This is a genomic window from Shewanella sp. 3_MG-2023, assembly GCF_030548765.1.
In the GTDB taxonomy this organism is placed as follows: Bacteria; Pseudomonadota; Gammaproteobacteria; order Enterobacterales; family Shewanellaceae; genus Shewanella.
In genome coordinates this window covers 115,343-173,013 of record NZ_JAUOSH010000005.1, presented here as the reverse complement: position 1 = coordinate 173,013, position 57,671 = coordinate 115,343, and the positions used below count along the sequence as shown (strand labels likewise).

Below are 57,671 nucleotides of genomic sequence, written 5' to 3'. Positions count from 1 at the left end.
TTCGTGGCAGATTTTAACCGCTAAATAATAACAGTCAAATTATTGCGGTTATTCTATAACGAATGGAAATAGATTTCTTTATGTTTAGACGTCTAAACGGCTGATTTGTATTGACGATGTGACTTAGCTTAGGTACATTTAGCCATCTAGACATCTCTTTAGTGTGTATTCTTTAGGAGTTTACAATGAGCAAACATCGCGCAGCTACGCTAGCAGTACGCCAAGGTATCGAGTCAGATACCCAATACGGCGCTGTAGTCCCGCCGATTTATCTATCAACAAACTATTCTTTTGATGGCCATAAAAACCCTAGAGAGTTTGATTATAGTCGTTCAGGAAACCCGACGCGCTGCGTGTTAGGTGAAGCCATTGCCAAACTTGAACATGGCGCTACTGGGGTGGTTACTTGTACCGGTATGGCTGCGATTACCTTGGTCACTAGTTTATTAGGCCCCGATGATTTACTGATTGTGCCTCACGATTGTTATGGCGGTAGTTACCGTTTGTTCACAAATCTTGCCAACAAAGGCCAATTTAAATTACTGGTGATTGATCAAACAGATGAGCAAGCACTCAGTGATGCGATTGCTCAGAAACCTAAAATGGTGTGGTTAGAAACGCCGTCAAACCCATTATTACGTGTTGTTGATATCAAAGCTATTGCTGAGCAAAGCCATAAAGTCGATGCCTTAGTTGTGGTTGATAACACCTTTTTATCGCCAATTTTGCAACAGCCATTAGAGCTAGGCGCTGATATCGTCATGCATTCCACCACCAAATATATCAATGGTCATAGTGACGTTGTAGGTGGCGCTGTGGTGGCAAAAGACCCTGAACTGGGTGAGTTACTACACTGGTGGTCAAACACCTTAGGGCTAACAGGCTCGGCTTTTGATAGTTACCTAACCTTACGTGGCATTCGTACTTTAGCTGTACGTATTCGCGAGCATCAAAAAAATGCTGAGCAAGTTATTGACGTACTTCAGGCCAGCAATCTTGTCGAAAAAGTGTATTATCCAGGCTTAAAAGACCACCCAGGTCACGATATTGCAGCTAAGCAACAACAAGGCTTCGGCGCTATGTTAAGTTTCGAACTTAAAGGTGGTGAAGCAGAAGTGGTCGCCTTTTTAAATGCACTGTCTATTTTCAGTGTTGCTGAAAGCTTAGGCGGAGTGGAAAGCTTAGTTGCCGTACCTGCAACCATGACCCATAGAGCAATGGCGCCTGCAGCACGGTATGAAGCTGGCATTAAAGATACTTTACTGCGACTATCTGTCGGGATTGAAGATGCTGAAGACTTGGTTGCCGATATTGAAGTAGGCTTAGCTGCTGTCGCTGCGCTTTAAGTTAATCTCCCTTGGCTATATTCATGTAGTCAGGCTGGTATATGTTGTTTAAGGAGTGAAAAATGGCCCGCAGTCATTTACATAAATTTGGTGGTTCAAGTCTTGCTGATGCAGATTGCTATCGCCGCGTTGCCCATATTTTACTGACTCATGGCAACAGTGATGATTTAGTCGTTGTTTCAGCTGCGGGTAAAAGTACTAACTTTTTATATAAATTACTCTCCTTAAGAGAAAACGGTGACTTGTGGCAAGAAGAGCTACAAGTACTGGTGAGCTATCAGCAAAACCTGATTGAGCAACTTCTCTCAAACGAACAAGCGCGCGATTTACGTGAGCGCCTATCAACCGATAAATCGCAATTAGTCAGTTTATTGTCCCTTGAAGAGCGCAATGAATTTCAGCTCAATCATGTATTAAGCTTTGGTGAGCGTTGGTCAGCACGATTAATGGCAGCCTTATTAAGAGAGTCTGGCGTTGCTGCCGCGAATATTGATGCCTGCTCACTGCTGGTGGCTGATGAAGGGCCTGTGCCGAATATTCGTCTTGATGAGTCCCGCGAAAAAGTCCAAAAGCTGCTGGATGCTAATCCAAATACACGCTTAGTGATCACCGGCTTTATCTGCGCCAACAGTAAAGGGGATACATTATTACTTGGCCGCAATGGCTCAGATTACAGCGCCACCTTAATTGCCAGCTTAGCGGACATTGAACGAGTGACTATTTGGACCGATGTTGAAGGGGTATTTAACGCTGATCCGAATAAAATTAATGATGCCAAATTACTTGAAAGCATGTCACTTGCTGAAGCCGATCGTTTAGCTAAACTCGGCTCGCCAGTACTGCACAGCCGAACTTTACAGCCCTTATTTGATACTAATGTTAGTCTCGCGGTGCGCTCAAGTTACGCATCACATACTGACTTTACCCTTATTGCGCCCCAAAGTTCGTCAGCTAGCGCTCCAGTGGTTACCAGTTTAAATGAAGTGGTGCTGTTTCGCTTTAAGCAGCAAGCGCTAATTCAAACCACACTCAAATTACTTGAGCAAGCCGGTATTGCGCCGCTAGCATATTGGTGCTCTGCCCATCATAAAGTTGAACTGGCATTCACTGCTGAAAACCAAAAGCAGGTACAAGCGTTACTGGAGCTACATAGTCATGAGCTATTAATTAGCGATATCCATGCTCATACTGATTTAGGTTTAGTCGCTTTGGTTAGTGCTGATGCAGAGCACTACCGCCGCAGCTTTGCCCGATTATTAAGTCGCGATGCCAAACCCCTGTATCAAGATGGTTTGAGTTTAGTGACCTTAGTGCCTAAATCTCAGGTTAATTTACTCACCCAAAAAGTACACCGACGCTGCGCAGGCCCGCGATTGCGTATTGGGGTATTATTGCTTGGGGTCGGTAATATTGGTGAAGCCTGGATTGATTTATTTCAGCGCTCATCCACCATGCTTAACCGTGAACTAGAAGCCAATGTGCAACTTGTGGGTTTAGTGAGTTCAAAAGAGGCGCTCATTTGCCAGCAAGGAATAGATGCCAATAACTGGCAAGATGACTTTGATACCACAGCAACAACATGGGACTACCCTAGTTTATTTGAGCAGCTTGAGCTGCTCGACTGCGATGAGCTGGTGGCCTTGGATATCAGTGCTAGCGCCAGCTTAACCTTACAATACCCAGAGTTTTTCGCTCGAGGGATTCATATGGTGAGCGCCAATAAACTTGCAGGCTCAGGGCCGTTACCTTTTTACCGTGAGCTTAAGCAGCAGCTAAGTAACCGGCGTTTATTTTGGCGTTACAATGCCAGTTGCGGCGCTGGCTTACCAGTACAGCATGCCCTAAACGATTTACGCAATAGTGGCGACAATATCGAAGCTGTTGGCGGTATTTTTTCAGGTACTTTATGTTGGCTGTTTGAGCATTACGATGGGCAAAAATCTTTTTCTGAACTCGTGGTTGAAGCCCGCGGATTAGGCATTACAGAGCCAGATCCTCGAGATGATTTATCTGGCCGAGATATGCAGCGAAAGTTACTTATTCTGGCCCGTGAAATTGGCTTTGAGATTGAGCTTGATGCCATTGAATTAAATTCATTAGTGCCAGCTGAATTAGCCGACTTGTCGTTAGATGACTTTTTAGCGCGCATTGGCGAGTTAGATGAGTTTATGTTGCAGCAATACAGTGCAGCCTTTGAGCAAAATAAAGTCTTAAGGTATGTGGCATCTTTAGATAAAGTCGATGGCAAAATGCATGCTGAAGTAGGCATTCAATGGGTCGACTCGAACCATCCCTATGCCAGTTTAACCCCTGGAGATAATGTGTTTGTCATCCGCAGCACTTTTTATCAGGGCAATCCGTTAATTATTCGCGGCCCAGGTGCTGGCCGAGAAGTTACCGCAGCAGCTGTGCAGTCTGACTTAGTACAAATCTGTAAGGATTTACTGCAGGAGTGATCCTTAAGCGCGAGTTAAACGACGATTAACTTGGTTGAAAGATTAACTTTAAAGGCCTATTCCCTAACGGAATAGGCCTTTTTTATTGTCATAAAATAGCGCTAAAAGCATAAGCTCAGAGTTAACTTCACTCCCAGTCGATTTGCTGATGATTAATCGACAACGACCTTTTCATTATCAGTCTTTAGCCTGCAAATGTTCGCTGTCTGTTCTTTGGTAAGCGTATTTGGGTTACTTTTTCTTTGGTGGAGAGTATTCAATTAAGTCACATAAAGTGGATCTGATGGACTACATTTATTATTCCAGTAGCTAAACATCATCCAAGGAGAGGGCGGTATATGAAATTCCTTTTACAAGTCATCACGATAATAGCAATAGGGGCAAGTCGTAACTTGGCTATTGCCGATATTCCTGCTCAATCTCCCAAAGAGTTATTGCAAACCGTACCCACACAGGCGCAAGTTTGTTTAACTTGCCATGGTGTTAATGGTGAGGGTTTAGGTGTTATAGGGCCTAGGTTGGCGGGTTTATCCAGTGAGTATATCGCCTCGCAGCTGGTTAATTTTCAAATGGGTAATCGACAAAGTCCCACAATGTCGGCGATGGCTGCGACAGTACAAGGTGATGCTATCCAAGTCGTTGCTGATTTCTTTGCCGCTAAAACAGTAGCTGAGATCCCATTGCAATACCGCGGTGACAAGGTTGTGATAACTGATACGGCGGAAAAATTGGCTTATCAGGGAGATTGGGGCCGCGATATACCTGCCTGTACTAGCTGTCATGGACCTTCAGGCATTGGCGCAGCCAACTTCCCTCGACTTGCAGGCCAAGAACCTAGCTATTTAAAAAACCAACTATTGGCTTGGCAAAATGGTACTAGAAAAGGTGATGTCGATAATATGATGGCTAATATTGCCGCTAAGCTGACTGCTGATGAAATTGACGCATTGTCAGCGTACTTTTCAGCTTTAAAACCTCTGGTTCAAAATGCTGCTGCTCAACAGCCTTTGGCACAAAAATAAGGACATACCATGAAACTGTTTAATTATTTAGTCGCAGGTGTGTTTATCAGTTCAGTTAGCGCTGCAGAATTACCCGATAGGCAAGCTCAGATCCCCGCTATAGCAAAAGATCCCGCAGCGCAGTATCTGCAACCTAGCGATTTATCAGCTATTCCAGAGGGTGAGTTTGGCGACAAAGTACGTTTGGGCTATCAGATATTTGTTAATACTCAGCAATTAAGAGATAAATATGTCGGCAATGAGCTTAATTGCGTTAATTGTCATATGAACGCAGGTAATAAAGCCAATGCTTCACCGCTATGGGCTGCCTATATGGCTTATCCCGCTTATCGAAAGAAAAATGACAAAGTGAATAGCTACCAGGAACGGATTCAAGGTTGCTTTACTTATTCAATGAATGGTACAGCCCCCGCATCAGGCAGTAAGGAACTTGTGGCTATCTCAGCTTATTCTTATTGGCTAGCCATGAGCGGTTTACTGAATCAATTTAATCTCGATAGCAAAGTAGCAGAGTTGAGTGATGTAGAACTGGTAAAAGGTGGCAATAGAGAAGAGTTCCCAATTCCAGCTGCAGTGAAAGCTAAATGGGATCAAAAAGCCTTAACTTCACTTGCTGGCCGAGGTTTTCCCAAGTTAGAAGCGCCAGAACAAGCTTATTCAACTGAGCGAGGCGAAATAGTTTATCAAACCCATTGTCAGGCTTGTCATGGCGTTGATGGTCAAGGCATTAAAATGGCTAATGTGAGCGCTTTACCGCCATTATGGGGGCCGCAAAGCTACAACTGGGGCGCAGGGATGCATAGAGTGAACACTGCAGCTAATTTTATCTATGAGAATATGCCGCTGGGTAAAAGTATTCAGCTAACAGTGCAGCAGGCTTGGGATGTGGCAGCTTTTGTTAATGCCCATGAAAGGCCGCAAGATCCGCGTTTTAAAGGAGACCTGCCACAAACCCAAAAAAGTTATCATCAACATGATGGCTTTTATGGCAAGCAGCAGCTTGGTAATGTTTTAGGCGCCGAAGCTTATCCAAATTTTCCTGTTAATAAGTAGGACTTTAACCAGTTTCAAGCTTATGCTTTTAAGCTACAATCGTTAAGGCATAGCCTTATCTCATAAAGCATTTTATGGAAATTAAACCAGTTAACGAAACAAAGTGAACCAGATGAAAGATGTAGAAATATACTCACCAAACCAAGCAAATGAACCATTAGTATCTGAGGCACAAGACGCGATTTTTGAGCCATTAGCGTGCCCCGTTTGCCAGCAGGTTAATCAATGCGCGGTTAGTGCGGGTAAACCGATTGAAGACTGCTGGTGTTTAAGCGCTTCAGCTAAAGCTGTGATCAGTGACAAGCTGCGCACAGAGTTAAAGGGCAAAGCCTGCGTCTGTCAAAGCTGCTATCAAAAACTGTCCCAGTGAAGGCCTTAATGACTGCTTATTCAGGGTGTTTAGGCTAGGTTGTAATGGTTCAATAAGATTTAAGCGCTAATTTAGTTAGCGCTTTTTTTATAATTAAATTAATTTAATTGGCTGATAAAAAACTGTTATTTGCTGATTTGTTCGGTTTGAATCGTACCGATGTTTCCAATTTAGTGCCAATGAAGGTAATCTGAAATTCATGCACTGATGTATTAGTAGTGTGAACGCAGTAACCGTAAAAATAACGTTTAGTGATAACGATTAATAATAACTATAAATATTTAACTCATTATGAGGTTTTCAATGGAAGGATTAACGGCATTTATTAATGCAGTAAACAGCATCGTTTGGGGCGTACCCATGTTGGTGATGATTTTAGGAGTGGGATTATTTTTATCTATCGGATTAAAATTAATGCCAATCCTAAAATTAGGCACTGGTTTTAAACTGCTGTGGTCGGGTCGAGCAACCGACAGTGATAGCACTGATAAAGGTGAAATTAGTCCTTTTAATGCGCTAATGACATCGCTCTCAGCCACCATAGGAACAGGTAATATTGCTGGTGTGGCTACCGCTATTTTTATTGGTGGGCCAGGGGCATTATTTTGGATGTGGTGCACCGCATTAGTGGGTATGGCGACCAAATTTGCCGAAGCGGTATTGGCAGTTAAGTATCGTGAAAAAGACAGTAATGGCAATCACGTCGGTGGACCGATGTATTACATTAAAAATGGCTTAGGCAGCAAATGGGCCTGGTTAGGGACAGCGTTTGCGATACTGGGCTCTATTGCCGGTTTTGGGATCGGTAATACCGTGCAAACTAACTCAGTGGCAGATGCCATGAGTGCTAACTTTGGCGTGCCGAGCTGGGTTACTGGTTTAGTCTTAATGGTACTCGTCGGTGCAGTACTCATGGGCGGTATTAAACGTATTGCAGAAGTTGCTGGTAAACTCGTGCCGTTAATGACCCTGTTTTATATTGCCGCGGGTTTAGCTGTTTTAGTGGTATATGCAGACCAAATTCCTGCAGCATTTGAATTAATTATTCACAGTGCGTTTAACCCAGTTGCTGCTCAAGGCGGTTTTGCTGGCGCAGCTGTTTGGGCTGCGATTCGTTTTGGTGTCGCCCGTGGTGTGTTCTCCAATGAAGCGGGCTTAGGTAGTGCGCCCATTGCTCACGCTGCAGCGCAAACCAATGATCCGGTAAAGCAAGGCTTAGTGGCCATGCTAGGTACATTCATTGATACCATCATTGTGTGCTCTATTACTGGTTTAGCGATTATTGTTTCCGGTGCTTGGACATCAGGTGAGAACGGCGCAGCACTAACTTCATATGCATTTTCACATGCACTGCCCATGGGTAATTATATTGTGGCGGTAGCACTTGCTGTGTTTGCCTTCACGACTATTCTAGGGTGGAGTTTTTATAGTGAGAAGTGTGTTCAATACTTGCTTGGCGATAAAGCGGTAAAACCATTTCGTTTAATATGGACCCTTGTGGTACCCATAGGCGCCGTGAGTTCATTAGAGTTTATTTGGCTGTTGGCTGACACGCTTAATGCAATGATGGCCATTCCTAACTTAATTGCGCTAGTCCTATTAAGTCCTGTGGTCTTTGGTTTAACCCGAGAGTATTTTGCCAAGCAAAAAGCTAAGGCATTAGAGAGCTAATAACGCTGTTGATGAATGATGAAGGCATACACGGGGAGTGTATGCCTTTACTGAGAAGGAATATTATCGATGAAACTTTCAAACCAAATATTTCCATTGAGTTTTTTGCTTATGGCTCGTCGGTGGCTGTAATGGTATCTCTATAAGAACCAATGCTGATAAATATATTACTAATCAAGCGATTGCCTCAACGGTTGAAATCTATCAGCCTAGTGAATTGTATAACCATGACAATGAACCGCTAGGTGAGGTGGTGACGACGTATTGCGCTAACAAACCTGAAGTAATAGAGGTTGGTGTCCCCAGTATCAGCATGCTGAAAAAAGAATTAAAAGTGCAAACCCAACAAAGGGGCGGTAATGCACTCATTATCACAGACTGCGGCAAAATGATTTACCCAGCCTGTTCAATTTATTTAGAGTGCAATGGTCTTGCATACTTATTAAAGTCTTAATCTTAAAGTGAAGCTTTAAGCTTATAAAAACTATTGGCCTGATGAGCCCGGACAAGGAACTGGGTTAAAAGAAGTCATCTTCCCCTAAGCTTTTTCGCAATTCAGCTTGTTCTAGATAATCATCTAAGCGGCGTTTAACCTGCCTTTTACGTTCAATAATTTCAGCGGAGCGTTGATTTTTTGGTGAAACCATTGCCTCGATTTCAGTATCATTTGGGATAGTCTCAGTAATATTAGCCATCACTTTATCCTCACATGGGTGGTACTCGTAAAGCATAATTAATGGCTTTACATAAACGGTAATCACAGCCTGAACGGCTTGAAACCGTGAGCACAATATTGCTACTTTATTGCTGAGCAATAATTTGCTAGGCAGCAGAAAAATAACCTCATAATTTGAATGTAGCAGCTAATAAAAAAAATGCGCACTTCTGTGGTGAGGATTTTGAGGCTCAGAGCAATAAAAAACGCCACCCTAAGGTGACGTTTTTTGATTTTTTAATAATTTAGATTAAATAGCTAACATCATTTAATACTTTTGATGGTTATAGATCGAAGCTATATGAGTAACCAAGAACAATTTTAGCATCATCATCTTCTAAATCAGTATCTGTTGCCATGAACGAGATAGTACCGAAATCAGTATCAGTGCTTAGTGATACGTTGTACTCAGAATAGCTATCAGTGCCGTACCAGCTGGTGATTACATCACCGTTTGAGTAACCATAATGGAAACCCAGTGACACTTTTTCAGTTAATGGGAAAGTCAGGTTAGCTTGAGCATACATCATATCTTTTGAATCTAATGGGCTTTCAGCAATATCATCACCGCCATTGACTGTGTAAGAGTATGCGACATCTAACCATTTCCACGCGAGACCAACTGTTACTTCACCAAAATCAACACTGCCCGGTGAATCTGGGTAAGCGTAATAAAGGTAGTTAATGTCGTAGCTTAAGTCTTCTGTAATGTCACCACCGAAACCGGCATACACATCAAGCTCATAAGAGGTGCCGTCACCAAAATCTACATTTGATGCCCAACCACCGACATAGAAACCTGACTCATGGCCATAATCAATGCCCCCCTGAACCGCAGCACCACTAGTTTGTGACACACCACGCCAAATATAGTCTGACGTCGCGCCAATATTACCCGTGACTTCAGCTAAAGCTGTAGTGCTTAAAAGTAAACCTGTTGATAGCGCAATAGCTTGATACAGAGATTTTTTCATTTTCATTCCCTCAAAGTTTTATTATTCAATTAGCATCTTGCATAAAGTCGGGTCGACGCTAAATGTTGTTTTATCTGAGGTACGTGTTGCTAATGATGTGCCATGTTTATAAAGTTAAATTAATCAATAGCTTAAAAACTACTGCACATTTATGTTGCATTTATGTTGCCACTTGATGATGCGTAGTTGCACTTTAATTGTGCAGTTTAAGTGTTGTTTTTATTTATTTATGCAAAAAAAAGACATAAAAAAACCTCCAAAAAAGGAGGTTTTATCGTTTTAGCGGTTTTTAGTTAACACTATTTTTTAGCGTTTTACCTGCTTTAAACTTAGGTACTGTTGCTTCAGCAATTTGGATCTCTTGGCCGGTTTGTGGGTTACGACCTGTACGTGCAGCACGAACTGATGTTTCGAAAGAACCAAAACCTACGATAGAAATCTTGTCGCCGTTTTTCATGGCTTCAGTTACCGCTTCTTCAAAAGACTTTAGTGCACGACCCGCTTCAGCTTTTGTTAACTCAGCATTTTCTGCAATTTTTGCAATTAATTCACTTTTGTTCATGTTGTATTCTCTGCTTTCCATAGATGTATTTATTTAGAACTAGATTAACATGCCATAAGCCATAAGGCTTTGAAAGCATTTTATCTGATAAATGTGCTGCTATATTGCAAATAAGTAACTTTTTAGTGATCTAGTTAGCTTAAACTCGGCTGAGTGAATTAACTGCTTCTGCCGTTTTTATCAAGTTTATTGATTTGTTGCTGCTCATTTTGAACTTTGGCCTACAAAAATTTGTTAGCTATCAATCTTCTAACAGTTGATACAGGAGTTGCTTCACTAACTTAGGTTCAAAGGGTTTATCACATAGCGCATTAACACCTGCGCTTGATACGTTGCTTAGGTGGGTATCGTTAGCTTCTGATGATACCATCAAAATCGGCACATGAGACTGCTGGCTTTGGTGGCGTATATATTGGGTCAATGCCAGTCCATCAACACTTGGCATATTGTAATCGGTGATTACTAAATCAAACATTTGCTGTTGCATTAATTCGATAGCTTCAGCGCCATCAGTTGCCTCGCTTATCATCCGAATACCTAAATTAGTAATAGTTCGTTTGATAATGTTTCGCGCCATGCGGCTATCATCAACCACTAAAGTGCGAATATCCTGAACATCAAAATGGCTTAGGTCCAGTTCGTCATTACTGATTAAATCAATAGTGGAATTCAGTGCTGTGGCCAAATGATCGGCATCGAAAGGCTTAGGTAAAATCGCGACGGCTCCAGATTGCCTAAATATTTCCAGTTGCTCACGGCGACATTCACTGGATACCAACATAAATTGAATATCTTGATAGTCAGAGTTTTGTTTAATAAAACTGAGTAGTTCAGTCGCTTCACCGTCAGTAAAGTGTAAAGCGCTGACAATGAGATCTGGCGTGTGTCGAACAATAATCTCTTTAGCTTGAGCAAGATTAGCGGCGGTTTGTATGCTATGTACGCCTTCTTGTTGCAGGCGTGAAATAATTATTTTTCTCTGAACATCAGATGGTTCAACTAGCAAAATGGATAATTCACTGGGCGATAAATGGCTCATTATATAGCTTCTTATTATTCGATCTGAGTTTTATGGGCGCATGTTAACTTATGCTAAGGGATGAATATAGTCAGCAGGGCGCCTTTGTTAACTTTTGGGCTTCAAATAAATCGCTGTTTCTTTACAAAATGCCACCCAGTATTGAAACACCAGCAGTGAAAATAGTACCGCAGCAATGGCAGGAATAGGGATATTAAAGCCATTGAACACCACTTTTACATCTTCAGGAGTGATTTGATAGGCGATAATAGCAGTGGTAGACAGTGCTAATATCGCTAAGGTTTGAATGGCTAAATATACCTTTAAGGCAATGCTGGCCCAGTGTGTTCGCATTAATAAGCCAACCAACACAGGGATAACGCCGATACTGAATAAATCTATACTTTGAATGCTATAAGAGCGCCAAAGGGCCACAATAGACAGTAACACGTACAATGCAATTAATAGGGTTAATCTTAACGGTGGTTTATTCATAGTATTATTATCATTATTGGAACTATGTGAGTGGTCATGTGGTGTAGAATAGCGTGAGTAGAGATAGTTTGTGAAAACGTTTTTTAAGAAATTAGGATAAGTAATGACTGAGGCGGAATTTTGGTCTTTGGTGACCCGTAGCCATCCTGAGCAATCAGAGCAAGCGTGCCATGATCAATTAGTGGAAAAATTGTCGGCGCTCGATGATGCTGACTTAGCGGCTTTTGATAAGATATTTGGCCAACAAATGCGCCGCAGTTACCGCTGGGATATTTGGGGCGCAGCTTACATTGTTACTGGCTGTGATTCAGATTATGGCTTTGTGGAGTTTCGAGGGTTTATTTTATCCTTAGGTGAGACCTGGTATAACAAGATTATTGCTAACCCCGACTGTTTGGGCGAGCTTGAGTTATGGCCAACAAAAGATGACTATGCTTATCCCTTTATTGAAGATTATGATTTGATTGCCGGAAAAATCTATGAAGACCGCTGCGGTGAAGAGCTGCCTTTTGTACCCTCTGGTCAGCATACTCCTCAAGGTAAAAAGTTCAGTACCAAGAAAAAAGATCTCCGTAAAAACTATCCTTTATTAAGCCAGCGTTTTCCATTTTAAATATCGCTGAAAGTTAATTAAGCATCCACAAAAAATGCAGCTTTATAGCTGCATTTTTAGTGTAATTGAGATGTAAGCCTGTCAATCGGCAGACTTAGCTACTGCAAGTTTCTGATTGAGTATCAAACTCTAAACCGTATTTAGCGCAGGCTTGAGTCATAAACTTGTGTGCAGCGGTTTGTAACTGCTGATCAAGGTTTTTCTCTAATTCAGCATTAAACTCTTGCTCAGCGACTTGTATATGCTGGTTCATTAATTGCTGGTGTTGTTTTATCGCTTCGGCGCCTTTTGAATCGATATCAAATTGATGGGCAAAGCTTGAAGATGACACCAGCATGGCGATAAAAACTGTCGCTGCGAGAGCGATAGGCTTAATCATCTTATTGCTGGTAGTTGTGCCGATTGCTGTATTGGTTTCGATGTTATTCATATTAACTCCAGTATTGATACGTTAATTGCTATTAGCGCTGAATCCTTGAGCGATATATATGTCCAAATTTTATTCGTTGGTCAGTCTTTCGCGATATTCACCTTGATATTGTTAAGGGAAATAAGGCGCTAGTACTTGTTGAGAGACACATTAACCTATTTTTACTGAATGATTACTGAACAGTTAGTTTGTTATTTGAGCAGATTTTGGGTTGGTCGGTATTAATCTCTATCAAATGTTGTTTCAGCAAGTATTGCTAGAGTAGGTTAAGCTTATATTCAGGTAACTGCTTGTATAATCCGACAAGTATAGAATTGTTGATTTTTTAAACACTAGGTTCATAGCTAGGGGAAAATGATGAAAATGAAATATTTACTATTAGCAGGTGCATTGGTATGTAATGTTGCTGCAGCTAAGGACGAAGTCGTGGTCAACCCAGTGACTGAAGACGGTGTGGTTAAAATTCAATGGCAAGAACCTAAAAAGTACCGAGATTTAAAAACGGCCAATGAAGTGAAATCTCGTTTTCAGCAGCGCTTTTTCGACACTATGACTAAAAATATCAACAAAGAAGCTGAAAAGATTTTAAAACCAGAGCAGAAACTTGAGATGGTGGTTTCTGATGTGGATTTAGCCGGTGATCTGCGGCCAACATTTGGCGCGACCTCCGCTAGTGAACTGCGGATTGTAAAAGACTTATACCCACCACGTATGACCTTTAGCTACAGCATCACTGAAGGTGAGCAAGTGATTATGGCCGGTGATGAAAAGTTAGTTGATATGAACTTTATGTATGGCACCCATTCAACCCGTAATCAAAAGCCGTTTGAGTATGAGACTAAAATGCTTGAAGATTGGTTAAAGAAAACCGTAGCACCTAAGTTATAAATATCTATAATTCAGTAGTTTATGTTATATTTAAAATCTAAAGCGGCTTATTGATAAGCCGCTTTTTTGTGCCTAAACATCACTAAGTGCTGGTGTCAGCTATTTGGTGTTCTGTTTGAATAAGTGCAAGGTTTGCAGCAAAGCACCGAGCTTTTTCACATAAGCCTCTAAGGTTTCAGGCGGAATATGTCTGAGTTCTTGGATCTCATCTAACTCGTCAGCTAATTCTTGTACATAAGGCAAGAAGCGGTTACTACTTTGGCTAAAGCCTTGTTCTTCGGTAAAAATTGCTACAAACTTACCGTGGCCGACTTGGTGTAATTCATCGAGTCTTTTATCGGCATCAATGGCTTGACGGTATCCTGTTTGCAGGCTTTCTTTTATTTGCTGGATAACTTTGGTATACGGCATGATAGCCTCATTCAACATCTTCAAATTAAGCTAAATTATAAGGGTCTGCTATGGGACTAACAAGTCTAATGGATTTTAAATTAACGTTTGCTGCAACAAAGCGTTGCTCTGCTTATTTGAGTTTGTTAATCGTCGCTATTTTAAGCTGTGGTTTAGCGACTGCAGCTGAAACCGACACGCCGCCTTTTTATAAAGTCACTTATCAAGGTAAACAGGCATTCATATTAGGCTCAATTCATGTGGGCAAAGCTGATTTTTACCCGATGGCACCGGTTATTGAGCAGGCTTTTTCTCAGGCTGATGCATTGGTAATTGAAGCGGATGTGACTAAAGCCGATACTCAACAACTATTAGGTCAATATGGCCTAGCAACTCCAGCAAGCAGCGTCGATTTAGGGCAGGCTTATCCAGCTTTTTGTAAACTCAATTTAGCGGTTTGTCAGGGATTATCGCCTTTAGCGCCATGGCTTCAGGCTGCGCAAGTAGCATTAGTGCGTTTCAGTCAGTTAGGGTTTAGCGCTGAAGAAGGGGTGGATGTGACTTTTGTAGCTAAAAATCAAGGGCGCACTTTGTTAGAGCTTGAAAGTGTGGCCTACCAGTTTGAGTTGATTTCATCTTTTAGTCAGCAAACGCAACGGCAAATGTTAGATGAAGCGGTTGAGACAAGTGATGAAGAAATGCTGGAAATGGTGGCCGCTTGGCGCGGTGGAGATAAACAAAAACTTGCCGATATCATGGAGCATCAAAGCGATGATGTAGCCAAAGAATTAGTTGAAAAACTGCTGTGGCAGCGGAATCAGCAAATGAGTCAGCGCACCATAGCGCTATTAAACGAAGGCAATTATCAGCAGCTGTTTATCATTGTCGGTGCAGGCCACTTGGTGGGCCGCCAATCGATGCCGATGATATTAAAGCAAACAGGGGCTGAGGTAACAGATTGTTGGCATGCCCAGTGTTTATAAACGCCAGTGAGTAAACTTTGGGGCTGTGCGGTATTTTTACACTGTAGTATAATGCGCGCATTAAAGCATTTGTGAGTAGTGTGAAACGGAGAAATACCGTTATTTTGCACAGTAATTTCACCGTATAAAAAGGTAAGCCACTTGAGTAACGATTACTCTATAGCATTAACGTCAATGCCGTCGTTGTTGTCTTTATACCGCAAAATATTATTATCGCGTAAGCCTGGTTGGGATCAGCAACCTTTACCAAAGATCCATGTACAGACGGATGGCATTAGATTATCAGATAAGAAAATTCGTCAATATGCTGAGGTATGTCAGTTTGATTATGATGGCAAAGTGTTACCGCCAACATTTTTGTACGTGCTTGCATTTAGATTACATGCCACCATTTTTACCCATAAAGCGATTACCTTTCCTTTATTGGGGATGATCCATCTTAAAAATAGCATTAGCTTGTATCGGCCTATTAACGCTGATGAGGTTTTTAAGGTTGAGTGCAACCTTATTACTAGCCAAACCACGGATGCAGGACTTGAATTTGAACTAGAATCTAAAGTCTATGTTGGTGATGAACTCGTGTGGCAAGCCTTATCAACTTACCTATACCGTATTGAGTCTAAAGGCCGCAGAGCAAGACCACCGCGAGCTTCTGATATGGTGTGGGAAGACGTCAATACCTGGTCATTAGCTGAAAATTTAGGCCGTCAGTATGCCAAAGCCTCAGGTGATTATAACCTGATCCACCTGCACCCAATGGTGTCTAAGCGTTTTGGTTTTGATCGTGTTTTAGCCCATGGAATGTGGTCTAAAGCCCGTTCACTTGCTGGGTTGATGCAATTTATTGGTGATAGACCATTTAAGGTGGACGTAGAGTTTAAGTTGCCAGTATTTATGCCTTCGGATGTCACCTTTGCTTTTGAAAGCATAGAAAATGGTAAGCGTTTTGAAATGCGTGATATTAAAGGCCGCAGACCACATCTAATGGGTACCATGTCGTACTTAGATTGATACCCTAGCGTTATCGGTAAATGCATAACAAAAAAGCCCGCAGCAAGAAATTGCAGCGGGCTTTTTAGTATTTTAAGGCTATTAGATTAACTTGTCACAGCTTAGTCTGCCGCCTTTTCATGATAAATATGCACATCTCGTTGTGGGAATGGAATACTGACGCCTTGGGCATCAAACTGCATTTTCACTTCACGAGTAATATCCCAATAGACTTCCCAGTAATCCACTGGATTTGCCCAAGGGCGAACCACAAAGTCTACTGACGATTCACCGAGTGTATGTAACTTAATCGTCGGCTCTGGAAACTTTTTCACTTTTGGGTGAGCCATAACAATATCGGTTAAGATTTTTTCCGCTTTAGGAATATCATCGCCATAGCCAATGCCAAAGGTCATATCCACACGACGTTCTTGCTCGGCGGTGATGTTATTGATGGTATCGCCCCAAATCTTATTATTAGGAATAATCAAGCGTTGGTTATCTAAGGTTTTCACTGTGGTAGAGACTAAGCTCATATGGCTAACACGCCCCGTAACACCTGCAGCATTGATTAAGTCACCGACATCGTAAGGGCGGTAGATTAAAATCATCATTCCTGAGGCAAAGTTAGATAAGGTATCTTGCAAGGCAAAACCGATAATCACACCAGCGATACCAAAACCTGCCAGCAGTGGTGCTAATTCAAAGCCAAGTTGTGATAGTGCGATAAGCAAACCTAACGCGAAGATGACGTTACCAGAAATAGAGGTGAAGAAATCTTGCAATAGCATGCTGAAATTAAGCTGGGAAGAATTAACTGCTTTGCGAACCACTTTTTTAACTAATTTAGACACTAAGCTGGTTAAAAATAAAATGATGATGAAGATAACCACTTTAAAGGTAAGCCCTGTGCCATTTTCCAGCGCTTGATTTTTAGCTATATCCATCCAGTCATTCAGTAAACTTGACGCTACATCAAAGTTTAAAACATCTTGAGTAATATCCCCTGAAACACTAAATAGCGTTTGCTTAATTTGCGCAGTGTCTTGGCCTAAGTCATCAAGCATATCGGCGGCAATACTTAAACTGCTGCTGTGCTGTGATAATCGCTCTTTGAGTTCAATAACTTTGGATTTTTGCTCGGCAGTGATATCAGCGCCAGCAGTTGATGCGTCACTAATCGCTTGTTTAAGTTGGTTTTGGGTATAGTTGACGATACTTTCAAGATAGTCAGCCCGCAGGGTTAGCTCATTGGTTAATGCTGTTTTGGCACTGTCGACATTAATATTTAAGGTGTTGGCCCAATTGATTGTTTGTAGTTCAGCCTGTAAGTAAAGATCCCTGTCGGCTTCACGATCAATAACCGCTTTCATTGTTTGAGTCTGATTTTCGTCATCTAATGCCAGTTTCAGGGCTGTGATGTCATCATCTAAATATTTACCGACATTATCTAAAAAGCCCAATTGTTGCTGTATTTGCGGGGTGAGATAGGCTAAATCCGGGTTTTCTTGATTAACTAATGAATCTAATTTTTCTCGTAGTTGATTGTTTTTATTCAGAATGCGGAATTCACTGATTGCTTTTAATTCACCTTTTGCGGTTTTAAGGTAGCTTACATCGGCATCAATGCGTTGTTGTAGTTGGGCTATTTTATTAATGGTTGCAGGGTCAGCTGGCGCTGCAACACTGCTTTGTGAAAAGCTCATTAAGCTGACGAAACAACATAAGATAAGCAAGATTCTAGGCATGATAAACGTCCTGTATATTGATAATGACTTTATCATAAGTTATTGAAGGAAGTTTGACGATAATTTGCTAGACTAACGCACTTTTTATTTTCAGCTACAGGTTGCTCATCATGGCACTGCAATGCGCACATTGTCACAAGCCTATGTCGATTAGTAAGATCAGTGGAACTCGAGGTAAGGGGTTCTCATCGCATATTCAGTGCTATCACTGCCAGGCTTGGCTTGGTCGCCATCGTTATCTTACGATGTTAAAAATACTTGGCTTTTATACTGCGGTAGGTGCGGGGCTGACAGGCTATTTTGTGGCAGGATTAGCCAATATCATTACCCCCGTAATCATGCTGTCGCTGATCCTTACAGGGGTAACGCATTTAATGGATCATTTATTGGTTATTGAAGCGCCTGAAGAGGGCTCTCAAACAAATTAATCTACTACTTGAACTTGATTTTCTAGTGATGTTTCAACGTAGTAAATACCGCCAAGAACTACAACACCGATGATCACCATTGTTAAAATAATGCCCACATTGTCTTTTAATAAATTCATCATAGATAATTCCTCTGTCATTGGCAGATTAAATTGGTATTTATAGTAAATATATTAGCCTTTTCAGCTTAAGCTAATCTTAAAATAGCATAATGTTGAGAGGGTTAAAGCGCCCTTGTTGATCACAAATTTTCAGTAGAAGTGATTTGTAACAAACTTGTAGTTGATTTTTTAGTTTTAATTTATAAGAATAGCAGCCATTGTTACTGGGTATTCGCTGATATGATTTAATGGATGAGACTAGTTAAGTGAGATTTGCTTTGCACATAAGACGAAATATTGCGATGTGGCTTTGCGCCATGCTCGTATTATTGTCTTTTGCCGCATCCGCTCACGAATCTGTTCATAAACATGAAAGCATTAACACTCACTGCAGCTTATGTTTTCATAAGCATCAGGTTCACAAAACCCTTCCAAGTATTGAATTTAGCATTCCGGTTGTACCTCAAGAGTATGAACTCACACCGTTAGCCAATTCAGAATCTCTTAGTTCACATCAGGCTTATTACCATAGCCGCGCACCGCCAATCTTTATTTAATTCAACAGTTTAATTAATAATTATAAATTATATTTCCCGACTATTAAGTAAAATAGCCGGGTGTTTGTTGTATTTTGGAGATTTTATGTTTAGTTCAAATAAACGACTGTCAGCAGTCGCAATCGCGTGTGCCTTTTCTTCAAGCTCTGTTTTTGCAGAAGATTCAAGCTTAACCAATCCTAATATCAGTGCGGTGTTAGATGGTTTTTATCAATCAGGTGATCGTGGTTTAGGTGGCAGAAGTGAAGGCTTTGGTTTGGGTGAAACTGAATTTGCTATCAGCGCTAATATCGATGATATGTTCTACGGTAAAGTCACTGCGATATTAGAAGTGCATGACGGCGAAACTGAACTTGAGCTTGAAGAAGCCTTTATTCAAACCATGGGTATGCCTGGCGGTTTTGGTATTCGCGCTGGTCGTTTCTTGTCTGATGTGGGTTATTTAAATAATCAGCACATTCATACCGACGCTTTTGCTGATCGTCCTGGGGTTTATCGCGCCTTTATGGGCGGGCATTACTTTGATGATGGTGTCAGATTAACTTATGTAGCGCCGACAGATTTGTATTGGACTATGGGTGTTGAAGCCTTTAGTGGTAAAAAAATGCGCGCTGAAGATGAGCATGACGAACGTGACTTTAGTTCAGTAGGGGTGTATTCGGCATTCACCAAGTTTGGCGGTGATATTGGTATCTCGAGTTCTTGGCAAGTGGGTTTAAGTTACTTACGTAATGAAAACGGTAAAACTTATCTAGAAGATGAGCATGAGCCCCATGTTGATGACGATCACGACCATGAAGGTCATAGCCATAGCGCAGCCTATACTGGTGAAAATACCTATATTGCAGACTTTGTCTACAAGTGGGCACCAAATGGTAATTACAAATACCAACACTTAACTGTTAGCGGCGAGTACTTCCGGGTAACTGATATTTTCTCATTTGAAGAAGATCATGAAGAAGATCATGAAGATGAACATGAGATACTCAGTGCTGAAGGCCATGACGATTACCATCAAGGTTGGTACTTAAGTGGCGTGTATCAGTTCTCGCCAAATTGGTCTGCTGGTTTACGTTATGGTGAAGTGGATAGCTTTGAAGCCCACGGCGATCACTTAGACCCACAAAAGCTAAAAGAAACCGAATTAAGTTTGGCGTGGCATCAGAGCCATTTCTCCACCGTACGTCTACAATATACTAACCAGAAAGGCACCAACTTTGATGGTTTTGAAGACGATAATATCATTACTCTACAATATGTTATGTCATTAGGAGCTCACGGTGCGCATCAATTCTAAAAAACTAATATTAGCAGCTGGCATATTTGCCAGCTTGTTAACGAGTTCTGCAAATGCAGCGCTTAATGTATTTGCTTGTGAGCCTGAGTATGGCGCATTAGCAAAGGCATTAGCTCCTGATGCTAAAGTCTATTCAGCCACGAGTGCGCAGCAAGATCCACATCAAGTGCAAGCGCGTCCAAGCTTAATTGCTAAAATGCGTCAAGCTGACTTAGTGGTGTGTGCTGGCGCCGATCTCGAAATTGGTTGGTTGCCAATGTTGCAGATGAAAGCCTCAAACAACAAAGTGCTTTCAACTGATACTGGGCTTTTTTATGCCGCGGATCATATCGAGACCTTAGATCAACTTGAGCAAGTGGATCGCTCTATGGGTGATGTCCATGCCAAAGGTAATCCGCATTTACATTTTGACCCTAGAAAGTTCCTTAAAGTGGCGCAGGCGTTATCAGCGAAAATGATTGAGTTAGATCCTAACTCAAGTGCTGAGTATCAAGTTGCATTAACTGAGTTTACTGAGCAGTGGCAGCAAGCTATTCCGCGCTGGGAAGCGCAAGCGCAATCGCTGAAGGGCAAAAAGGTCATTGCTTACCACTCAAGCTTTCGATATTTGTTTAACTGGCTCGGCATGGAGCAAGTGGCAGATCTTGAGCCGAAGCCGGGCATCCCACCCAGTAGTAGCCATTTAGCTAAACTTGTAAGTCGCAGCCAACAAGGTGATGTGATGGCGGTGATAGTGGCCTCATATCAGGATGAGCGTGGCGCACATTGGTTAGGTGAGCGCACTGATTTGCCTGTGGTGATTTTGCCAATGTCAGTAGGTGGCAACAGTCAAAGTCAGGATTTGATTAGCTTATATGACAGCGTACTGACGTTATTAACTGAGGCGCAATAAGCCTATGCTAGATATCGAGCTGCTATTGATTTTGTTTCCGGCATTTATTGCCGGAATCATCATTTTGTCTACCCATGTGGTGTTAGGTCGACAAGTACTTAAACGCGGTATTATTTTCATCGACTTAGCGATTGCCCAAGTGGCTGCGCTGGGGGCTATTGTGGCTCATATGGATCATAGAATTGAAGATATTCCTTATTCTCATGTGTGGATGCCTGCCATATTTGCCTTGGGCGGCGCTGGGCTTATTGCTTGGTTATCCAAGCGTTTTGCCGATGAATTAGAAGCCTTTATTGGTTGTTTTTATGTGCTTAGCGCGGTTGGGGCAATGTTGTTATTGTCTAATGATCCCCATGGCGCAGAGCTGTTAAAGCAGCTAATGTCGGGGCAGATATTGTGGGTAAATTGGTCGCAGCTTGTGCTGCCGGCTTTGGTGTCAGTAGCGATCCTCGCTTTAATTGCATTGAAGCCTCAGATCCTCGAAGGCGCAGGTTTTTACTTTCTATTTGCCATAGTGATTACACTATCGGTTGAATTAGTGGGTGTTTATCTTGTTTTCAGCACCTTAATTTTGCCAGCGTTAGCGTTAAATCAGTATGTGGGTAAATATACCTTGCTGCTGGCTTATGTGGTGGGATTTGTTGGTTACCTAGCAGGGCTTATACTTTCGGCTAGTTATGACTTACCTAGTGGCGCAGCCATTGTTGCGGCATTAGCGGTCAGTGCTGTGTTAATGCGTTTACTGCTCAGTAATCGTTCTAATAAGGCTGAAATGTAACGCTGCAGAATTAATGATGCGTTAATGTTTAAGGCATCATTAATTCACTTTTAGCAGTGTATAATGCCAAGCATATTAATTATCTGAGCTATTCAGAGCATTAATCCGCTTGGTATAACTACTTTAAGCTTACATTTGTACACCGAAATTAACTTAAGCTATTGAGTCCAGCAGATGTGCTGGCTATACTGTCGCCACTTTATTTGTAGGAGTCTGCTGTGCTGTTAATTGCTCGTTCAATTATTCTAGCAGTGTTACTAACACTGGCGTTTTTTTTCGCAATCATCCTTTGTATTGTTAGACCTATGCATCGTGATAATGTCCATGTGATTGCTAAACTATTTTCATCTGTTGCTCCTATTTTAGGGATTAAAGTGATTACCCGTAACGCGGTGATTAACCCTCAAGTAGACACTGGCGCTGAGGCTAACGCTGGTACTGACACTGAAACCGAAGCAAGCCTTAAGCAACCTAAGATCTATTTAGCGAATCATCAAAATAATTTTGATTTATTTACCCATACCTCTGCAGTGCCGGAAGCCACGGTGAGTTTAGGTAAAAAAAGCTTAGCTTGGATGCCATTATTTGGGCAGATTTATTGGCTATCAGGCAATATTTTGATTGACCGTAAAAACCGTCATAGTGCCTTTGATACTATGGCCAAGACTGTTAAGAGAATGAAAGAAAAACTGTTATCTGTATGGATTTTCCCTGAGGGGACACGCTCTAGAGGGCGCGGTCTACTGCCGTTTAAAGTCGGCGCATTCCATACTGCTATCGCCGCCAAAGCGTCAATTGTGCCAGTATTAGCATCTTGCCAAAATCATATTAAACTTAACAAGTGGAATAATGGTGTGGTCATTGTCGAAATGATGGCACCTATGTCGACCGCAAACGTGGATAAAGCCGATGCGAAAAAGCTTTGTGCTAAGGTGCATCAAGTGATGTCACAGCGTTTAGCTGAATTAAATCAAGAAGCATCGCTATTAATGGCTAAACCTCAGTAGCTTTATCACGTATAATTAGCCCTATAGCGTATTTAAATTTGTTAACGGAGAGAATCCATGTCTATTGAAGCTCAACTTAAAGAGCAATTTGCCGAGAACCGTGAAATTATTCAGGCGCTGCTTGATGATGGTTCACAAGCTGATGCTGAATATACTATCGAGCATCATTTCTCTTCGACTAACTTTGAACGTTTAGAAAAAGCCGCAGTTGATGCTTTCAAATTAGGTTTTGAAGTTAACGACGCTGAAGAGATGGAGCTTGAAGATGGCTCAACCATTATTTGCTTTGATGCTATCGCCAATCATGCTCTTGAAGCATCGTTACTTGATAAAGCATGCGAGCAGTTAATGCTGCTTGCTGCCAAGCAAAAAGTTGATTATGACGGCTGGGGCACCTTCTTTATTGGTGACGAAGAAGAGCTTGATGAAGATGAAGACCAAGATGACGACGGTTTCTAAATCATTAACGACTATCGCTTAACTAGCGTCACTCGTTTAATAAATAAGCCCACTTAATTGTGGGCTTTTTAATGGCTTATCGCGGTGGGGATAAAATGAACCTCTGCAGGTTATTTTTCAAATACCGTGGTTTGATTACGGCCATTTTCTTTCGATTGATATAAAGCTTTATCGGCGCCAGATAACCAACTTACACTGCTAGTGGTGGCAGAGGATAAATCATTAACGCCAATACTGATGGTCATTTTAATGATTTGATTGTTATAAACCACTTGCGAGGCTTCGACTTTTTTACGCAGTCGCTCAGTGAAGTATTTTGATTCAGCAGCGGTGGTATAAGTCAATACTACCGCAAACTCCTCACCGCCATAGCGGCCGGCAAAATCAGTTTCACGTAATGATTGCTTTAATATGTTGGCGAGGCTTTGAATGACTTTGTCACCTGCAGGGTGGCCGTATTTATCATTGATGGCTTTAAAATGATCGATATCAATCATTATCATACTGGCTTTTTCACCATAACGGGCAAAGCGCTCGTATTCTTTTTCAAAGCAAACTTGCCAATGACGGCGATTATACAACTGGGTTAAGCTGTCGGTTTGGCTGAGTGTTTCTAGTTGCTCATTGACTGATTTTAGCTGTAATTTATTGATGGCGATATCAGTCACATCATAAACGATAATACTAATATGGGTGATTTCACCCGTTAGCGACGCCAGTGGCAGCAAAGTAATGTTTTGGTACATGTAATCAGCGCGGCCAGTGATCGGGCGATAATTTTTAAACTGGAAGACATAAGGGCGCTGCTCCCAGCTGATGAAAGATCGGTTTTTGAGTAGAAATACCGACTCCATTTTTTGCTTAAGCCATTCAGAGGGTAAATCGTTAAACGCTTCAAAAAGATTGCGACCTTTAATACTGTTAGGTGACACACCGCTATGGTTTTCCATGAAACCATTCCAAAGCTGGATATTGTAGTCACGATCTAACACCACCAAGCCAACTTCAATGGTTTGTACCATATCAATAAGCCAGTGTAGCTCGTTCATTGCGCTTTGATCAGTAGCCATGCTCTAACATCCGTATTGTATTATTCTTTTTATATGCAATGTTAAGTCATTGCAATTAACTAACTGTTTATATGATTATTATCTTAATCTATTCAAATATATAGTGAAGCTTTGCATTCAATGTAGGGATTGAGTCTTCCGTAAATAACAGTAATAAGTCACACTGAATATTGTGGTCTTCAATCTGATAATTGATTTCCATGGCAAGGGTGCGTTGCCATTTTTCTGAGTTGTCATGGATAAGCTCATTTACCGTGCAGTGGCGACCAAGTACAACGGGGTGACCTTGACTAAATTTCATATCAAGCTGCTCTGAAATGCCATTCAAGAATGCCCCAATAAGCACATTACCAGTATCAATGAGCACTTCAATTTCATTGTTAGCATCTTCAGGATCACTGTGGCCCATGAGTTTAGCCATGTCAGCAAAGCTTGAGTCATGGAACAGTAATAACGCCTCACCAGCAACCCCAGCGCCAATAAAACCTTGGCATAATGCAGAAATCTTCGAGCTTTCTTCGGTGGCTTTAAGTGCCATGGTCAGTTCGCTGACTTCTAAAACATTGACGTTGGGGATTGGCAGTTTTACAAAAACATCGAGTAGTTTCGCTAATAAGTCGGCAGCGCGGCCCATGGCGACATTGGCAATTTCTTGGCAAGCGTCACGTAAATCAACTTTAAACATCGGCGTGTCATTGGTTGATTGTTTAAGGGCTAAAGTTAAAATGCCGTATTCTTCTAAGATATTGCTGATGGACTCAGCACTAACCGGCTTTTGAATAAAATCTAATGCGCCAAGGGCTTTTACTCGCTCATGGGCTTTTAATTGAATATCACCAGAGACCACAATGACTAAGGCGGGCAAGTCTTCTCGCTGAATGGCTTCTAGTACTTCATAGCCATCCATGACGGGCATATTAAGGTCGAGAAAGACAATTTCCCCTTTTCCTTGACGGATCACCTCCAAGCCTTCTTCACCATTGGTGGCGTAACTGATTTCAACATCCCAATGTTTGGGAAGTGTTCGCGCCATTTGTTTTCTGGCTAATCCTGAGTCATCACAGATTAAAATAGGAATAGTCATGGCTACAGCAGATCCTTTTACAGGGTATTATTATTTTGAATGCATTAGCTATTACTCGATCGAGCACTTAAACGAACTCCGATTAAACAAGAAAAATGAGTCGATGAGTAATGTTACTTTTTATGGGCAAACATACTACAACTTATTGCTGACTTTTCGCACCAAAAATCGACAATTTTTTGGCGTTTAACGAAAAAATGCTCTTAAATTCAGTAAATCTGAATTTTGACGGCACTTTTGTTCCTGCGGGAACATATATATTGTTGTAGTTTTAGCAGCTTATGAAGAATATCAAATTAGCTTAACTATTCGCCAGTAAGCCAATTTATGCTAACGTAACTTCTGGACTGACCAGTTATTATTTATATTAAGGATGAACAATGAATAAGAAGTTAGTGGCGTTAAAAAAACAAAACGGTATTGCTTTTGTGACGCTAAACCGACCAGATAAATATAACGCGCTCAATTATGAAATGTTTAAAGCCATTGATAAAACCATTAAAAATATTAGAAAAGATAGCGAAATTAATGCGGTCATATTATCCGGCGCCGATGGTAATTTCTCTTCGGGCTTAGATGTTAAAGCGATTGCTAAATCCCCCTCCATGATTGCCAAATTGCTGTTCAAATGGCTACCAGGTAATGCCAACTTAGCCCAGCGGGTGTCTATTGGCTGGCAGCGTTTACCCATCCCTGTGATTGCAGTATTAGATGGCTGCTGTTTTGGTGGCGGTATGCAAATTGCGCTAGGGGCAGATATTCGTATTGCAAGTGATGATGCTAAGCTGTCTATTATGGAATCAAAATGGGGCTTAGTGCCTGATATGGCAGGACTGGCAGCGCTTAGACAGGTGATGCCCAAAGATAAGGCCTTAAAAATTACCTATAGCGCAGAAGTGCTATCAGCCGCACAGGCGCTAGATTTTGGTTTAGTGACCGAGAAAAGTTCACAGCCATTGCAGCGTGCTATTGAGCTTGCCGAGCAGTTTATGACCCGCTCTCCTGATGTGAATGCGGCCATTAAAATGAGCATTAATCATAGTTGGTCAGCCTCAACAAGGCGGTTATTAAGTCGTGAGTCTTTAAGCCAAGTTCGCCTGTTAGCGGGTAAAAACCGTATCATTGCCGCTAATCGTGAAATAAAGCAAACCGAGCAAGCTTATCAGTCTCGTCAGCCTTGGTGGTGATAATGAGCGAGTCAGTTGTGAGTTAATCAGCTTTTAGACTAGTGCGGCCAATACTGCATTGCACAAATTTAGTGAATAGCTGAAAGGCCATTGGAGATTGATTATTATGCGATGTTATTGAAAAAATTGAAAATATGCCTTATTACTCAGTCTTAAAATAAGCAAATAGCCATTAAGGGGCAGCAATATGCTGGCCCTTTTTATCGTGCGGTAATGACTTTACTAAAGCCTGCAATATGATGCAGCACTTGCTCCCAACCACTTTGATTATCGAGATTAAGCGCTAATTGATATTGGCGGTAATACTGGCTCGATTTAGCTTTATTGAGTGCTTTTCTGCTAGCACTTTCAGTCATAGATATTTGATGAGCATCGGCTGATTGCAGATCCAGTATTGGGATATCGATTTCTCTGAGCTGTTGGGCAATGGATAAACCGCGATGTTGCGGCGCAATAATCTGCTCATATTCACGATAGGGGTTGATCACCACTAATAAGTCGGGCTTGGCTAGCTTAGCTTCAAAAAGTAAGTTAATGACCATGCCCGCACTATCATCGGTGACGATTAATAGTCTTTTTCCTGGGAACTGCGCCTCAATAGCTTGCAATTGGTCGAGACTGTCTACCATAAGTTCTTGCTGAAAGTTACGCAGTTCAAGTAGTTGGTTTGAGCTAAATTTGGGGGCTTGCTGGTGACGACTCAGGGTTAACTGCGCTTCACCGGCTTTGGGAATTTCTTCGGCGTCAGTGGCAAAATTTGGTCGGTATAAACCTTCAGTGGGTTTTATGCTCAAGCTTGCCCAGCCAAATGCGGGGATCTCATCACGTAAATAGCGAATTAGGCCACTGCCACTGGCGGGGGAATCGGTTGGACCGACGATAATAGCTGCGCCGCGCTGGTGCGGGCCTTGCCAAGGTTTGACCCAAACTGGCTGTTGTTGATCTTGGACGCTGATAAATTGTTTTCCAGCATTAGCAGTAGGCAACTCACTGGCTGCCATAGCATTGTGACAGAAAAGGCTGAGGCTAAAAAGACTGGTAACAGATAAAACAAACAGAGGCTTTAGCAGCAATGTGGCTTCCTTAACGAATCTTGCGATGTCATCACTATAGACTTGTGCGCTTATGTTTATGAGCTTATGTTTACGCTAAACACTTAAAACAATGACAAAAAATAGATACAAAAAAGCCCTGAAGTTCAGGGCTTTTTGCTTCGAGTTAGCAGTGTATTATACGTGGCTAACTAATACCATTCTAATAGCGTCAAGTTGGAATTGACTATCATCAATATAGCCATTCAATTCAGCCATTTGATTGCGAATAAAGTCCACTTCAGAATCTCGAATATTCGGATTCACGGCCTTTAGCGCTTCAAGTCGGGTCAACTCACTAGTTAGCTGGGTGGTCATTTTTTCACGGGCTTGCTCAACCAGTTTGGCTAATTCAATTTCAGCCTGTTGCTGACCTTTTGCCAGTAACGGGTGCAAAATAGGTTGTGATGCATTCACAAGCTTACTGGCAATATGACGGTTAACCGCACTTAACTGTTTATCAAAGCTCTTATAATCGACTTTGTCAGCTAAGTTTTGGCCACTTTTATCCAATAACACTCGGATAGGGGTTGGTGGCATATAGCGATAAAGCTGTGATGACTTAGGTGCCGAAACATCAGCCATGTAAATTAACTCAAGGAACAAGGTTCCAGCAGGTAAGGCTTTGTTTTTAAGCACTGCAACACTGGTGGTTCCGGTTTCTGAGTCAGTGATTAAGTCTAACGCCGTTTGCACTAATGGATGCTCTTGGGAGATAAAGGCAATATCATCACGTGATAGGGCAGTTTCACGATCAAATGTCACAGAAATACCATCTTCAGGCAGACCTGGGTACGATGGGAATAGCATGTGCTCACTTGGGCGTAATACGATTGAGTTCTCGCCGCGATCTTCTTGATCCACACCGATAATGTCCCACAAGCGGATCACCGAACCAATTAAGTGGGTATCTGAGTCTCGCTCCGCTAAGCGTTCAACTAACTTTTTAGATTGCTCGCCGCCATGGGAGTTAATCTCTAACAGCTTATCGCGGCCTTGCTCCATCGCTTGCTTAAGTGCTTGGTAACGGCTTTGGGTACCGTTAAGCAGCGCTGTCATTAGCTCTGGGTTGTCATCGTTGAGTACGTTCATTAGCTCATCAGCAAATTCATTGAACAATACATGGCCACTTGGGCAGGTAAGTTCAAATGAGTTTAAGCCTTGATGATACCAATGCATCAGTCTTTCTTGGGCGGTGTCTTCAAGGTATGGCAAATGAATTTGAATATCATTTTGCTGACCAATACGATCTAATCGACCAATACGTTGCTCAAGTAAGTCAGGGTTGAGCGGTAAATCAAATAGCACTAATTGACTCGCAAATTGGAAGTTACGCCCTTCAGAGCCAATTTCAGAACAAATTAACGCCTGAGCGCCGCCTTCTTCTTGGGCAAAGTACGCGCCGGCTTTGTCACGTTCAATAATCGACATCCCTTCATGGAAAACGGTTGCCTGAATACCTTCACGGGTGCGCAGTGCTTCTTCAAGGCTTAATGCCGTTTCTGCTTGGCTAGCAATAATCAGCACTTTTTTACTGCGATTATCTTTTAAGAATTCAATTAACCAATCGACTCGCGGATCAAACTTCCACCAACTGGCACTATCGGTTTCAAAGGCTTGATACAGTTTTTCAGGGCTTAGAGATTGCTTAGCTTGATCTTGAGCTGATTTTTTCGATCCCATCATGGCATTAACGCGCTCAGCCGTGACGTATTCTTGCGGCATAGCCAGTGGATGCGGATTAAAAATACGGGTCGGGAAGCCACTGACAGAGGCGCGGCTGTTACGGTATAAAATGCGGCCAGTACCGTGACGGTCGAGTAAATCTTGTAATAACTCAGCGCGGGCAGCTTGCTGGGCGTCAGCATCGACATCATCTGCTTGGATAAGCTTAATGCTTGCGCTGATGTCTTTCTCGCTGAGTAATTCGGTTAAGCTGACAACAGCACTGTCAGCTAACTTGTCGTTGGCAGCTAATGCTTCGGCGGCCTCGGCAACGCTTTGATAGCTTTTTTCTTCTTCAAGAAACGCGTTGTAGTCGTAGAAGCGATCTGGATCCAGTAATCGTAAACGAGCAAAGTGACTTTCATGGCCTAATTGATCTGGCGTTGCCGTGAGCAATAACACTCCAGGCACTTCTTCACTTAAGGCTTCTACGATTTGATAAGCGCGACTTGGGGCGGTTTCGCTCCACTCAAGGTGATGGGCTTCATCCACTACCATTAAGTCCCAATCGGCATCGACAGCTTGTTCTAAACGGCGCTTTTTACGTAATAGTTCTAATGAACAAATGACTAATTGTTCAGTGTAAAAAGGGTTGTCGTTATCGGCATAGGCTTCAACGCAGCGATCTTCATCGAAAATAGAAAAACGTAAGTTAAAGCGGCGCAGCATTTCAACTAACCACTGATGGCGCAAAGTGTCAGGCACAATCACTAAGATACGTTCAGCACGGCCAGTCAATAATTGTTGATGGATAATAAGGCCAGCTTCAATGGTTTTACCCAAACCTACTTCATCGGCTAAAAGTACTCTAGGGGCATAGCGACGACCGACTTCATGGGCAATCCACTGTTGATGTGGAATTAAACCAACACGTGGGCCTTGTTGCCCAAGCAAATCTGAGGTGGCAAGTTTATGGCGTAGCATTTGGCTTTGGTAACGAATACCAAAGCGCTCTAGACGATCAATTTGACCGGCAAATAATCTGTCTTGTGGTTTATTAAAACGAATGTTGTGGTTTAGTAAGGTTTCACGCAGACGTACCGTCTCGTTGGTCTCACTGTGGATACCAACATAGGTGACTAAACCATCTTTTTCTTCGACTTCACTGATGGTTAGGCTCCAGCCTTCATGGCTTTCTACGGAGTCACCGGGATTAAAAATTACACGAGTTAATGGCGCTTCACTGCGGGAGAACAAACGGTTCTCATCGGCGGCAGGAAACAATACTGTCACCATACGGCCTTCAACAGCAACCACAGTTCCTAAACCAAGTTCTGACTCGGTATCACTAATCCAGCGTTGACCTAAAGAAAACGGCATTTTTTACTCTCATTCGGGACGGATAAACACAAAGGGCGCGTATGTTATACCAAACGCTACTCAATTTAAATTCTAGCAGTGATTTAAATATTCATCTGAAGGAATTTCACTTTTACGCCAGCGAATTTTTGACATCTTAGTGTCATCTTGGTGTCATCTCAGTGCCAACTTTAACAACTTAAACTCGAACCTTTAATCAATAAAATGATATTGAGACTTGATATAATTACTGGCATAGTAAATTTAAGTTTGGTTGAAAATCAATCATGATGATTCGATTAATCCAGCTTATGAACAGGAGTTTATATTGCTTTAATCCCATAGTTACATTTTGTATTGAGCACTCTGGAGGCGCCATGGAACGAGACGACAGAAAGTTGTTTGTACTGGATACCAATGTGTTACTACATGAACCTTTAGCGATATATTCGTTTAAAGAACATGACGTAATAATTCCCATGACTGTGTTAGAAGAATTAGACAATATAAAGGATAGAAAGCACGATATTAGCCGTGATGCCCGGGTCGCGATTAGGGCATTGGAAGACATACTTGGCGGTAAGACCTCGCCGGAACAAATTCTAAACGGCGTTGCACTCCCAAGCCGCGAAGGACATTTAGACGTATCAGGTAGTTTATCTATTTTCCCCGACCATCAAATCGACTTTATCATTGGCGCTCTGCCAGGCGATAATAACGATAATCGTATTATTAACACCGCACTTCATCTACAAAATCTGCATCAGCCTCGTCAGGTCGTATTAGTCACCAAAGACATTAATATGCGCCTTAAAGCTAAAGGGGCGGGTATTGAGCGAGTTGAAGACTATCGCACCGATCAGTTAATTGATGATATTCGCTTTTTGGCGAAAGGCTTTTATCAGTTTGACGGTGATTTTTGGGACAAGGTGGATAAAGTCTCTACTGATAGAGAAGCTGGCAAAGTCGTCCATCAGGTGGATATCGATGCCGTAGGTAACGAGCCCTTCTACAGTAATCAATACCTTATCGATGAAACCTCTGATTTTTGCGGCAAGGTTGCCAGCAAAACCGCAACACATCTTAATATCATCGATTATGGCCGCGAAAGGCTTAATCATTTGCAAGCTTGGGGTGTTAAACCTAAGAATATTTATCAGGGGATGGCGTTAAATGCTTTGCTAGATCCAGATATTGACTTAGTGATCCTCACCGGCCCCGCCGGTTGTGGTAAAACCTTAATTGCCATGGCGGCTGCGCTTGAGCTGGTGGTTGAGCAAAACCAGTACGAAAAAGTCATTGTAACCCGTAACACCCCTGAAATTGCCGAGTCCATCGGTTTTTTACCTGGCACCGAAGAGGAAAAAATGGCGCCCTGGCTTGCGGCAATTACTGATACCCTTGAGGTGCTGCATAAAAATGATGTTAACCCCACCGGCAGCATGAACTACATCATGGAGAAGGCGAACGTGCAGTTTAAATCGATTAACTTTATGCGTGGCCGCTCGATTCAAAATTCAGTGGTCATTTTAGATGAATGCCAAAACCTGACCGCATCACAAATCAAAACCATGATCACCCGCATGGGCGAGGGCACCAAACTAGTGTGTTGTGGTAACTTGGCGCAAATAGACTCAACCTATTTGACGGCGGTGACATCAGGTTTAACCTATATTGTGGAGCGTTTTAAAGACTTTGACGGCAGTGCCAATATTTACCTTAATGGTGTGGTGCGATCTCGCTTAGCAGAGTTTGCTGAAGAGAACTTATAAGCACTTCTGCTTTAAAGTACCGTTTATGGCTACCTGTTAGGTGGCCATTTTTTATTTTTAAGCAATCTGTTTCAACGAGCTCTTTTAACGCGCCTTTTATGTAAGCGGCCAGTTTACGGGTTATTGCCAAGAATAATGGTCAGATTTTTGCTATGTTTTTAGTGGAATGGAGTGAAAAATAAATTAGTCATGTTTTGTGAACATTTATTCGTGTGCTTGCGAATATGTTCCTGATAATATGCATAAATAGACATTATTAGCGTACCTCCTTTTTTACCTTATTAAATATCTACGCTGCTAAGAAAAGCCAAAGGGTTTTCAATGAAATCGACCGAGCCAGAATTACAATTAAAATCGCTTATTCAAAGAAAGTATAACCGAGCCGTTTTTTATACTTATATTGGTGTAATTGTTATGGCACTTTTATCGGCATGGGTATTGTTTGAGCGTGAAAAAACCCAGCTAATTAAAGAGCGTGAAGAGCAAGTATTGCGTCATGTCTTGCAAATTGATTTACTGCTGGAGTCGAGTATCCGTGCAGTAAAAAGCTTACGTAACGTCGCCGTAGATAACTTACGTTTAGGCGAGTTAGTCCGTAAAGATCGCTTACCTCAATACGAAAAATTCAATGAAGATGGTCAATTTTTTACCTTAGAGCCAAGTTATGCCACTAGTGGTGAGCCCTTTACCAATATGGGGCGCATTACCGGTATGGGTACCCTTGATGGCCGCAGCGACAGGTTTTATCAAGAATTAGAAATGCTATTTGAGCTGTCGTTGTCTTTCCCTGTTGCGAAAGAGGCCGCCCCTAAAGCTTCTTCGATTTATTACATATCCAAACAAAGGATCATGTCGTCATTTCCGTGGACCAATGACGAGTACCGTTTTCGAGAAGAGCTGCTTAATAAAAAACAATTCCAACTTGCTACTCCTGCCATGAATCCGCAGCGCAGTGTTTTTTGGCGTGAAGCTTATGTAGATTTAGCCGATCAAGGTTTGTTAACCACCCTAGGTCTGCCAGTATATCTTGAAGATGAGTTTATTGGTTCAATCAATTTAGACATGACTTTGGCATCGTTAGCTAAGCAAATGCGGATGTATTTTAAAATGCCGGGTACAGTGATTTTGCTGGATCAATATAACAATATATTGTCCCACAGTGATTTTGAAGCCAGCGATATGAACCGGGTTTATCATATCAGTCAGCGCATTCCGTCAGAGCTGCATTCTTTGCCTGAATCAGAAATGTTCGATGCCCATGATGGCATACTGCGCAACGGCTACTATATTCACTCAGTCGCGCTGCAAAACCCGCCATGGCGCTTGCTATATCTGCAAGATGAAGACCTGTTATTCCAAGACGCTTGGGATAAGTTAAAAGTGAGTTTCTTACTGGTGGTTTTCGCCTTGTCAGTGCTGGTGACCATTGTTCACTGGCAAACTCGCCGCTCATTCGTTAACCCTGCCTCACGTTTATTGACCCATTTGGAAGAGTGTTCTCGCGAGCCTAAATCGCCACCTGAAAAAATCACTGAAGGTTGGGAGCCGTGGTTCTTGCTGGTGAGTCGTATTTTTGAAGAGAACAAACAATATACCGGTCATCTAGCCGAGCAAAATAAACGTCTGGATAACTTAGTCGCAAGGCGCACCCAACGTTTGCGCGATACGACTGAGCGCCGAGAACGTGAGTTTGCACTATTACGCTCATTGATTGACTCAATCCCAGAGGCGATTGTTTACAAAGATAAAGAAGGTAAGTATTTAGGCTGTAATAAATCGGCTGAGTACATGCTGGGCTGCAAAGAAAGTGACATGATCGGGCAATTGTCCCTTGATACCAGTTACGATCAAGGCGTGCGTAGCCGCGAAGAAGATCAAAAAGTATTAACCGAACGCTCACTGATGCGTTATCAAGAAAAAGCCGATATTGGTGGTAAAACGGTACTGCTCGATACCTTAAAACTGCCATTTTATAACCGCCGCGGCGAGTTATTAGGGCTTATTTCAGTATGGCGTGATGTCACCCGTGAATATGAATCGGCTGAGCAATTACGATTATCTGAAGAGCGTTACCATTTAGCCATGGATGCAGTAGAAGATGGCTTGTGGGATTGGTATTTAGATTCAGAGCAGCTGATTTGTAACCCCGCATTTTATTCAATGCTAGGTTATAAGCCGAACGAATTTCCAGCGCTTATTTCAGCAACGGATGCACTTATTCACCCAGACGATCGCATGCGAGTCGAAGAGTATCGAAGTGCATATGCGCTAAAGCCCAAAGGAACCTATGAGATTGAATACCGTATGCGCTCTAAATCTGGAAAGTATCATTGGGTGCTGTCTCGGGGCCGAGCAGTGGAGTTTGCTGCCGATGGTCAGTCTAAGCGAATGCTGGGTACGCATAAAGATATTACCCGCCAAAAGAGTAACGAAGTGGCCTTGCTTGAAGCTAAGCAAGATGCTGAGTTAGCCAACATGTATAAGAGTGAATTCTTGGCCAATATGAGCCATGAAATTCGTACACCGATGAATGCCATTATCGGTATGTTGCAATTGGCGCTGCGAACTCAGTTAACCGCTCAGCAAAAAGATTATTTAAATAAAGCGGGATTCTCTGCTCAGTCATTACTGCGCATTATTAATGATATTTTGGATTTCTCTAAAATTGAAGCGGGTAAATTAGAGCTTGAAAGGGTGTCATTCCCACTGGATAAAGTGCTTGATCATGTCATTGATATGAATGCGCAAAAGGCTCAAGAAAAAGGCGTTGAGTTACTACTATATGCCCCGGTTACCGCTGGGCTAATTCTCAGTGGTGACCCTCTGCGTTTAGGGCAAATTTTAGTTAACTTATTATCTAACGCGGTTAAATTTACTCAAAATGGTGAGATTGAACTGGGCTGTGAAGATGTAGGCGAGCGAGATCACCGTATTACCCTTAAGTTTTGGGTACGCGATACCGGTATTGGTATTAGCCAAGAGCAACAAGCGAACTTGTTTGATGCCTTCTCCCAAGCTGATGGTTCTACCACTCGAAAATATGGTGGTACCGGATTAGGCCTGTCTATTAGTAAGCATTTAGTCTCGCTGATGGGCGGCACCATGGCCGTTGAATCAGAGCCCAATCAAGGGAGTACTTTCAGCTTTACCATTAGTTTTGAAATTGCTGAAGAAAATGTGGTTGAGCCATTGGTGGTGCCAAAGCAGTTAAATAACTTAACTACCTTAGTGGTGGATGATAACCCAAGTGCTTTGCAGATATATTCCACCGTGATGCGCGACTTTAGCTTTGGGGTGAAAACCGCGCAAAGTGGTGCACAGGCACTAGATGTTTTAGCCCACAGCCCAATAGATTTATTATTGCTTGATTGGATGATGCCTGAAATGGGCGGCGGCGATGTGATTAATATCATTGATGAAATGGTTGCTGATGGGCGGATTAAAAAGCGTCCGGTGATTATTTTAATGACCGCTTATAGTGCTGAGCCGTTAGAGGCCGAGTTTGATGTCAGTCGTGTGTTTGCTGTTTTGCAAAAGCCTTTTAAAGCATCAGCCTTGTTTGATGAGATTATTGGCGCCTTTGCCGCTGAGCCTCAATTGAATGTAGCGCCTGTGGTTGAAGAGGATTCCGAAGCTGCCAAACAAACCGGATTAGTCTTGCTGGTTGAAGATAACTTTATTAATCAGCAGGTAGCCACCGAGCTACTTAAAAGCGCCGGTTATGAAGTTGAAGTGGCTGATAATGGTCAAATAGCACTAGATATGATCGATACTCGTCCGTTTGATGCCGTATTGATGGATATTCAAATGCCGGTCATGGATGGCTTGACTGCTGCCAGAGAATTACGTAAGCGTTACACTACAGAGCAAATGCCGATTATTGCCATGACGGCCCACGCCATGTCTGGTGACAGAGAGAAAAGTATTCAAGCGGGCATGAATGCCCATATCACCAAGCCGATAGTATTAAATGAATTGTTTGATACCTTAGAGCATTGGATTGACTATAAAAATCAGCAGCAAAAATAACAACAATAATGGCGTCAGTTAAGTCGCCAATAATAACAATTAACCTGAGCACAACAACAAGGGAGAGTGTTGAATGGATCGTAAAAGTATGGCGCTTGCTTCAGTCATGGCATTAACGCCAGTACTCATGGCAACCCCAATTATGACTTACGCTGCGACCTCAGCGGCGCAGAAAGTGATAAAGCAAAGTGACAAAGCCCAAGGGTTTATCAACTTTTATTTCCAAAATAGCTCTGGGGAATTGTTTTTAGAAGCAAACCGACTCAATGAGCCCTTTTTACTGATCAGCAGTTTACCCCATGGCGTTGGTTCTAATGATATAGGCCTAGACCGAGGCCAACTCGGGCAAACACGCATGGTGCAATTTGAGCGCCACGGTCCTTATATTCTGCTTAAACAGTTAAATACCTTTTATCGGGCATCAAGCGATAACCCAGCGGAACAGCTAGCGGTCAAAGAGGCGTTTGCTGAATCGGTATTATGGCGCGGTAAAGTGGTCGAAGGTAAAACGCCGCTAGTTGCGGTTAATGATCTAATGATTAATGATTTACATGGGGTTTCTCAGCGTTTAGCTGACACTAAGCAAGGCAGTTATACCTTGGATAAATCCCGCTCAGTTATCTTACCCCAAGGAGTTAAGTCATTTGAGCAAAATGCCGATGTCGATGTTTTACTGACTTTCAATAGCGCTAAAGCTGGCGAATTTGTTAAGCAGGTGACTCCAGATGGCAAGTTTGTTTCAGTGCGAATGCGCTACTCTTTTGTGGCCTTGCCAGAAGCGGGTTATCAGCCCCGCGCTTATCAGCCGATGAGTGGTTATTTATCAGATGAGTATTTTGATTACTCTGCGCCTATCGACTCGCCAGTAAGCAAACAATATCTTTTACGTCATCGACTTGAAAAAGTCACCCCAGGTATTGCTCCTAGTGAAGTGGTTAAACCGATTACTTATTATCTTGATCCTGGCGTGCCAGAGCCTATTCGCTCAGCATTACTCGATGGTGGCCGCTGGTGGGAAGAAGCCTTTAATGAAGCAGGCTTTATTAATGGTTTTAAGCTGGAGATATTACCAGAAGATGCCGACCCACAAGATATTCGTTATAACATGATCCAATGGGTGCATCGTGCGACTCGCGGCTGGTCTTATGGCGCGTCAATTAAAGATCCGCGCACCGGTGAGATCATTAAAGGCCATGTCACCCTTGGGAGTTTGCGGGTTAAACAAGACCACCTTATTGCTCGCGGTTTAACCGCAGGTTGGCAAGACCGAGATGCCGCTGCTGAGGCATCAATGGCCTTAGCATTGGCGCGTATACGCCAATTGTCAGCTCACGAGATTGGCCATACCTTGGGGCTAGATCATAACTTTGCCGCCTCAACCAATGACAATGCTTCGGTGATGGATTATCCCCATCCCAACATTACCCTTAAAGGGGAGCAAGTTGATATTTCAGCGCCATACGTTGAAGGCATTGGTGAGTGGGACAAGTTTACTATTGCTTACGGCTATGGCGATAAAGCTAATGCTGACGAGCTAGTGAAACAAGCCAGAACAGCAGGATTGCGTTACATTGGTGAAGCAGATTCCCGCTCAGCATCAGCAAGCCATGCCTATGCAAGTTTATGGGATAACGGTAACTCTGCAGCAGCAGAACTAACACGATTAGAGCAAGTGCGCCGCAAGGCAATTGAGCAGTTTAATGCCAATGCCTTACTGCAAGAGCAGCCACTAGGTGAACTTGCCGATGTGTTTGTGCCAATTTACTTACTGACCCGTTTTCAAGTGGATGCCGCAGCGAAGTGGATTGGTGGCAGTGATTATAGCTATCAGCAGCATGGCTCAGCTGAGCGCTGGCATTATTTATCGCCCAAGTTACAAACTGAAGCCTTAAGCTCTTTATTAGCGCTACTATCGGCTGAAAGCTTAGCAGTACCGACTGAAGTCACTGAGTTATTAGTGCCTAAAGCAGGTAATTACCGCAAAACCCGAGAAAGCTTTGATTCTGGCATTGGGGTGTTAACCGACCCCATAGGAATGGCAGAGGTGATGAGCCGCCATGTGGTAAGCCGAATATTAGTTCCAGAAAGATTAAACCGTGTCAATCAAGGCTTTATGGATGATTCAGAGCAGTTATCTGTGGTGAGTCTCATCGATAAGTTATTGGCGAAAACGCTTTTTCAAGATTTACAGCGTGGGCAGTTGTTAGCTGTGCAGATGCGTGTCAATACCGTGGTATTAGATGAGTTACTATCTAGCTACCATAACGACAACACCTCAGCTGAAGTAAAAGCTCAATTGTTAGCGCGCTTAACGTATGCCGAGAAGCAATTAAAGCGCCGTAGCAATCGCGCCAGTAATTATCAAGCTGCCCATTTTGAATGGTTATTGCAAGGTTTAGCCAAAGGGCTTGAGTCAGCGGAGTATCGCTTTATTGCCAAACCTCTAATGATGCCACCGGGTTCGCCAATTTAGTTTTTTGCTATGAACTGCTCGTTATAAGTGCGTGGCTAAAAATGCCCTGTTAAGCCGGTATGCTCGGACTAACAGGGCTTTTTATTGGCAGTAATTTAGCCGATGAGATGACATCTGCAGATAATCACTCTGCTATTTGCTTTGGATTTTTAGGGTAAAAATGATCCGCTTTATGATCAATATGGGAAAACTGACGGGTATTTTTATAAGGCAGTTTCATAAAACCTGAGACCCCATGGCCTTGAATCTTACTGGCATGAAATAAGATTCTATCCAGAGAAGCTCTAAAAGCTGCTTGTTTTCTCGGGTTTAATAAGCGCAAATAACTGTGTATTTTTAGATGGTTAGGTAAGGCTTCAAAAATAATACAGCCGGTATGATGAATTTGGTTTATCCAACCCAGTTCTGTCATGATCTCGGTGGGCAGCTCAAGGTTCTCTTCAGGATCTTTACCATCTTCAAAGTAAGAATGTAGCCGCGAACGGCCTTCTGATGCGGGCACATCACCCACTTCAAAACTTAATTGCGCATCGTTGACCATTTTATATGGCTCAGATGGATTGTTTCGCTCTAAATGTAAGGTGTCTTTAGCGTTAAAAAAGCAGGCTTTAAATACCCCGATACGTCGAATGCCGCGGGCTAAGGTCACCATATTATTGACCGCTTGGATTAACACTTCCTTAGTGTCGGGGTCATAAATAGCAAGGTTAGAGTCGATATAGACGCCGCTTTTACGCCAATGAATGGCAAGGCCTCCCACAATCGGGTATTGGGCTAATTTACCCACTGCGGCAATAAAGCCTTTTTCAGTGTCACCCATGCCCGCAAGAAAATTACGGTAATATTTTTCTAATTGAATATCATCCATCTTCGTAATGGGGTCTTGGGTGTTATGTTCCTTTAAAAATGATTTTCTGGAACTGTAACTCACGGTTTCGACTTGTTTTTGCTTTGGTAAAACCCACAGTGGTATATCTTCAATTAACGGCTGAGCCCCAAGGTGTGGCAAGTGCATACGGTGATTGTGGCGCATGCTCTTTAAAAAATAATCACCGGCTAAATTACGTCTGCTGGGGTCATCGCTAAGCATGCCATCTAAAGTGCGGGCCAGCTCAATGGGTAAACCTAAACTACTGGCGGTGATCACTTTACTGCCAAAGCGGCTAATTTGCCCTGATGCCAGTGCGTATAAGGTGGCTGCCACCCCTTGCTCATCAAATCTTGGACTGGATAACGCCCCATTAAGCTGATCTTCACCGATAAAGTACACATCGCCCATTCTGGCGTTGGTGTGTTGTTGATCGCTCGACATCAAGGACATCACATTGTCTTCAACCGAGTTATTATGCTCATCACGTTGGGCAAACACCGCCGAGCCCCAATCAATGAGTGATAAATGGTCGTTTTCAATGTCATACACTAAATTTGATGGCTTAATATCGCCATGGACTAAGCATTTACCTGTGCGCAGGTAGTACAATAAATTGGCCAATTGCCGTGCAATGCTGATGATCATGGCTATGGGTAACGTCCCCATTCGGTGACAGATTTTATCGAGATCTTCACCTTTGGCTCGCTCCATGACCATAATGCCTTGCTTGCCGACCCGCTCAAATTTGATGGCGTTAGGGACATTAGGGTGCACTAATTGACTGAGCATGAAGGCTTCTTCTTCAAGTCTATCTTGCACGCTTCGTGGCAGGGTAATGCGGGAAAACTTAAACACATGGGATTGGCTAATATCATTGATACCCGCAAACACAAAGCCATAGGCACCTTTGCCGATAAACTCGATATCATGATAACCAAGCTTGCTTAGTTGCTGTTTACATAAACGGATCCAGGCTCGATGCTTACGGGCATCTTCAGCCTTGAGCAGGTAAACTGATTGCTCTTCATTGATATAAAAATGCTGTAACTGCGGTGTTTGCAAAATTAACTTCCTATGTACCAAGGTGCCTGTTGAGTGTATTGGTATTGGCTTATCTCATAAACTCATATTTACACATTGCTGGCAAGCTATTGGATTGATTGAGCCGATTTTTTTTCTGTTTTAGCCTTTATAAAGCAAATTAACCTCACCTAGATCTCAAACCGACCTATCGTAAAAATTAGCTGTTGTAAACTTTGACGTGAGTCAAATTGTTTTGTGCGTTAGGTAGGTAGTATTTAAGTAAGTAAAAATATTCGGTTTAATCAAGGAGTGCTTATGCCTACCATTAACAAAGCGGATTTAATTTCACTATTTCCTTTTCCACGGCAACGTATTTTACAGTCGATGGAAGTTACTCACTGTCCACATGCGGTGTTTTATAATGCCAGTGATGAGCAATGTACTACTTGTCATCAGGGCGAAGAGTGCATTTGGATGAATCATAATGATGAACTGGTGGCCCTTGAGAAAAAATCAGTGGAAGATCTGAAACAACAGTTGTTGATTGCGGTGGACTTTATTGACTCGAATTTGAGCCCACATCATTTATCACGTCGTAATTGTCAATGTGATAACTGCAAGTGGCTTAAAAAAGTTCAGCATGTGCTTCAAGGTAAAGCTGAACAAGAGTAGCAGACATTGCCATTACTGTTGCTTTATAGCTTGGTTTAGTCAATCAAAGTTGTCGTTTGTCGGGTTCAAACTGTGGTTTACGGGTTTAAGCTTTTTAGTGTTGCATCTCACTTTTAGAGTGATTAGAGTTAGACGCATTATTTACTGACTTGAGTTTATCTACATGGAAGCGAGTTTTTGGCATGAGAAGTGGCAGTTACAACAAATCGGTTTTCATCAGCCGCAAGTGAATCCATTTTTAGTAAAGTATTGGTCTACACTTACCGTCGATAACAGCGCAGAGGTGTTTGTACCTTTATGTGGCAAGTCATTAGACATGTGTTACCTTGCAGAGCAAGGCCATGATGTTGTTGGCTGTGAGCTAAGCCAAACCGCTGTTGAGGACTTTTTTAGCGACAATAATTTGCCTGTGAGCATGACTTCGCAAGCTGAGCATCAATTTTTTTGTGCTGATCAAGTAACCCTTATTCAAGGTGATATTTTTACCCTACCATTAACGGCGACAAAGTCGATTCAGGCTTTTTACGATCGCGCCGCCTTAATTGCTTGGCCAGAGCAAATGCGCCAGCAATATGCACAACAGCTTGCCAAGTTAATTCCGGCTAAAGTTAAAGGGTTATTGATTACCTTAGATTACCCACAAGCCGAGCTTAATGGCCCGCCATTTGCGGTGAGCCCGCAGTGGATTGAACAATACCTGGCGCCATATTTCGAGATTGAATTACTCGAGTGTGCTGATGTATTAGCGGAAAACCCACGCTTTATTAATAAGAATGTTTCTTGGCTAAATGAAGCTGCATATAAGCTAACCCGCAAAGCCTAAACTTTGGCTGGTTGAAAAAATACAATAAAAAGGCGACCTTGAAGGTCGCCTTAGTTTTTATATTAGCTTTTTATATTCGTTTTTCGATTTAAAAAGAATATTTAGAAATCGTAACGCATACCAACACTGAACACGCTATCATCAGCTAAGTCAGTTTTAGCACCTGCAACTTTATAGTCACCTTCATACATTGCATAGTGGCCAAATACTAAGGTAGATTTAGAAATGCGGTAATCAGCACCAATGGTAAAGTTAGATACATTAATGTCATCTGAAGCTACACCACCTGAATTTTTGTAGTAGTTACCAAAACCGGCTTCATCCATACCGTATTCAGCTTTCAAGTTTACGCCACTAATGTTGTAAACGATATTGACTAAATAAGAGTTACCCTCTTGGATTGAATTGCTTGTGCTTTCAGCATTTTGGAATAAACCGCCAATTTTGACATCACCTACTTTGAATTGACCTACCGCGCGGTATGCGTCAATACCGCCAATTCCTTTGTTGTAAGCGCCTGCTACGTAGTAATTGTGCTTTTTAAGGCCTTTGTCACCAAAAGTAACGTTTACGGCATACTGTGCGTCATCATTACCGTTGTTATCTTCCATTAAATAGGTGGCGTTAATGGCAAAGATGTCAGCCATAACTGGAGAGTAATACCAGAAGCCATCAGCACTACGCACTTGGCCACCTAATAGACGATCCATATCGGCGTTGGTGTTACCAAACGCATCAAATCCACCTTCTGCTGCTTTAAATACAGTGTCGTTACGACCCACTAATATGGTACCACCACTGCCTTTAAGGCCTAAAAACGTGTTACGCGCTTTAAATACATCACCTTTTCCTGAAGTGTTTTCTACTTGGAACTCCATTTGGTAAACTACGTCAACGCCATCAGCAATTTTTTCAGTGCCTTTAACGCCTAAGTTTGAGAAGTTATTTTCAATGTAAGTGCCACTTTCATATATAATTTTGTCATTATCATCCTTTTTAGAATTAGTGCCAGACTGTAGGGTTGAGCCTGTGTCAGTGTTAGTCACCGATAAATCTAAACGGCCATAAAAACTAGGGCCTTCAGCTAACGCGCCAAATGAGGTTAGTGCGATTACTGATGCAATTGATGCTGATAGTAAGGTCTTATTCATCTTTCATACTCCCTTTAGAACATGATGTTCTATCCCCATTTATATGGGATTGTTTTAGTGGTATTTTTCGCAGAACACTCTGCGTAACAAACTTGTTGCAATATTTACAGGTTTATCGTTAAAAAGTTGTGGCCTAGATCAAGTTTTTTGTTTTGAGGTGAAATTGGTGTGTAAAAGATGTGATAAATGCTGTGTATTTGGGTTTTGGTTAACACTTTTATAGCGTTATACCTATTTAGAGAGGTTCACATCTAATTAAAAATGCGCTAGCCCAGTAATTTATGAGATCTACATCAGGTTTAGGGATTGCTTAAGTGGGAGCCTTGAAGTGTTGTTATTGCAGTTTTTTTAGCTATTAGGTCATTAAAATCAACCTCTAATGACTAAAACAAAAAAACGGCCTAAATAGACCGTTTTTAATCATCATATCGGTAGATAAATTAACGCTTAAAAACGATGATTAAGCCGTTAATAAGTCGCTGTGATGAGTTAGAAATCGTAGCGTAAACCCACAGTCACGATATCGTCATTTAAGCTTTGGCTAGTTTGGTTTAGTACCATGTCGCCATCATACTTAGTGTAGTGACCATATACTAAGGTACTTGGGCTAACGCGGTAATCTGCACCAACACTAAATTGGCTGATTTCAAACCCATTCATGTTTTTAAGGTTGCTATTTTTATCGCTATCAGTACCAACTAAACGGCTAGCGTACTTACCAAGACCTGAATCATCATAACCGTAAGCGGCTTTAAGCTTTAGGTTACCCATTAGGTAAGCTAGGTTTACGTAGTAGCTATCACCTTCAAGATGAGCTAGTTCAGCTTTTTGGCTTTTACTGTTTTGGTATAAACCGCCAACAATAAAGTCACCAAATTTAGCTTGTACTACACCACGGTATGCTTCTACATCGCTGATACCATCTTGGTATGCTGCAGCTGCATAAAAGTTATGTGTTTTAAATGCTTTATCACCAACAGTTGCGCTTAATGCATACATAGAACTGCTAGTTGATTCGTGATTATCATCCATTAAATAAGTCGCATTTAATGTCACTAAATCTGCAATTTTTGGTGAGTAATAGCTAATGCCATCAGCTTCACGGTTTTGACCAACAACTAATAAATCGATATCAGAGTTACTGTTACCAAATAAATCAAATCCACCTTCTGCTGCTTTGAACACAGTGTCGTTACGACCCACTAATGCAGTACCTGCAACTGTTTTAATACCTAAAAAGCTGTTACGAGCAGCAAAAGTATTACCAGAGTTATCAAAGTTAGAAACGCCGAACTCCATTTGATATAAGATTTCTACGTCATCACTGATTTTTTCAGAACCTTTAACACCTAACCATGAAAAGTTATTTTCAAGGACAGTGCCATCTTTTTGGTTTTGAGTTGCAATACCTTCACTAGAGTTAGTGATTGCAAGATCGGCGCGGCCATAAAAATTTGGGCCATCAGCTAGAGCAGTAAAAGAGGTCATTGCAGTGCAAGATAAAATAGCTGCAGTGATCAGGTTTTTTTTCATCATCTTAATCTTCCTTTGGTAAGGGCTTGATTTTTATCAGCTATGCTTGCTGATATTGATAGAAAATAACGACTGGGTTATCAACCTTATCGTTATTCATAGTAATTCCTGTTCTGTGGAGGATATTGCCACAAAAAGTTCATACCAAAGTGTGATCTATGTCACTTTAGGTTGGATTTAATTTATATGTATCATTATGATTTACAATGACTTAAATCGTAGTTAACAGTTTTATTGGTGCGGTTAACTGGCTTTCTTTGTTTTTGCTGCATGTTGCGGGTTTAGGTAATAGGTGTTTCAGTGTGTAACTAGGGTTTAACTAAGGTTTAATTGAGGAATACATTCAGATCTGCGTTGATTTCGTATAAAATACCGCCCCCACATTGAGAGTTTAAAGAGCAATACATGTTGTCTGAATCATACTTAAATCGTTTTGGTGGTATAGGTCGACTATACGGTCAAGCGGCATTGGAAAACTTTGCTAATGCACATGTCGTGATCATCGGTATTGGTGGGGTAGGGACTTGGGTCGCTGAATCGCTGGCTCGAAGTGGTATAGGGCAAATAACACTGATTGATTTAGATGACATATGTGTCACTAATACCAATCGTCAATCTCACGCAATTGCATCCACCATCGGCCAGTCCAAAGTTGAAGTAATGGCGCAGCGAATTATTGAAATTAATCCTGAGTGCGTGGTGAATGAAGTCGAAGACTTTATCACTGTCGATAATTTGGCGGAGCATCTGGGTAGTAAAGCCAGTCCGTTAGCGATTGATTATGTGGTTGACTGTATTGATGCCGTCAAACAAAAAGCGGCGTTAATTGCATGGTGTAAAAGAAATAAGCTGAAAATTGTCACCGTAGGTGGCGCGGGAGGTCAAACCGATCCCACTCAAATTCAGTTAACCGATTTAGCTAAAACTTATCAAGACCCATTATTAGCGAAAGTCAGAAACATTTTGCGTAGAGAATATAACTTTTCAAAAAATGTTGCCCGCAGGTTTGCCGTTGACGCAGTGTTTTCAACGCAACAACTGGTATATCCTCAAAATGATGGTAGCGTCTGCAGTACTAAAAATAGCGCCGATGGCAGTATGAGAATGGATTGTGCGTCAGGCTTTGGCGCAGTGACTATGGTTACTGGCACTTTTGGTTTTATTGCTGCAAGTCGAGTATTAGCCAAATTGGCAGCCAAATAATGTATACAGAATGCCAATATTTTTAAGCTTAACGTTTAGCTTATCAATCTCATTTAACCTATAGCTTAGTTTCGATCTTCATGGCGCATTAAACAGCTTATTTGATGCGCCTAACTGCCGTTGTTTGCTCTTCCCTCTAAATAAGTCATTGCGTTAACTGCTTTTATTCATTTCTCATTTTATTGGCATTGAAATTGCTTTACTAAGTCTAGATTCAAAAATCTGACACTGTGGATAGCATGATGATGAAAATGAAATTAAAGGCTGTAAATTTAGTGAATATCAAACGCGTTTTAGTCAGCACTATGCTGTGGTTAGTGATCGCTTGTGCGGTATTATTAGTTGCACCTCAGCACGTGCTTGAGACGCTTTCTTTGTCGGCTCTGGTGTCAGATTATGGCCATTTTATTGGCTTAGGGCTCATTGTTGGTGCCGCTTTTTTCTTAAGCCAATTATTCACCTTTGTGGTTGACGAGTCGATTGGGATTTTAAAAGAAAAACGCGCTGTTGAAACCATAGAAGCCAAAGTTAAGTTACTCGATCCCGCTGAGCGAGCGTTACTGCGAGAGTTCTTTTTACAGGGAGCGACAATTTTGGCGCTACCGCAAAACGAATTGGCAGTTAAAGGTCTAGTGGACAGTAATATTTTAGAGTTAGTGGGTAATGAGCGTCACTATGCGATTCAAGGACCGACTGCTGAGTATAAAATTTCAATGAAAGCGCGTTTGTATTTAAATCGTGAAGTATTGAGATTACCCGCAGGCGAGCCAAGTAAGGAAGAGCTTAATCACCTTATTAAAGCGCGACCACAGTTTGTAAATGGTCTAGTGCAATCTAGAAAGCATGCCGCGTAATCTAAAAATTAGGTTTAATAAACATAAAAATGGGGGCGAAAGCCCCCTAAAGAAACAAATAACAAATAACAAAAATTATAGAAGGAGGGTAGTAACTATTCCTTAGGAGCAGATTTCACAATAAACATCCACATCATGTAAGACATGATCCCCATGGTGCAGAAGATAACAATCATTGACAGCAATCCGATTGCGTTACCAAACATTAAATCTAACCAAAAAGCCATAATCATTATCCTTTCATTGTAAAACTAGCTTTAACATACTATTTTCATTTTTTAACATTTATGATCTTGATCAATAAAGTCAGTGCTTTTTAATGGGGAAGATTTATTAATGTCGATTAGCGCAAATTTACTCTACTTGAATGAGATTTAAGCTATTGAGATTGATTTGATCATTTTGCTTATGAAAGGGCTTGCCATTGTCATTGGCCTAGGTATAATTCCGTCACTCAATTGAGCCAAGCTTGATTGACTACAATATGATGCCAGCGTGATGAAATTGGTATACATGGGGGATTCAAAATATAACGTCTCTAGATGCCAATTGCTCATAAGTATATGAATTATCAGTAATAAAAATACCTTAGTGATGATTTTTATCTTGCAAAGGTTTGCAAAGAATTATAAACTTTGCAAGAAGAAATACAGCTACAATAGCTATGCCTGAGTGGTGGAATTGGTAGACACGTCGGATTCAAAATCCGATTTCGAAAGAAGTGACGGTTCAAGTCCGTCCTCAGGTACCATTATCAACAAAGCAACCTGCCATCGAGCAGGTTTTTTTATGCCTGAAATTTGGCTATGTTAGGCTTCCTCTAAGGTTTAGTGCCGCTTCTATAATCTTTGGTCATCCCTGCTAATGCTGATTGTTATTAAGAGTCTTCTTGTTCATTTTGCCAAATGGTCATCTGGTTAATTATCTATTATCAGCAGTCTCAATTACAACGTAGCAAATATACCATGACGATGGGCTAGGCTGATTAAATGAATGCGATTGCGGGCTCCCAGTAGATCGCGAGCTCTATCAATATGATAATTTACTCCTCTTTCAGTAATGTGAAGTTGTTTAGCTATTTCACGACTACTTGCACCGTCGGCTGTTAATTTTAGTATTTCAATACAAGGCTTAGATAGCACAGCATAATTCGTAATTGGATTAAGTGTGTCTATATGTTCTTGAGCCAGTTCTCGACAAAACTGTTTTAAGATTGGTTTGATCCAATGGGCATCATGTTGCAGCGTATCAGTTAATGCTATTTCACTCGACTTGGAAAACCCTTTAAAAAAGCCAGAATGATTATTGTGTAAATCAATTGTATAACTAAAGCTAGATTGTGCATTTAGGCGTTGCAACTGTTGCTTTACTGCTTGTTGGTAGCGAAGGTTTACGTTGTTTAATGGCCAAGTCAAGAGCTCACTTTCACTACACGGCTTTTGGTTAATAAAAGTACGGTCATGCGCGCTAAATCGTTCATGATATAGCTCCCTAAAACGAAGAACCTCGTTACTGCTGACTGCAAGCGTACGCATATTCTTAATGTTGCCTAACTTTTTAATTAATAGCTTTTCACGCAGGGCATTAGTTGGGACTAAAGAAAAGTAAAAGTGAGTCAATTGCAACGGCGCAACTTTATTTAAGAGCTCTTGGTTAAGCTCCGTCGGGATCATGATTGTCATACAAACCTAAATAGGGGGGAGATCCCCCCTCTAAGAAATAACTAAATACTATTTTAAAGCAGGGTCAACATGGCACGTTAAGCATGACTCAGGTTCTTTAAAGTTTGTGTACTGACCAGTGTAATCCTTACGATTACTGTAAGCGTCACCATGAAGCGATAATGTCTTAGCATGACAGAATCCACAAGTCATAACTTCGCCGTGACTATCTGGCGCACCGTTATTGCCGTGACATTCAGCACAACCCCAAGGGGTCATATCTTCTAGGATGTGACCGTTGCCAGATTCAACGTTATGGCAGCTTGTACAGTCAGGCTGTTGCCAACCAAAGTGGCTATCTGTTAATGGCTGTTTAGCTTTACTTATATCGATAACATTAGATAAGTCAATCATATCTTTTGCATCAACATCACAACCCGATTTAGCTGGTGTGCCGTAGCTAGGACTACCGAAAGCGGCACCAAGGTAATTGATGTATTCTACGTTATATAGAACCATAGCATCGCCTGTTAGATGTGGATCGTTACCGCCGAATGGAGCGTAACCTTGCATGTAAGCAAAGTTAGAACCATCAACTACATCCTCATGCTCTTCACCAAAGCCATAGCCTTTAGCTCTGAAGTAACACTCACCCTCAAACTCCATATCTACGCGATTTGAACACATTACGTAGTTATATAAGTTATGAGATTTATTGGTGTTGTTGTAGTGCTTACGTTCACCGGTATGATGAACAAAACCACAGGCGCCATTATTGGTATAACGTTGATTAATAATGGTGCCATTTGAGTCCACGCCATTAAACTCAATGGCAGTCGCGACATAACCTTGAACGTTGGCGCTGGTTGAAAGCTTAGGCCAGTAGCTCCACTGGATATTTAAACCTTTATCTTTCCAAGCATCTTGCAATGACAACCAAGCGTCAAGCTCTGTGATCACGCCCTCTTTGTACAGGTCTGTTCTCAGGTTGTACGGTTTAACTTCGATATTCTGAAACTCGGCTCTGATGCCTTTATTAAAGATACCATCAATAATTTGGCCTGGTTTAAAGTCAATGACGATTTCAGGGATAATTGTTTTACCGCCATTTTTAGCAAGACGGTCCATTTCAGTTTGATATTTGTTTTCGCGGATTTCCATTTCAGCAGGTTGTGCCTGAATGAAAAGCACGCTCATATCATTTTTGACCGGGAAGAGGTCGGCACGATGGTAAATTTCTTCTTCTTTATAGATGAAATCTACCGCATCACCAGTAACATTGCCGTCTTCATCTTTTTCAGGGCGGATTTCCCAGATATCCACACCCACGAGCATTTTGAAACCAGAATCATCGTTCTTATACTTTTCAGGCTGCAGCATTTCTGGCAGACCATCATACTTAACGCCGTCTTTAGTGATAGAGCGAACCCAGTGGGTTTCAAGCTTAGCATCCCATTCAGTTTCAACATCAAAACCATATTTTTCACCAGCGTAAAGCAGCAAGTCAACGAAAGATCCCCTACCTTCAGCAAACACATCATCACGTAAAGCGTTTAGCTTTACATCCTTCATGTTGATGTCCATTGGCTCGATAATCCATTTGAAATCATCTTCAAATAGCGAGCCATAAGTCGTGTCGTAAGCGCCTTTTGTTTGAGGCATGTTGGCACGATCAGCTTTTTCTTCAGCAGTCCAAGCACGCTCAGCGATAGCGAATCGAATGTTTGAGTAAACTTGCTTCTCTTCTTCAGCTGGAGCGCCGAAAACATTAGCAGGAAGTTGTTGCGACGGTGGGTTAATAGGTGGAGGCGTTGGGCTATCATTATTATCGCTACCACAACCACTGAGGGTGTAGGCTAGCGCCGTAGCACTAAGCCAGCAAAGTGAACGTTTCATCATTATTCCTTGTTATATCCCATTAATGAGACTTTCAGTCTAAGGATGATTGCAGTGGTAAACGCTGGGATATTTAACAGTAGATAATACCGCTGTGATCTATATTTTGTTCTAGAACACAAATCCTAGATTCTCGACATAACCGACACACGCTTGCCCGTCAAAACTTCTAACGGAGTTAAATAGCCAAGTGTTTTCCTCGGCCTCATATTGATTAGTAAGCTCACATCAGCTAAATGCTGCTCAGTAATATCACCAATGCTAGTTCGTTTGGGAAAGTAACGCCTTAATAGCCCATTGCTATTTTCATTTAACCCACGTTGCCAAGATTGATATGGCTTAGCAAAATACGTCTTACATTTTAAACGTTTTGCTATTAATTCATGGGAGGCAAATTCTCCGCCGTTATCAAAAGTAATAGTGTCACACATCTTCTTAAAAGGCTTGAGCAGCTTGATGATAGCCTTTGCAACTTCTGATTTTGTTTTACGCTGTACTCGTTTAAAAAGATAAATCTTAGTTTTTCGCTCTACTAACGAGACAAAGTAGCCATCTGTGGCATGGACGGTATCGGCTTCCCAATGACCTATAGCTTCCTTTAAATCTACTTCATCAGGCCGCTCATCGATATCTACGCGGTTAGGGATAAGCTTTGCACCAGCTTCGCTACCTTTGCGTTGTCGATATTTCTTACCGTGCCTTGGGAGCCTATTGCGCCAACCTTTAGTTCGAATAAGTCGGTAAATAGTATGCATGCTAACGCTATCAGCACGCTTTTCAAGCTTTGTTCTACCCGCTATTTGCTCTGGTGATAAGTCAATCGAGAGTGACGAGTCAACGGTATCAATAACCGACTGAGTTATCTTTGTAAACTTAGTTGCATTCGCACGCAGAGCTGATGCGTCCCGATGAGGGACTTCAGCATTATAATGACCCAATTTACACCTAATAATTTCAATGGAAATTGTCTTATTTGAACGGGTGAGCTTTATCGCTATCTTTCTTGCTGTAAATCCCATGTTCAGAAACGTTTCTATCTGGTATCGTTCCTTAAGAGTCAGCTGTTTGTATTGCTTCACTATGGTGGTAAGCCCCTAGAACAGTAGACACTTCATAGAGTTATAATGAACCAAAAATATGAGGTGTTACATGCGCGGAAAACGATATCCCGACGAGTTCAAAATCGAAGCAGTTAAACAGGTCACAGAGCGTGGTCACTAGATCGCCGATGTGGCAGAAAGATTAGGCGTCACTCCTAAAAGTTTGCACAACTGGATTAACAAGTTTGATAAGCCAGAAAAGCAACACATCACCATTGATAATCAGCAAGACGAAATACGTAAACTGAAAGCGGAGCTACGTCGGGTAACCGAAGAGAGAAATATCCTAAAGGAGGCCGCCGTGTACTTTGCAAGCGAGTCAAAGAAAAGTACACGTTCATAAAGTCCCGGCTCAAGCAATATCCTGTCAGAACCCTGTGTCGAATACTTGATGTTCACCACAGTGGCTTCTATGCCTGGTTAAAGGAGCCTTTGAGTAACCGAGAAGCTGAAGATAAAAGGTTGCTAGGTAAGATTAAGCAATTTTGGCTGGAAAGTGGCTGTGTGTATGGCTATCGAAATATTACATTGGACCTCAAGGATGACGGCGAATCCGTTGGTAAAAATCGAGTTCATCGTATTATGAAAGCAGCTCAGATTAAGGCTGTACGAGGCTATAAGCGTAATCCAAGCTTTGGTGGCGGTGATGTTAGTCATACAGCACCAAACACGCTAAATCGTGGCTTTGATGTCGCTAAGCCTAACAAAGTTTGGGTGACCGATTTTACTTATATTCGCACCCATGAAGGCTGGTTGTATCTAACTGTTGTGATCGACTTATTCTCACGACAAGTTGTCGGTTGGACGATGAAAAGCACACCTAAGGCTGACTTGGTTATTGACGCGCTATTGATGGCTATATGGCGACGGTCTCCGACCGAAAAGGTGCTGATACATTCCGATCAAGGTGTGCAATATACCTGTTCAGATTGGCGTAGCTTTCTTAAAGAACACAACCTTGAAGCTAGTATGAGCCGCAGAGGAAACTGTCATGATAACGCTGTTGCTGAGAGCTTTTTCTCACTCCTAAAGAAAGATAGAGTTAAGCGAAAAGTCTACAAAACCAGAGACGAAGCACGCTCTGAAATATTTAACTATATCGAATATTTCTATAATCCAGTGCGGCATCATGGTAGTAATAACGGACTGTCTCCGATGAAGTTCGAGAAGCAGTATTTCGAGAAACTAGAAAGTGTCTAGATAACTAGGGGCTTACCATAGCTCCATTTTTTTAACGCGGCCTCCAACTCTTTAAGTTTATAAGGTTTGTGTAAAATGTCATTCATGCCTGATTCAACGCACTCAGCGACTTCAGTGGATGTTGTGCCAGCCGTTAGTGCAATTATCGGTTTAGTATAACCCTGTTTACGTAAGTACTTTGTTGTTTGAAATCCATCTAAAATGGGCATACGGCAATCCATTAAAATGATATCAAATTCATTATTTTTTAAGACTTCAAGGGCTAGTTCTCCATTATCAGCGAACTGATAGTTAATGCTAAATTTATCTAGCATCATCCCTAAAATAACTTGATTGGTCTTGATGTCTTCTACGGCTAAAATGCGTAGATGATTGATACTGTGAGTATTCCTGTTTACCTCAATAACACTTTGGTTATTTTCTACGGCAAGTTCAAGGGGAAGCTTAACGGTAAACTCTGTCCCTTTATCAAGGGTACTGACGAAGCTGACCTCACCATTCATCAATTCAATCAACTGCTTACAAATGGATAGCCCTAAACCTGTTCCTTCAAACTTTCTTTGGCTAGAGTTATCGACTTGGGTGAAGGGCTCAAATAAGCTTGCTTGCTTATTTTGGGGGATGCCGCAGCCAGTGTCAGAGATAATAAAAATCAATGACGTGTCTTGCCATGATGTGTGTAGATGAATCGATCCTTGATTGGTAAATTTAACTGAATTGCCGATTAGGTTAATTAGGATTTGTTTAATCCTGTCTGCATCCCCAAGCAGGGTGGTAGGTATTGATTGGTCATTTTCGCAACTGAATGTCAGTCCCTTGGCTTTGATTTTCTCAGTAAAAATTTGTTCTATGGTATCAATTAGGGTTTGCGGGCTGAAAGTGGCTAATTTCAACTCAAGCATACCAGCGTTCATTTTGCTGATATCAAGTAAGTCATTAATAATAACTCGAAGCATTTCTCCCGCTTGATGTACGCTCATGAGTAATTTTTTTTGGTAGCTGGTAATAGAGGTGTCCTCCATGAGCTCCGCTGCCCCAAGTAAGCCATTTAAGGGGGTTCTTAATTCATGGTTAATCATTGCCACAAAGTCACGGGTCGACTTTTCAGAGTGTTCCGCTCTTATTTTTTCCTTAATGGTTTTGTTAAGTAATAATTGGCGCTGAAAAGAGGCACTTATCATATCGGCAATTAAACAGTACTGTTTTTCAATCACGCGATGCCAGCTTTCTTGAGGGCTGGTACGGAAAATAAAATGTAATCGGCCCACTTTTTTAGGTCCAAATTGCAGATATACTACTAGCTCGGTTTTATCTTGATTCCATTGGAAGTTATTTTTCGGGGTTGGAAACTCATCAAAGGTGGTTGCTTCACCGGATTGTAAGTGTTCATTTTCTAATATATCCAAGCTGGAAGACAGCCGGATTGCTTTAATACTGGCAGTATCCATCAGATCTTCAAGTAATTGTTGGATCACCTGCTCACTGGGAGGGACTTGTAATAACTGCGAGTTATAATGTGACAGGGTGGATTCTAATTTATTGATGAAGATCAGCAGTTGTTCATCTTGTTCAGCTTGTTTTTTTGCAACAACTAAAGAGTCTTCCACAAGTAATTTTGCGAAATACAGTTCGGTACTTTTTTCTTCCAATAGCGATTCAGCTGCTTTGCGAATTTTAGTTTCTCGTTGAATCTTTTTCTTAAGCAGTTCTATTGTTTTTTCACTATCCATTTATAAAGCCTAAACTTTGGTCAATGTAAAGCGAACCTGAGAACCGTCCGCTTGAATCGGTTTCATTTGGATATCAATTTTTTCATTATAATATTCAGCGCAGCCTTCAATGAGGCCAAAACAAACATGAGAAAAACAACGGGCAGAAATATAATCTAACACCATGTCATATTCACTGCTTGAAATAAGGTCAAACTTGGGTGGCTTTGCATCGCCGTAAAGCTTTTTAACTTCAAGATGAATATATTCTTCGACTTGGGTAATAAATTGAAAAGTCGAGCTCGAGTTAATTTTAAGCTCTGGCATACTGTCTAGTAAATTAGTGAATACTGATTTACCATATACAGCCTGTAATTCTTCAATACTGATACCTGTTATTTTACTCAAAGAGATAATCAGTTTTACTAAATCCTTATGATCGTAGGTGCCAGCGGAGGTATACACTCCTTCATCTGCATTTTCATCAAGTATTTCTTGGCATACTTCTAAACCAAATGTGCTTTCAACAAGTTCTAAAAACTCAGAAAAAATAATACCCTTCATAATCATCCTTAATTAATGTCTTTGTATTGAGTATAGGCATAAAATGACATTACTCTGCAGTTAATCGCAGTTTTTTAGATAAACAGGAATGTTGTAAAACTATTCTGATACTCGGGCGAACTGATTTCGTCAGCGATGAAACTTAGCAAGGTTAGTTATTATTGGGGTGATTGCTCAGACAAGCTCTGAGTCTTTAATCCTTTCAATCGTGACCTATGTGGAATGGATGCGATCGCGTAAATAAAGTTGAATAATAGTGTTCTTATTTTCAGCTAATGAAAAAGGATGCCAAGGCATCCTTATTTGTTTCATCGGCTATAGAGACTTTAAATTGGCGTTAAGCTTAGAACTTATAATCAATAGCCAAATACACTTGCTGTGTATCATTTAATGAGTAGCTGGCACTATTCGCCCCATTAGATGCGTTTACATCATAATCTTGTTTTAAATAGCGGTAACCCACTTCAGTAGACCAGCTGTTATTAATGTTATACATCAAACCTGTTTGACCGCCCCATACAAAGGTATTTTTAGAGTCAAAGCCACTGTCTTTAATCCCGTTATGCGTCATACCTGCAGTTGCACCAACAAACCAGTTCATTTTATTGCTGTCGCCTAAGGCAACAAGGTAATCATATGATAATAAGAAGGTTTGTTGTCTTGCTATATCATCAGAGTTATAGCCGTAGGTGGCGTATATACGGTTGTTATCATTGAGGTAGTTACCCACTCTAAATTGGTAGCTTATATCTTCTTCTATATTTCTCTGATTACTTTCTGCACTAGATTTCATTTTATAGGTATCTTGCTGATAACCTGCTGCGCCACCCACAAACCAATCTGATGCCATAGCAGGAACTGACATTACCGATGAGATTAAACCCGCTAGAACAAGATGCTTCGTTTTCATTTTTTACTCCAAGTGTAAATAATCACTATTAATAATTTCTCACAGTGTTTTTTTGCTGTTGAGGTCACCATAGTGCGAGCTAGCTGAATCGTTACTGAATAAAATCGTTGCTATTTTCATATCGCTTAGAAGAGTTATGTATTTTTTACCAGGGTAGAACTGGTTTTATCACTGGTTTTTTGCTGGCAATGTTTTGGCTTAAATAGGCTCTGGGAAGCTGCAATCGAATTAATTTTTGAATCGAGGTGCCATATCACATATGACTTAATTATTGGTAGATCACAAATATGAAAGATAGTTATGGGATTGTATGCGCTTTGTCACTTTATTGTTTTTTAGCCCACTTTTGAGGATGATTTTTCATGTATAACCTTGTATGTGGCTAAGTAAGAAAGATAACTAAAATTTAAGCTATAAATTCAGATAATTGAAACATATTTTGAAATTGTATCGATATGATTTTGTCGATAATTAACGCTGTTGTTGAGTTAGCTAATGGCTTAGTTGTCCCAAGTCAGGTTCGAAAACGATAGGGTTTTGCTAAGGAGATTGGCTAATGTTTTATGTTCACATGTTGTTATTGCTTGCAGTGATCTTTGTGGGGATCCGTCATGGCGGGGTCGCATTTGGGTTATTAGGAGGCTTAGGGGTTTCCGTATTAGCGTTTGCTTTCGGAGTCGCCCCCGGTTCACCGCCTGTCAGCGTGATGTTAATTATTTTAGCGGTTGTCGCGGCATCAGCGACGTTAGAAGCAACTGGTGGCCTGAAATTATTGGTTAAGTATGCTGAAAAACTATTAAGAAAACACCCCAATCAAATTACCTTTTTAGGACCATTATGTACTTATTCATTAACTGTGTTAGTGGGTACGGGTCATTCGGTTTATCCATTATTACCGGTTATTTATGACGTGGCCTATAAAAAAGGTATCCGCCCTGAGCGTCCTTTAGCAATGGCTACCGTGGCATCACAAATGGGCATTACAGCCAGCCCAATTGCCGCAGCCGCCGCAGTGGTTATGGCAACGGCAATGGATAATCATCTTGATATTAGCTTAATCAATGTTTTATCTGTCACTATCCCGGCGACTTTAGTGGGCGTATTAGCAGGTTGTGCTTGGAGCTTAAATCGCGGTAAAGATCTTGATAAAGATGAAGACTTTCAAGCGCGTTTAAAAGATGACGAGTTTAAAAACAACTTAATTGACCCAGAAATTGAAACGGATGACCAAGCCCATACTGATACCATAGCTAAAAGAGGTCTAATGCTGTTTTTAGGCGGTATTTTATCTGTGATCATGTTGGCAATGTTCAGCAAAGAATTACTGCCTGAAGGCGTAAAAATGTCGGTAGCCATTCAGTTTATGATGCTATCCGTTGGCGCCATTATTTTACTGGCAACAAAAGTCTCGCCGCAAAAAATCGTTAGCAGCAATGTGTTTACAGCCGGTATGACGGCGGTGGTGATTATCTTTGGTATCGCATGGTTAAGTGACACCATTATTGGCCACCATAAGAATTACTTAGTG

The 57,671-nt window shown here is 41.7% G+C and carries 50 protein-coding genes, 1 tRNA gene and 1 pseudogene (1 of these 52 cut by a window edge); 29 read left to right on the top strand and 23 right to left on the bottom strand.

Annotated elements, in window-relative coordinates; genetic code table 11:
* Positions 1-185 precede the first annotated feature (185 nt).
* The 7 genes from metB to Q4591_RS04655 all read left to right on the top strand — a co-directional run bounded on the left by metB (position 186) and on the right by Q4591_RS04655 (position 8,372).
* Positions 186-1,346 (top strand): cystathionine gamma-synthase, encoded by a 1,161-nt coding sequence (gene metB, locus Q4591_RS04685; protein WP_102436608.1) that lies wholly within the window; start codon positions 186-188, stop codon positions 1,344-1,346.
* A 62-nt stretch (positions 1,347-1,408) separates the two neighbouring features.
* On the top strand, positions 1,409-3,802 hold the full coding sequence (locus tag Q4591_RS04680) for a bifunctional aspartate kinase/homoserine dehydrogenase II (RefSeq protein ID WP_102436610.1): 2,394 nt from the start codon (positions 1,409-1,411) through the stop codon (positions 3,800-3,802).
* Positions 3,803-4,140: 338 nt separating this feature from the next.
* Positions 4,141-4,824 carry a c-type cytochrome gene (locus tag Q4591_RS04675; RefSeq protein WP_102436612.1) on the top strand — a complete coding sequence of 228 codons (684 nt, stop codon included), beginning with the start codon at positions 4,141-4,143 and terminating at the stop codon, positions 4,822-4,824.
* A 9-nt stretch (positions 4,825-4,833) separates the two neighbouring features.
* The gene (locus Q4591_RS04670) at positions 4,834-5,877 is read left to right on the top strand and encodes a c-type cytochrome (RefSeq protein WP_102436614.1); all 1,044 of its coding nucleotides are present in this window, start codon (positions 4,834-4,836) and stop codon (positions 5,875-5,877) included.
* Positions 5,878-5,989: 112 nt separating this feature from the next.
* On the top strand, positions 5,990-6,247 hold the full coding sequence (locus tag Q4591_RS04665) for a cysteine-rich CWC family protein (protein ID WP_102531227.1): 258 nt from the start codon (positions 5,990-5,992) through the stop codon (positions 6,245-6,247).
* Positions 6,248-6,550: 303 nt separating this feature from the next.
* On the top strand, positions 6,551-7,918 hold the full coding sequence (locus tag Q4591_RS04660; protein WP_102436618.1) for a sodium:alanine symporter family protein: 1,368 nt from the start codon (positions 6,551-6,553) through the stop codon (positions 7,916-7,918).
* Positions 7,919-8,171: 253 nt separating this feature from the next.
* Complete coding sequence (locus tag Q4591_RS04655) at positions 8,172-8,372, top strand: hypothetical protein (RefSeq protein ID WP_303459627.1); 201 nt, start codon at positions 8,172-8,174, stop codon at positions 8,370-8,372.
* 64 nt (positions 8,373-8,436) lie between these two features.
* Here the strand turns inward: Q4591_RS04655 and Q4591_RS04650 are convergent, their stop codons facing one another.
* From Q4591_RS04650 to Q4591_RS04630, 5 genes are all read right to left on the bottom strand, one after another.
* On the bottom strand, positions 8,437-8,613 hold the full coding sequence (locus Q4591_RS04650) for a PA3496 family putative envelope integrity protein (RefSeq protein ID WP_198589379.1): 177 nt from the start codon (positions 8,611-8,613) through the stop codon (positions 8,437-8,439).
* 304 nt (positions 8,614-8,917) lie between these two features.
* On the bottom strand, positions 8,918-9,607 hold the full coding sequence (locus Q4591_RS04645) for a TorF family putative porin (protein ID WP_102436622.1): 690 nt from the start codon (positions 9,605-9,607) through the stop codon (positions 8,918-8,920).
* A gap of 289 nt (positions 9,608-9,896) precedes the next feature.
* Entirely contained in the window at positions 9,897-10,169 is a 273-nt protein-coding gene (locus Q4591_RS04640) for an HU family DNA-binding protein (protein WP_102436624.1), read from the bottom strand.
* Positions 10,170-10,410: 241 nt separating this feature from the next.
* Complete coding sequence (locus Q4591_RS04635; RefSeq protein ID WP_102436626.1) at positions 10,411-11,208, bottom strand: response regulator; 798 nt, start codon at positions 11,206-11,208, stop codon at positions 10,411-10,413.
* 87 nt (positions 11,209-11,295) lie between these two features.
* Positions 11,296-11,682: a hypothetical protein gene (locus Q4591_RS04630; RefSeq protein ID WP_102436628.1), complete on the bottom strand. Its 387-nt coding sequence runs from the start codon at positions 11,680-11,682 to the stop codon at positions 11,296-11,298.
* Positions 11,683-11,785: 103 nt separating this feature from the next.
* Between Q4591_RS04630 and Q4591_RS04625 the strand changes: the two genes are divergently transcribed.
* The gene (locus Q4591_RS04625) at positions 11,786-12,295 is read left to right on the top strand and encodes a DUF4240 domain-containing protein (protein ID WP_102436630.1); all 510 of its coding nucleotides are present in this window, start codon (positions 11,786-11,788) and stop codon (positions 12,293-12,295) included.
* A 94-nt stretch (positions 12,296-12,389) separates the two neighbouring features.
* Here the strand turns inward: Q4591_RS04625 and Q4591_RS04620 are convergent, their stop codons facing one another.
* A complete protein-coding gene (locus Q4591_RS04620; protein WP_102436632.1) occupies positions 12,390-12,725 on the bottom strand; it encodes a hypothetical protein in 336 nt (111 codons plus the stop codon).
* Positions 12,726-13,082: 357 nt separating this feature from the next.
* Between Q4591_RS04620 and Q4591_RS04615 the strand changes: the two genes are divergently transcribed.
* On the top strand, positions 13,083-13,613 hold the full coding sequence (locus Q4591_RS04615) for a DUF3016 domain-containing protein (RefSeq protein ID WP_102436634.1): 531 nt from the start codon (positions 13,083-13,085) through the stop codon (positions 13,611-13,613).
* 99 nt (positions 13,614-13,712) lie between these two features.
* Here the strand turns inward: Q4591_RS04615 and Q4591_RS04610 are convergent, their stop codons facing one another.
* Positions 13,713-14,024: a prephenate dehydrogenase gene (locus tag Q4591_RS04610; RefSeq protein WP_076540628.1), complete on the bottom strand. Its 312-nt coding sequence runs from the start codon at positions 14,022-14,024 to the stop codon at positions 13,713-13,715.
* A gap of 50 nt (positions 14,025-14,074) precedes the next feature.
* Here Q4591_RS04610 and Q4591_RS04605 point away from each other — a divergent pair, with 50 nt between their 5' ends.
* Together Q4591_RS04605 and Q4591_RS04600 are read left to right on the top strand one after the other, a co-directional pair.
* The gene (locus tag Q4591_RS04605; protein ID WP_102475361.1) at positions 14,075-14,986 is read left to right on the top strand and encodes a TraB/GumN family protein; all 912 of its coding nucleotides are present in this window, start codon (positions 14,075-14,077) and stop codon (positions 14,984-14,986) included.
* A gap of 141 nt (positions 14,987-15,127) precedes the next feature.
* Positions 15,128-15,997, top strand: a complete 870-nt coding sequence (locus Q4591_RS04600; protein WP_241901136.1) for a MaoC/PaaZ C-terminal domain-containing protein — start codon at positions 15,128-15,130, stop codon at positions 15,995-15,997.
* A gap of 101 nt (positions 15,998-16,098) precedes the next feature.
* Here Q4591_RS04600 and Q4591_RS04595 read toward each other — a convergent pair whose 3' ends face one another.
* Positions 16,099-17,724 (bottom strand): mechanosensitive ion channel family protein, encoded by a 1,626-nt coding sequence (locus Q4591_RS04595; protein WP_102436640.1) that lies wholly within the window; start codon positions 17,722-17,724, stop codon positions 16,099-16,101.
* Positions 17,725-17,834: 110 nt separating this feature from the next.
* Between Q4591_RS04595 and Q4591_RS04590 the strand changes: the two genes are divergently transcribed.
* Positions 17,835-18,152: a hypothetical protein gene (locus Q4591_RS04590; protein WP_102436642.1), complete on the top strand. Its 318-nt coding sequence runs from the start codon at positions 17,835-17,837 to the stop codon at positions 18,150-18,152.
* Here the strand turns inward: Q4591_RS04590 and Q4591_RS04585 are convergent.
* Positions 18,149-18,274, bottom strand: a complete 126-nt coding sequence (locus Q4591_RS04585; RefSeq protein ID WP_277869338.1) for a hypothetical protein — start codon at positions 18,272-18,274, stop codon at positions 18,149-18,151. The genes Q4591_RS04590 and Q4591_RS04585 overlap by 4 nt on opposite strands.
* Positions 18,275-18,570: 296 nt before the next feature.
* Between Q4591_RS04585 and Q4591_RS04580 the strand changes: the two genes are divergently transcribed.
* The 6 genes from Q4591_RS04580 (at position 18,571) to rraB (ending at position 23,243) form a co-directional block, all read left to right on the top strand.
* The gene (locus Q4591_RS04580) at positions 18,571-18,810 is read left to right on the top strand and encodes an ABC-type zinc uptake system zinc chaperone (protein ID WP_303459623.1); all 240 of its coding nucleotides are present in this window, start codon (positions 18,571-18,573) and stop codon (positions 18,808-18,810) included.
* Positions 18,811-18,895: 85 nt separating this feature from the next.
* On the top strand, positions 18,896-20,107 hold the full coding sequence (locus Q4591_RS04575; RefSeq protein ID WP_303459621.1) for a hypothetical protein: 1,212 nt from the start codon (positions 18,896-18,898) through the stop codon (positions 20,105-20,107).
* Entirely contained in the window at positions 20,097-20,999 is a 903-nt protein-coding gene (locus Q4591_RS04570) for a metal ABC transporter solute-binding protein, Zn/Mn family (RefSeq protein ID WP_241901140.1), read from the top strand. Before Q4591_RS04575 ends, Q4591_RS04570 begins: the two co-directional genes overlap by 11 nt.
* A 4-nt stretch (positions 21,000-21,003) precedes the next feature.
* Positions 21,004-21,777 (top strand): metal ABC transporter permease, encoded by a 774-nt coding sequence (locus Q4591_RS04565; RefSeq protein ID WP_102436648.1) that lies wholly within the window; start codon positions 21,004-21,006, stop codon positions 21,775-21,777.
* A 218-nt stretch (positions 21,778-21,995) separates the two neighbouring features.
* Positions 21,996-22,784 (top strand): 1-acylglycerol-3-phosphate O-acyltransferase, encoded by a 789-nt coding sequence (locus Q4591_RS04560; protein ID WP_303459618.1) that lies wholly within the window; start codon positions 21,996-21,998, stop codon positions 22,782-22,784.
* A 57-nt stretch (positions 22,785-22,841) separates the two neighbouring features.
* Entirely contained in the window at positions 22,842-23,243 is a 402-nt protein-coding gene (gene rraB, locus Q4591_RS04555) for a ribonuclease E inhibitor RraB (RefSeq protein ID WP_303459615.1), read from the top strand.
* Positions 23,244-23,353: 110 nt separating this feature from the next.
* Here the strand turns inward: rraB and Q4591_RS04550 are convergent, their stop codons facing one another.
* Both Q4591_RS04550 and Q4591_RS04545 read right to left on the bottom strand, forming a co-directional pair.
* Entirely contained in the window at positions 23,354-24,313 is a 960-nt protein-coding gene (locus Q4591_RS04550) for a sensor domain-containing diguanylate cyclase (RefSeq protein ID WP_102436654.1), read from the bottom strand.
* A gap of 88 nt (positions 24,314-24,401) precedes the next feature.
* Positions 24,402-25,397 (bottom strand): response regulator, encoded by a 996-nt coding sequence (locus Q4591_RS04545; protein ID WP_102436656.1) that lies wholly within the window; start codon positions 25,395-25,397, stop codon positions 24,402-24,404.
* A gap of 380 nt (positions 25,398-25,777) precedes the next feature.
* Between Q4591_RS04545 and Q4591_RS04540 the strand changes: the two genes are divergently transcribed.
* Positions 25,778-26,584 (top strand): crotonase/enoyl-CoA hydratase family protein, encoded by an 807-nt coding sequence (locus Q4591_RS04540; protein ID WP_102475359.1) that lies wholly within the window; start codon positions 25,778-25,780, stop codon positions 26,582-26,584.
* 200 nt (positions 26,585-26,784) lie between these two features.
* Here Q4591_RS04540 and Q4591_RS04535 read toward each other — a convergent pair whose 3' ends face one another.
* Entirely contained in the window at positions 26,785-27,657 is an 873-nt protein-coding gene (locus Q4591_RS04535) for a DUF3530 family protein (RefSeq protein ID WP_102436662.1), read from the bottom strand.
* Positions 27,658-27,813: 156 nt separating this feature from the next.
* Positions 27,814-30,720 (bottom strand): RNA polymerase-associated protein RapA, encoded by a 2,907-nt coding sequence (rapA, locus tag Q4591_RS04530; protein ID WP_102436664.1) that lies wholly within the window; start codon positions 30,718-30,720, stop codon positions 27,814-27,816.
* A gap of 356 nt (positions 30,721-31,076) precedes the next feature.
* Between rapA and Q4591_RS04525 the strand changes: the two genes are divergently transcribed.
* The 3 genes from Q4591_RS04525 to Q4591_RS04515 all read left to right on the top strand — a co-directional run bounded on the left by Q4591_RS04525 (position 31,077) and on the right by Q4591_RS04515 (position 38,973).
* Positions 31,077-32,471 carry a PhoH family protein gene (locus Q4591_RS04525; RefSeq protein ID WP_102436666.1) on the top strand — a complete coding sequence of 465 codons (1,395 nt, stop codon included), beginning with the start codon at positions 31,077-31,079 and terminating at the stop codon, positions 32,469-32,471.
* Positions 32,472-32,792: 321 nt separating this feature from the next.
* The gene (locus tag Q4591_RS04520; protein WP_102436668.1) at positions 32,793-36,500 is read left to right on the top strand and encodes a response regulator; all 3,708 of its coding nucleotides are present in this window, start codon (positions 32,793-32,795) and stop codon (positions 36,498-36,500) included.
* Between the two features lie 73 nt (positions 36,501-36,573).
* Positions 36,574-38,973 (top strand): zinc-dependent metalloprotease, encoded by a 2,400-nt coding sequence (locus tag Q4591_RS04515; RefSeq protein ID WP_102520910.1) that lies wholly within the window; start codon positions 36,574-36,576, stop codon positions 38,971-38,973.
* Between the two features lie 124 nt (positions 38,974-39,097).
* Here the strand turns inward: Q4591_RS04515 and Q4591_RS04510 are convergent, their stop codons facing one another.
* Positions 39,098-40,906 (bottom strand): protein kinase, encoded by a 1,809-nt coding sequence (locus Q4591_RS04510; protein WP_102436672.1) that lies wholly within the window; start codon positions 40,904-40,906, stop codon positions 39,098-39,100.
* A gap of 276 nt (positions 40,907-41,182) precedes the next feature.
* On the opposite strand from Q4591_RS04510, the gene Q4591_RS04505 reads away from it, so the two are divergent.
* Together Q4591_RS04505 and Q4591_RS04500 are read left to right on the top strand one after the other, a co-directional pair.
* Positions 41,183-41,539: a hypothetical protein gene (locus tag Q4591_RS04505; protein ID WP_076540594.1), complete on the top strand. Its 357-nt coding sequence runs from the start codon at positions 41,183-41,185 to the stop codon at positions 41,537-41,539.
* 163 nt (positions 41,540-41,702) lie between these two features.
* Positions 41,703-42,362 carry a thiopurine S-methyltransferase gene (locus Q4591_RS04500; protein WP_303459606.1) on the top strand — a complete coding sequence of 220 codons (660 nt, stop codon included), beginning with the start codon at positions 41,703-41,705 and terminating at the stop codon, positions 42,360-42,362.
* Positions 42,363-42,463: 101 nt separating this feature from the next.
* On the opposite strand, the gene Q4591_RS04495 is transcribed toward Q4591_RS04500, so the two are convergent.
* Both Q4591_RS04495 and Q4591_RS04490 read right to left on the bottom strand, forming a co-directional pair.
* Positions 42,464-43,513, bottom strand: coding sequence for a porin (locus Q4591_RS04495; protein WP_303459604.1), 1,050 nt, complete (start codon positions 43,511-43,513; stop codon positions 42,464-42,466).
* A 489-nt stretch (positions 43,514-44,002) separates the two neighbouring features.
* On the bottom strand, positions 44,003-45,046 hold the full coding sequence (locus tag Q4591_RS04490; protein WP_303459649.1) for a porin: 1,044 nt from the start codon (positions 45,044-45,046) through the stop codon (positions 44,003-44,005).
* A gap of 408 nt (positions 45,047-45,454) precedes the next feature.
* On the opposite strand from Q4591_RS04490, the gene tcdA reads away from it, so the two are divergent.
* Both tcdA and Q4591_RS04480 read left to right on the top strand, forming a co-directional pair.
* A complete protein-coding gene (tcdA, locus tag Q4591_RS04485) occupies positions 45,455-46,249 on the top strand; it encodes a tRNA cyclic N6-threonylcarbamoyladenosine(37) synthase TcdA (protein ID WP_102436769.1) in 795 nt (264 codons plus the stop codon).
* A 242-nt stretch (positions 46,250-46,491) separates the two neighbouring features.
* Positions 46,492-47,103, top strand: a complete 612-nt coding sequence (locus tag Q4591_RS04480; protein WP_102436678.1) for a superinfection exclusion B family protein — start codon at positions 46,492-46,494, stop codon at positions 47,101-47,103.
* Between the two features lie 95 nt (positions 47,104-47,198).
* Here the strand turns inward: Q4591_RS04480 and Q4591_RS04475 are convergent, their stop codons facing one another.
* Complete coding sequence (locus Q4591_RS04475; RefSeq protein WP_076540587.1) at positions 47,199-47,330, bottom strand: DUF3149 domain-containing protein; 132 nt, start codon at positions 47,328-47,330, stop codon at positions 47,199-47,201.
* 439 nt (positions 47,331-47,769) lie between these two features.
* On the opposite strand from Q4591_RS04475, the gene Q4591_RS04470 reads away from it, so the two are divergent.
* Positions 47,770-47,854 (top strand) — tRNA-Leu (locus Q4591_RS04470).
* A gap of 193 nt (positions 47,855-48,047) precedes the next feature.
* Here the strand turns inward: Q4591_RS04470 and Q4591_RS04465 are convergent.
* The 3 genes from Q4591_RS04465 to Q4591_RS04455 all read right to left on the bottom strand — a co-directional run bounded on the left by Q4591_RS04465 (position 48,048) and on the right by Q4591_RS04455 (position 51,739).
* The gene (locus tag Q4591_RS04465) at positions 48,048-48,785 is read right to left on the bottom strand and encodes a response regulator transcription factor (RefSeq protein ID WP_303459601.1); all 738 of its coding nucleotides are present in this window, start codon (positions 48,783-48,785) and stop codon (positions 48,048-48,050) included.
* A 48-nt stretch (positions 48,786-48,833) separates the two neighbouring features.
* Positions 48,834-50,663: a cytochrome c3 family protein gene (locus Q4591_RS04460; protein WP_303459599.1), complete on the bottom strand. Its 1,830-nt coding sequence runs from the start codon at positions 50,661-50,663 to the stop codon at positions 48,834-48,836.
* A 122-nt stretch (positions 50,664-50,785) separates the two neighbouring features.
* Positions 50,786-51,739 carry an IS30 family transposase gene (locus Q4591_RS04455; protein WP_303459596.1) on the bottom strand — a complete coding sequence of 318 codons (954 nt, stop codon included), beginning with the start codon at positions 51,737-51,739 and terminating at the stop codon, positions 50,786-50,788.
* Between the two features lie 70 nt (positions 51,740-51,809).
* Here Q4591_RS04455 and Q4591_RS04450 point away from each other — a divergent pair.
* Positions 51,810-52,960 (top strand): annotated as a pseudogene (locus Q4591_RS04450) (IS3 family transposase).
* Here Q4591_RS04450 and Q4591_RS04445 read toward each other — a convergent pair.
* The 3 genes from Q4591_RS04445 to Q4591_RS04435 form a co-directional block, all read right to left on the bottom strand.
* The gene (locus Q4591_RS04445) at positions 52,957-54,690 is read right to left on the bottom strand and encodes an ATP-binding protein (RefSeq protein ID WP_303459592.1); all 1,734 of its coding nucleotides are present in this window, start codon (positions 54,688-54,690) and stop codon (positions 52,957-52,959) included. The pseudogene Q4591_RS04450 and the gene Q4591_RS04445 sit on opposite strands and share 4 nt — an antisense overlap.
* A 9-nt stretch (positions 54,691-54,699) precedes the next feature.
* A complete protein-coding gene (locus tag Q4591_RS04440; RefSeq protein WP_102436682.1) occupies positions 54,700-55,233 on the bottom strand; it encodes a heme NO-binding domain-containing protein in 534 nt (177 codons plus the stop codon).
* 343 nt (positions 55,234-55,576) lie between these two features.
* A complete protein-coding gene (locus tag Q4591_RS04435; RefSeq protein WP_303459589.1) occupies positions 55,577-56,143 on the bottom strand; it encodes an outer membrane beta-barrel protein in 567 nt (188 codons plus the stop codon).
* 556 nt (positions 56,144-56,699) lie between these two features.
* On the opposite strand from Q4591_RS04435, the gene Q4591_RS04430 reads away from it, so the two are divergent.
* Positions 56,700-57,671 carry the 5' portion of an anaerobic C4-dicarboxylate transporter gene (locus tag Q4591_RS04430; protein ID WP_303459586.1) on the top strand. 351 nt of this gene lie beyond the right edge of the window, so only the first 972 of its 1,323 coding nucleotides appear in the window; its start codon is at positions 56,700-56,702; its stop codon lies beyond the right edge, outside the window.

Bases quoted from the DNA above. Each gene is read 5' to 3' on its own strand.
- metB (WP_102436608.1), top strand. From the start codon at position 186: ATGAGCAAACATCGCGCAGCTACGCTAGCAGTACGCCAAGGTATCGAG.
- Q4591_RS04680 (WP_102436610.1), top strand. From the start codon at position 1,409: ATGGCCCGCAGTCATTTACATAAATTTGGTGGTTCAAGTCTTGCTGAT.
- Q4591_RS04675 (WP_102436612.1), top strand. From the start codon at position 4,141: ATGAAATTCCTTTTACAAGTCATCACGATAATAGCAATAGGGGCAAGT.
- Q4591_RS04670 (WP_102436614.1), top strand. From the start codon at position 4,834: ATGAAACTGTTTAATTATTTAGTCGCAGGTGTGTTTATCAGTTCAGTT.
- Q4591_RS04665 (WP_102531227.1), top strand. From the start codon at position 5,990: ATGAAAGATGTAGAAATATACTCACCAAACCAAGCAAATGAACCATTA.
- Q4591_RS04660 (WP_102436618.1), top strand. From the start codon at position 6,551: ATGGAAGGATTAACGGCATTTATTAATGCAGTAAACAGCATCGTTTGG.
- Q4591_RS04650 (WP_198589379.1), bottom strand. From the start codon at position 8,613: ATGGCTAATATTACTGAGACTATCCCAAATGATACTGAAATCGAGGCA.
- Q4591_RS04645 (WP_102436622.1), bottom strand. From the start codon at position 9,607: ATGAAAAAATCTCTGTATCAAGCTATTGCGCTATCAACAGGTTTACTT.
- Q4591_RS04640 (WP_102436624.1), bottom strand. From the start codon at position 10,169: ATGAACAAAAGTGAATTAATTGCAAAAATTGCAGAAAATGCTGAGTTA.
- Q4591_RS04635 (WP_102436626.1), bottom strand. From the start codon at position 11,208: ATGAGCCATTTATCGCCCAGTGAATTATCCATTTTGCTAGTTGAACCA.
- Q4591_RS04630 (WP_102436628.1), bottom strand. From the start codon at position 11,682: ATGAATAAACCACCGTTAAGATTAACCCTATTAATTGCATTGTACGTG.
- Q4591_RS04625 (WP_102436630.1), top strand. From the start codon at position 11,786: ATGACTGAGGCGGAATTTTGGTCTTTGGTGACCCGTAGCCATCCTGAG.
- Q4591_RS04620 (WP_102436632.1), bottom strand. From the start codon at position 12,725: ATGAATAACATCGAAACCAATACAGCAATCGGCACAACTACCAGCAAT.
- Q4591_RS04615 (WP_102436634.1), top strand. From the start codon at position 13,083: ATGAAAATGAAATATTTACTATTAGCAGGTGCATTGGTATGTAATGTT.
- Q4591_RS04610 (WP_076540628.1), bottom strand. From the start codon at position 14,024: ATGCCGTATACCAAAGTTATCCAGCAAATAAAAGAAAGCCTGCAAACA.
- Q4591_RS04605 (WP_102475361.1), top strand. From the start codon at position 14,075: ATGGGACTAACAAGTCTAATGGATTTTAAATTAACGTTTGCTGCAACA.
- Q4591_RS04595 (WP_102436640.1), bottom strand. From the start codon at position 17,724: ATGCCTAGAATCTTGCTTATCTTATGTTGTTTCGTCAGCTTAATGAGC.
- Q4591_RS04590 (WP_102436642.1), top strand. From the start codon at position 17,835: ATGGCACTGCAATGCGCACATTGTCACAAGCCTATGTCGATTAGTAAG.
- Q4591_RS04585 (WP_277869338.1), bottom strand. From the start codon at position 18,274: ATGATGAATTTATTAAAAGACAATGTGGGCATTATTTTAACAATGGTG.
- Q4591_RS04580 (WP_303459623.1), top strand. From the start codon at position 18,571: ATGCTCGTATTATTGTCTTTTGCCGCATCCGCTCACGAATCTGTTCAT.
- Q4591_RS04575 (WP_303459621.1), top strand. From the start codon at position 18,896: ATGTTTAGTTCAAATAAACGACTGTCAGCAGTCGCAATCGCGTGTGCC.
- Q4591_RS04565 (WP_102436648.1), top strand. From the start codon at position 21,004: ATGCTAGATATCGAGCTGCTATTGATTTTGTTTCCGGCATTTATTGCC.
- rraB (WP_303459615.1), top strand. From the start codon at position 22,842: ATGTCTATTGAAGCTCAACTTAAAGAGCAATTTGCCGAGAACCGTGAA.
- Q4591_RS04550 (WP_102436654.1), bottom strand. From the start codon at position 24,313: ATGGCTACTGATCAAAGCGCAATGAACGAGCTACACTGGCTTATTGAT.
- Q4591_RS04545 (WP_102436656.1), bottom strand. From the start codon at position 25,397: ATGACTATTCCTATTTTAATCTGTGATGACTCAGGATTAGCCAGAAAA.
- Q4591_RS04540 (WP_102475359.1), top strand. From the start codon at position 25,778: ATGAATAAGAAGTTAGTGGCGTTAAAAAAACAAAACGGTATTGCTTTT.
- rapA (WP_102436664.1), bottom strand. From the start codon at position 30,720: ATGCCGTTTTCTTTAGGTCAACGCTGGATTAGTGATACCGAGTCAGAA.
- Q4591_RS04525 (WP_102436666.1), top strand. From the start codon at position 31,077: ATGGAACGAGACGACAGAAAGTTGTTTGTACTGGATACCAATGTGTTA.
- Q4591_RS04520 (WP_102436668.1), top strand. From the start codon at position 32,793: ATGAAATCGACCGAGCCAGAATTACAATTAAAATCGCTTATTCAAAGA.
- Q4591_RS04515 (WP_102520910.1), top strand. From the start codon at position 36,574: ATGGATCGTAAAAGTATGGCGCTTGCTTCAGTCATGGCATTAACGCCA.
- Q4591_RS04505 (WP_076540594.1), top strand. From the start codon at position 41,183: ATGCCTACCATTAACAAAGCGGATTTAATTTCACTATTTCCTTTTCCA.
- Q4591_RS04500 (WP_303459606.1), top strand. From the start codon at position 41,703: ATGGAAGCGAGTTTTTGGCATGAGAAGTGGCAGTTACAACAAATCGGT.
- Q4591_RS04495 (WP_303459604.1), bottom strand. From the start codon at position 43,513: ATGAATAAGACCTTACTATCAGCATCAATTGCATCAGTAATCGCACTA.
- Q4591_RS04490 (WP_303459649.1), bottom strand. From the start codon at position 45,046: ATGAAAAAAAACCTGATCACTGCAGCTATTTTATCTTGCACTGCAATG.
- Q4591_RS04480 (WP_102436678.1), top strand. From the start codon at position 46,492: ATGATGAAAATGAAATTAAAGGCTGTAAATTTAGTGAATATCAAACGC.
- Q4591_RS04475 (WP_076540587.1), bottom strand. From the start codon at position 47,330: ATGGCTTTTTGGTTAGATTTAATGTTTGGTAACGCAATCGGATTGCTG.
- Q4591_RS04465 (WP_303459601.1), bottom strand. From the start codon at position 48,785: ATGACAATCATGATCCCGACGGAGCTTAACCAAGAGCTCTTAAATAAA.
- Q4591_RS04460 (WP_303459599.1), bottom strand. From the start codon at position 50,663: ATGATGAAACGTTCACTTTGCTGGCTTAGTGCTACGGCGCTAGCCTAC.
- Q4591_RS04445 (WP_303459592.1), bottom strand. From the start codon at position 54,690: ATGGATAGTGAAAAAACAATAGAACTGCTTAAGAAAAAGATTCAACGA.
- Q4591_RS04440 (WP_102436682.1), bottom strand. From the start codon at position 55,233: ATGAAGGGTATTATTTTTTCTGAGTTTTTAGAACTTGTTGAAAGCACA.
- Q4591_RS04435 (WP_303459589.1), bottom strand. From the start codon at position 56,143: ATGAAAACGAAGCATCTTGTTCTAGCGGGTTTAATCTCATCGGTAATG.